54 protein-coding genes are annotated in these 52,039 nt (G+C 73.2%); 23 read left to right on the top strand and 31 right to left on the bottom strand.

The features are described 5' to 3' along the window. Positions 1 to 120: 120 nt before the first annotated feature. The 3 genes from ACFPL3_RS40175 to ACFPL3_RS40165 form a co-directional block, all read right to left on the bottom strand. Positions 121 to 1,995 (bottom strand): hypothetical protein, encoded by a 1,875-nt coding sequence (locus tag ACFPL3_RS40175; RefSeq protein WP_343942923.1) that lies wholly within the window; start codon positions 1,993 to 1,995, stop codon positions 121 to 123. 240 nt (positions 1,996 to 2,235) lie between these two features. Next, positions 2,236 to 2,454 carry a DUF3311 domain-containing protein gene (locus tag ACFPL3_RS40170; protein WP_343942924.1) on the bottom strand — a complete coding sequence of 73 codons (219 nt, stop codon included), beginning with the start codon at positions 2,452 to 2,454 and terminating at the stop codon, positions 2,236 to 2,238. A 106-nt stretch (positions 2,455 to 2,560) separates the two neighbouring features. Then, positions 2,561 to 4,384: a phosphoenolpyruvate carboxykinase (GTP) gene (locus ACFPL3_RS40165; protein WP_343942925.1), complete on the bottom strand. Its 1,824-nt coding sequence runs from the start codon at positions 4,382 to 4,384 to the stop codon at positions 2,561 to 2,563. Between the two features lie 351 nt (positions 4,385 to 4,735). Between ACFPL3_RS40165 and ACFPL3_RS40160 the strand changes: the two genes are divergently transcribed. Both ACFPL3_RS40160 and ACFPL3_RS40155 read left to right on the top strand, forming a co-directional pair. Beyond that, the gene (locus ACFPL3_RS40160) at positions 4,736 to 5,152 is read left to right on the top strand and encodes a hypothetical protein (protein WP_343942926.1); all 417 of its coding nucleotides are present in this window, start codon (positions 4,736 to 4,738) and stop codon (positions 5,150 to 5,152) included. Continuing rightward, positions 5,149 to 5,808, top strand: a complete 660-nt coding sequence (locus tag ACFPL3_RS40155; protein WP_343942927.1) for a TetR/AcrR family transcriptional regulator — start codon at positions 5,149 to 5,151, stop codon at positions 5,806 to 5,808. Before ACFPL3_RS40160 ends, ACFPL3_RS40155 begins: the two co-directional genes overlap by 4 nt. 10 nt (positions 5,809 to 5,818) lie before the next feature. Here the strand turns inward: ACFPL3_RS40155 and ACFPL3_RS40150 are convergent, their stop codons facing one another. Beyond that, the gene (locus ACFPL3_RS40150) at positions 5,819 to 7,372 is read right to left on the bottom strand and encodes an MFS transporter (protein ID WP_343942928.1); all 1,554 of its coding nucleotides are present in this window, start codon (positions 7,370 to 7,372) and stop codon (positions 5,819 to 5,821) included. 69 nt (positions 7,373 to 7,441) lie between these two features. Between ACFPL3_RS40150 and ACFPL3_RS40145 the strand changes: the two genes are divergently transcribed. Next, entirely contained in the window at positions 7,442 to 7,984 is a 543-nt protein-coding gene (locus ACFPL3_RS40145) for a TetR/AcrR family transcriptional regulator (RefSeq protein WP_343942929.1), read from the top strand. 104 nt (positions 7,985 to 8,088) lie between these two features. Here the strand turns inward: ACFPL3_RS40145 and ACFPL3_RS40140 are convergent, their stop codons facing one another. The 7 genes from ACFPL3_RS40140 to ACFPL3_RS40110 form a co-directional block, all read right to left on the bottom strand. Beyond that, the gene (locus tag ACFPL3_RS40140; protein ID WP_343942930.1) at positions 8,089 to 8,370 is read right to left on the bottom strand and encodes a hypothetical protein; all 282 of its coding nucleotides are present in this window, start codon (positions 8,368 to 8,370) and stop codon (positions 8,089 to 8,091) included. A gap of 256 nt (positions 8,371 to 8,626) precedes the next feature. After that, positions 8,627 to 10,003, bottom strand: a complete 1,377-nt coding sequence (locus ACFPL3_RS40135; protein WP_343942931.1) for a metallopeptidase TldD-related protein — start codon at positions 10,001 to 10,003, stop codon at positions 8,627 to 8,629. Beyond that, positions 10,000 to 11,511, bottom strand: a complete 1,512-nt coding sequence (locus tag ACFPL3_RS40130; RefSeq protein WP_343942932.1) for a TldD/PmbA family protein — start codon at positions 11,509 to 11,511, stop codon at positions 10,000 to 10,002. The genes ACFPL3_RS40135 and ACFPL3_RS40130 overlap by 4 nt, the downstream gene beginning before the upstream one ends. 9 nt (positions 11,512 to 11,520) lie before the next feature. Then, entirely contained in the window at positions 11,521 to 11,748 is a 228-nt protein-coding gene (locus ACFPL3_RS40125) for a hypothetical protein (RefSeq protein WP_343942933.1), read from the bottom strand. Beyond that, positions 11,741 to 12,517, bottom strand: coding sequence for a hypothetical protein (locus tag ACFPL3_RS40120; protein WP_379590832.1), 777 nt, complete (start codon positions 12,515 to 12,517; stop codon positions 11,741 to 11,743). The genes ACFPL3_RS40125 and ACFPL3_RS40120 overlap by 8 nt, the downstream gene beginning before the upstream one ends. Positions 12,518 to 12,586: 69 nt before the next feature. Then, positions 12,587 to 12,910: an ArsR/SmtB family transcription factor gene (locus ACFPL3_RS40115; RefSeq protein ID WP_343942197.1), complete on the bottom strand. Its 324-nt coding sequence runs from the start codon at positions 12,908 to 12,910 to the stop codon at positions 12,587 to 12,589. Between the two features lie 63 nt (positions 12,911 to 12,973). Beyond that, complete coding sequence (locus tag ACFPL3_RS40110) at positions 12,974 to 14,773, bottom strand: DUF2339 domain-containing protein (RefSeq protein ID WP_343942196.1); 1,800 nt, start codon at positions 14,771 to 14,773, stop codon at positions 12,974 to 12,976. A gap of 388 nt (positions 14,774 to 15,161) precedes the next feature. On the opposite strand from ACFPL3_RS40110, the gene ACFPL3_RS40105 reads away from it, so the two are divergent. The 4 genes from ACFPL3_RS40105 to ACFPL3_RS40090 all read left to right on the top strand — a co-directional run bounded on the left by ACFPL3_RS40105 (position 15,162) and on the right by ACFPL3_RS40090 (position 19,003). Further along, positions 15,162 to 16,028, top strand: a complete 867-nt coding sequence (locus ACFPL3_RS40105; RefSeq protein WP_343942195.1) for a glycosyltransferase family 2 protein — start codon at positions 15,162 to 15,164, stop codon at positions 16,026 to 16,028. 31 nt (positions 16,029 to 16,059) lie between these two features. Then, positions 16,060 to 17,082: a glycosyltransferase family 2 protein gene (locus ACFPL3_RS40100; protein ID WP_343942194.1), complete on the top strand. Its 1,023-nt coding sequence runs from the start codon at positions 16,060 to 16,062 to the stop codon at positions 17,080 to 17,082. After that, the gene (gene trmB, locus ACFPL3_RS40095; RefSeq protein WP_343942193.1) at positions 17,072 to 17,809 is read left to right on the top strand and encodes a tRNA (guanosine(46)-N7)-methyltransferase TrmB; all 738 of its coding nucleotides are present in this window, start codon (positions 17,072 to 17,074) and stop codon (positions 17,807 to 17,809) included. The genes ACFPL3_RS40100 and trmB overlap by 11 nt, the downstream gene beginning before the upstream one ends. Positions 17,810 to 17,872: 63 nt before the next feature. Next, the gene (locus tag ACFPL3_RS40090; RefSeq protein ID WP_343942192.1) at positions 17,873 to 19,003 is read left to right on the top strand and encodes a nitric oxide synthase oxygenase; all 1,131 of its coding nucleotides are present in this window, start codon (positions 17,873 to 17,875) and stop codon (positions 19,001 to 19,003) included. A gap of 214 nt (positions 19,004 to 19,217) precedes the next feature. On the opposite strand, the gene paaI is transcribed toward ACFPL3_RS40090, so the two are convergent. Both paaI and ACFPL3_RS40080 read right to left on the bottom strand, forming a co-directional pair. After that, a complete protein-coding gene (paaI, locus tag ACFPL3_RS40085) occupies positions 19,218 to 19,601 on the bottom strand; it encodes a hydroxyphenylacetyl-CoA thioesterase PaaI (protein ID WP_343942201.1) in 384 nt (127 codons plus the stop codon). 31 nt (positions 19,602 to 19,632) lie between these two features. Beyond that, on the bottom strand, positions 19,633 to 20,049 hold the full coding sequence (locus tag ACFPL3_RS40080; RefSeq protein WP_343942191.1) for a DUF4440 domain-containing protein: 417 nt from the start codon (positions 20,047 to 20,049) through the stop codon (positions 19,633 to 19,635). Positions 20,050 to 20,081: 32 nt separating this feature from the next. Here ACFPL3_RS40080 and ACFPL3_RS40075 point away from each other — a divergent pair, with 32 nt between their 5' ends. Next, the gene (locus tag ACFPL3_RS40075; protein WP_343942190.1) at positions 20,082 to 20,708 is read left to right on the top strand and encodes an NYN domain-containing protein; all 627 of its coding nucleotides are present in this window, start codon (positions 20,082 to 20,084) and stop codon (positions 20,706 to 20,708) included. Next, positions 20,705 to 22,021 (top strand): amidohydrolase family protein, encoded by a 1,317-nt coding sequence (locus ACFPL3_RS40070; protein ID WP_379590827.1) that lies wholly within the window; start codon positions 20,705 to 20,707, stop codon positions 22,019 to 22,021. The genes ACFPL3_RS40075 and ACFPL3_RS40070 overlap by 4 nt, the downstream gene beginning before the upstream one ends. Before the next feature lie 75 nt (positions 22,022 to 22,096). Here the strand turns inward: ACFPL3_RS40070 and ACFPL3_RS40065 are convergent, their stop codons facing one another. Together ACFPL3_RS40065 and ACFPL3_RS40060 are read right to left on the bottom strand one after the other, a co-directional pair. Then, positions 22,097 to 22,450 carry a hypothetical protein gene (locus tag ACFPL3_RS40065; protein WP_343942188.1) on the bottom strand — a complete coding sequence of 118 codons (354 nt, stop codon included), beginning with the start codon at positions 22,448 to 22,450 and terminating at the stop codon, positions 22,097 to 22,099. Positions 22,451 to 22,931: 481 nt separating this feature from the next. After that, positions 22,932 to 23,807 carry an aldo/keto reductase gene (locus ACFPL3_RS40060; RefSeq protein ID WP_343942187.1) on the bottom strand — a complete coding sequence of 292 codons (876 nt, stop codon included), beginning with the start codon at positions 23,805 to 23,807 and terminating at the stop codon, positions 22,932 to 22,934. 148 nt (positions 23,808 to 23,955) lie between these two features. Between ACFPL3_RS40060 and ACFPL3_RS40055 the strand changes: the two genes are divergently transcribed. Genes ACFPL3_RS40055 through pcaD form a run of 3 tightly spaced genes read left to right on the top strand, consistent with a single transcriptional unit; the run spans position 23,956 to position 26,335 of the window. Continuing rightward, positions 23,956 to 24,765, top strand: a complete 810-nt coding sequence (locus ACFPL3_RS40055) for a CoA transferase subunit A (RefSeq protein ID WP_343942186.1) — start codon at positions 23,956 to 23,958, stop codon at positions 24,763 to 24,765. Beyond that, positions 24,762 to 25,562, top strand: coding sequence for a CoA-transferase subunit beta (locus ACFPL3_RS40050; RefSeq protein ID WP_343942185.1), 801 nt, complete (start codon positions 24,762 to 24,764; stop codon positions 25,560 to 25,562). Before ACFPL3_RS40055 ends, ACFPL3_RS40050 begins: the two co-directional genes overlap by 4 nt. Next, positions 25,559 to 26,335 (top strand): 3-oxoadipate enol-lactonase, encoded by a 777-nt coding sequence (gene pcaD, locus ACFPL3_RS40045; RefSeq protein WP_343942184.1) that lies wholly within the window; start codon positions 25,559 to 25,561, stop codon positions 26,333 to 26,335. The genes ACFPL3_RS40050 and pcaD overlap by 4 nt, the downstream gene beginning before the upstream one ends. 3 nt (positions 26,336 to 26,338) lie before the next feature. Here pcaD and ACFPL3_RS40040 read toward each other — a convergent pair whose 3' ends face one another. Beyond that, positions 26,339 to 27,259, bottom strand: coding sequence for an alpha/beta fold hydrolase (locus ACFPL3_RS40040; protein ID WP_343942183.1), 921 nt, complete (start codon positions 27,257 to 27,259; stop codon positions 26,339 to 26,341). Between the two features lie 77 nt (positions 27,260 to 27,336). Between ACFPL3_RS40040 and ACFPL3_RS40035 the strand changes: the two genes are divergently transcribed. Continuing rightward, a complete protein-coding gene (locus tag ACFPL3_RS40035) occupies positions 27,337 to 28,200 on the top strand; it encodes a helix-turn-helix domain-containing protein (protein ID WP_343942182.1) in 864 nt (287 codons plus the stop codon). Here ACFPL3_RS40035 and ACFPL3_RS40030 read toward each other — a convergent pair. From ACFPL3_RS40030 to ACFPL3_RS40015, 4 genes are read right to left on the bottom strand one after another with little or no spacing between them, the layout of a single operon-like run. Then, on the bottom strand, positions 28,164 to 29,168 hold the full coding sequence (locus ACFPL3_RS40030; protein ID WP_343942181.1) for an ABC transporter substrate-binding protein: 1,005 nt from the start codon (positions 29,166 to 29,168) through the stop codon (positions 28,164 to 28,166). The genes ACFPL3_RS40035 and ACFPL3_RS40030 overlap by 37 nt on opposite strands. Further along, a complete protein-coding gene (locus ACFPL3_RS40025) occupies positions 29,161 to 29,988 on the bottom strand; it encodes an ABC transporter permease (RefSeq protein ID WP_343942180.1) in 828 nt (275 codons plus the stop codon). The genes ACFPL3_RS40030 and ACFPL3_RS40025 overlap by 8 nt, the downstream gene beginning before the upstream one ends. Continuing rightward, entirely contained in the window at positions 29,985 to 30,749 is a 765-nt protein-coding gene (locus tag ACFPL3_RS40020) for an ABC transporter ATP-binding protein (RefSeq protein ID WP_343942179.1), read from the bottom strand. The genes ACFPL3_RS40025 and ACFPL3_RS40020 overlap by 4 nt, the downstream gene beginning before the upstream one ends. Further along, on the bottom strand, positions 30,746 to 31,699 hold the full coding sequence (locus ACFPL3_RS40015; RefSeq protein WP_343942178.1) for a DUF6282 family protein: 954 nt from the start codon (positions 31,697 to 31,699) through the stop codon (positions 30,746 to 30,748). The genes ACFPL3_RS40020 and ACFPL3_RS40015 overlap by 4 nt, the downstream gene beginning before the upstream one ends. Before the next feature lie 69 nt (positions 31,700 to 31,768). On the opposite strand from ACFPL3_RS40015, the gene ACFPL3_RS40010 reads away from it, so the two are divergent. Together ACFPL3_RS40010 and ACFPL3_RS40005 are read left to right on the top strand one after the other, a co-directional pair. Beyond that, the gene (locus tag ACFPL3_RS40010) at positions 31,769 to 32,518 is read left to right on the top strand and encodes a DUF1932 domain-containing protein (protein WP_343942177.1); all 750 of its coding nucleotides are present in this window, start codon (positions 31,769 to 31,771) and stop codon (positions 32,516 to 32,518) included. Between the two features lie 55 nt (positions 32,519 to 32,573). Further along, positions 32,574 to 33,221, top strand: a complete 648-nt coding sequence (locus ACFPL3_RS40005) for a dihydrofolate reductase family protein (RefSeq protein WP_343942176.1) — start codon at positions 32,574 to 32,576, stop codon at positions 33,219 to 33,221. 50 nt (positions 33,222 to 33,271) lie between these two features. Here ACFPL3_RS40005 and ACFPL3_RS40000 read toward each other — a convergent pair whose 3' ends face one another. After that, entirely contained in the window at positions 33,272 to 34,909 is a 1,638-nt protein-coding gene (locus ACFPL3_RS40000) for a flavin-containing monooxygenase (RefSeq protein WP_343942175.1), read from the bottom strand. Positions 34,910 to 34,920: 11 nt separating this feature from the next. Next, positions 34,921 to 35,853 carry an alpha/beta hydrolase gene (locus tag ACFPL3_RS39995; protein WP_343942174.1) on the bottom strand — a complete coding sequence of 311 codons (933 nt, stop codon included), beginning with the start codon at positions 35,851 to 35,853 and terminating at the stop codon, positions 34,921 to 34,923. A 248-nt stretch (positions 35,854 to 36,101) separates the two neighbouring features. Here ACFPL3_RS39995 and ACFPL3_RS39990 point away from each other — a divergent pair, with 248 nt between their 5' ends. Continuing rightward, the gene (locus tag ACFPL3_RS39990; protein WP_343942173.1) at positions 36,102 to 37,166 is read left to right on the top strand and encodes a helix-turn-helix domain-containing protein; all 1,065 of its coding nucleotides are present in this window, start codon (positions 36,102 to 36,104) and stop codon (positions 37,164 to 37,166) included. 156 nt (positions 37,167 to 37,322) lie between these two features. Here the strand turns inward: ACFPL3_RS39990 and ACFPL3_RS39985 are convergent, their stop codons facing one another. Then, positions 37,323 to 37,757: a MarR family winged helix-turn-helix transcriptional regulator gene (locus ACFPL3_RS39985; RefSeq protein ID WP_343942200.1), complete on the bottom strand. Its 435-nt coding sequence runs from the start codon at positions 37,755 to 37,757 to the stop codon at positions 37,323 to 37,325. Between the two features lie 101 nt (positions 37,758 to 37,858). On the opposite strand from ACFPL3_RS39985, the gene ACFPL3_RS39980 reads away from it, so the two are divergent. Beyond that, on the top strand, positions 37,859 to 38,245 hold the full coding sequence (locus tag ACFPL3_RS39980) for a tautomerase family protein (protein WP_343942172.1): 387 nt from the start codon (positions 37,859 to 37,861) through the stop codon (positions 38,243 to 38,245). A 14-nt stretch (positions 38,246 to 38,259) separates the two neighbouring features. Here the strand turns inward: ACFPL3_RS39980 and ACFPL3_RS39975 are convergent, their stop codons facing one another. Then, the gene (locus tag ACFPL3_RS39975; protein ID WP_343942171.1) at positions 38,260 to 39,381 is read right to left on the bottom strand and encodes a baeRF11 domain-containing protein; all 1,122 of its coding nucleotides are present in this window, start codon (positions 39,379 to 39,381) and stop codon (positions 38,260 to 38,262) included. Between the two features lie 187 nt (positions 39,382 to 39,568). Here ACFPL3_RS39975 and ACFPL3_RS39970 point away from each other — a divergent pair, with 187 nt between their 5' ends. Further along, positions 39,569 to 40,558 carry a calcium/sodium antiporter gene (locus ACFPL3_RS39970; protein WP_343942170.1) on the top strand — a complete coding sequence of 330 codons (990 nt, stop codon included), beginning with the start codon at positions 39,569 to 39,571 and terminating at the stop codon, positions 40,556 to 40,558. A gap of 39 nt (positions 40,559 to 40,597) precedes the next feature. Here the strand turns inward: ACFPL3_RS39970 and ACFPL3_RS39965 are convergent, their stop codons facing one another. The 6 genes from ACFPL3_RS39965 to rpsF all read right to left on the bottom strand — a co-directional run bounded on the left by ACFPL3_RS39965 (position 40,598) and on the right by rpsF (position 44,888). Then, the gene (locus tag ACFPL3_RS39965; RefSeq protein ID WP_343942169.1) at positions 40,598 to 41,209 is read right to left on the bottom strand and encodes a hypothetical protein; all 612 of its coding nucleotides are present in this window, start codon (positions 41,207 to 41,209) and stop codon (positions 40,598 to 40,600) included. 77 nt (positions 41,210 to 41,286) lie between these two features. Further along, positions 41,287 to 42,690, bottom strand: coding sequence for a replicative DNA helicase (gene dnaB / locus ACFPL3_RS39960; RefSeq protein ID WP_343942168.1), 1,404 nt, complete (start codon positions 42,688 to 42,690; stop codon positions 41,287 to 41,289). 606 nt (positions 42,691 to 43,296) lie between these two features. After that, on the bottom strand, positions 43,297 to 43,746 hold the full coding sequence (gene rplI / locus ACFPL3_RS39955; RefSeq protein WP_343942167.1) for a 50S ribosomal protein L9: 450 nt from the start codon (positions 43,744 to 43,746) through the stop codon (positions 43,297 to 43,299). Positions 43,747 to 43,760: 14 nt separating this feature from the next. Next, positions 43,761 to 43,997, bottom strand: coding sequence for a 30S ribosomal protein S18 (gene rpsR, locus ACFPL3_RS39950; protein ID WP_013678623.1), 237 nt, complete (start codon positions 43,995 to 43,997; stop codon positions 43,761 to 43,763). Positions 43,998 to 44,032: 35 nt separating this feature from the next. Next, positions 44,033 to 44,539, bottom strand: coding sequence for a single-stranded DNA-binding protein (locus ACFPL3_RS39945; protein WP_343942166.1), 507 nt, complete (start codon positions 44,537 to 44,539; stop codon positions 44,033 to 44,035). Positions 44,540 to 44,549: 10 nt separating this feature from the next. After that, a complete protein-coding gene (gene rpsF / locus ACFPL3_RS39940) occupies positions 44,550 to 44,888 on the bottom strand; it encodes a 30S ribosomal protein S6 (RefSeq protein ID WP_343942165.1) in 339 nt (112 codons plus the stop codon). Positions 44,889 to 45,127: 239 nt separating this feature from the next. Here rpsF and ACFPL3_RS39935 point away from each other — a divergent pair, with 239 nt between their 5' ends. The 5 genes from ACFPL3_RS39935 to ACFPL3_RS39915 all read left to right on the top strand — a co-directional run bounded on the left by ACFPL3_RS39935 (position 45,128) and on the right by ACFPL3_RS39915 (position 49,331). Beyond that, complete coding sequence (locus ACFPL3_RS39935; protein WP_343942164.1) at positions 45,128 to 45,898, top strand: deoxyribonuclease IV; 771 nt, start codon at positions 45,128 to 45,130, stop codon at positions 45,896 to 45,898. Positions 45,899 to 45,938: 40 nt separating this feature from the next. Beyond that, entirely contained in the window at positions 45,939 to 47,327 is a 1,389-nt protein-coding gene (locus ACFPL3_RS39930) for a glycosyltransferase family 87 protein (RefSeq protein WP_379590816.1), read from the top strand. 159 nt (positions 47,328 to 47,486) lie between these two features. Beyond that, positions 47,487 to 47,969, top strand: a complete 483-nt coding sequence (locus tag ACFPL3_RS39925; protein WP_343942163.1) for a TSCPD domain-containing protein — start codon at positions 47,487 to 47,489, stop codon at positions 47,967 to 47,969. A gap of 310 nt (positions 47,970 to 48,279) precedes the next feature. Continuing rightward, entirely contained in the window at positions 48,280 to 48,618 is a 339-nt protein-coding gene (locus tag ACFPL3_RS39920) for a phosphotransferase (protein ID WP_343942162.1), read from the top strand. A gap of 38 nt (positions 48,619 to 48,656) precedes the next feature. Next, positions 48,657 to 49,331: an alpha/beta hydrolase gene (locus ACFPL3_RS39915; protein ID WP_343942161.1), complete on the top strand. Its 675-nt coding sequence runs from the start codon at positions 48,657 to 48,659 to the stop codon at positions 49,329 to 49,331. 66 nt (positions 49,332 to 49,397) lie between these two features. Here ACFPL3_RS39915 and ACFPL3_RS39910 read toward each other — a convergent pair whose 3' ends face one another. Beyond that, entirely contained in the window at positions 49,398 to 51,473 is a 2,076-nt protein-coding gene (locus ACFPL3_RS39910; RefSeq protein ID WP_343942160.1) for an HNH endonuclease signature motif containing protein, read from the bottom strand. Positions 51,474 to 52,039: the final 566 nt, after the last annotated feature.

Below are 52,039 nucleotides of genomic sequence, written 5' to 3'. Positions count from 1 at the left end.
TGCCAGCTCAAACACTGGCGAGGACTGGCCACCCGCTATGACCGGCACGCCCGCAACTACCTCGGAGCGCTCCACCTCGCAGCCCTGCTCACCTGGCTTCCATGATCCACCAGACACTCCCTAGGCGCCGGCCTGGCCCACCGGCGTGGAGGCGCGGGCCGCGCCGCCGTTGAAGGGGACCACCCGGCCACCCTTGGCCGGACCGCGGATCACCAGCGCCGAGGCACGCTGCAACACGCTCAGGAACGTGGGGTCGTCGACCTCGTCACCGCCGCCGGTGACGGCCACGACCCGGGGCGCCACCGCGCTGAGCAGCAACCGCTCCACTCCGAGCCCACCAGCGCCGAGCACGAGCACGACGTCCGCGCTGTCGGCCGGGGGCACGTTCGACAGCAACGGCTCCACCGGGACGAACGCGGCGAACCCGAGCGGCGCGGCGGGCGTGGACTCCGCGAGCGCCGTCCAGGCCTCGGCCAGCCGCGGGGCTCCCTCGCCCAGCCGCTCCAGCAGCCCCACCCGCACCTGCTCGTCTTGGGCCTCCCGGCGGGCGGCGCCGAGCGCGTCGAGGGCCGCCGCGTAGCCGGCCCCGGAACGCTCCCGCAGCGCATCGATCGCCTGCTCGTGCTCCGGCGCCCGCACGGTGACCGGGCTCAGCTCGGCCAGCTCGTCGGCGAGCGCGTCGAGGCGACGGGCGGCGTCGACCCCCGACCCGTGCACCGCGAACTCCAGGATCCCCGCAGCCACCTGCTGCGTGGCCTCCACATCCGGGACGGCGAGCGGCGAGTCGGGGGCGAGGAACAGCACGTCATGACGGAGGGCGCCCACCGCACGGGCCGCTGTGGCCACCTTGGCCAGCCCGTCGTTGATCTCCACCAGCTCGTTCTCGTCGGCGGGCACGGGGACGCCCAGCTCGCCGCACGCGACGTCGACGCGCGCCTGGCGCTCGACGAGCTCCAGGTACTCGGTGATGCGCTCGATGTCCTCCTCGGTCTCCGGCTGCCGCTCGCCGATCCGGGCCACCTCGAGGACGGGCTGGACCTCGCGCTGTGCCGCCGACTTGAAGTAGGAGCGCGAGCGGCCACCCGCGGCGAGGAACTCGCCGTAGCGCGTGAGCACCCCAATGGCACCCGGCGGCGGCGCGGCCATGAAGGTCACCGGCGGCTCGGAGCGGGTGCGGTCGAGGACGGCGATGACCTCCGCGGTGTCCTCCAGGATCTGGTCGAACTCCGCCCGGTGCCGCTCGTAGATCAGCTCGGACAGCAGCTGCCACGCCCACTCGTGCTCCCCGCGCGGGGGCATGTCGGCCAGCGCGCTGTCGGCGCGCTCGGCCACCGAGGTGACGGCGGCGCGCCGCTCCTCGTCGAGGTCGGCGAGCAAGGTGGGCAACATCCAGGTGCCGTCGCCCGCGGCCTCGGAACCCGCGGCCAGCGCGCACAGCTGCGCGACCTCGACCTCGCCGGGGAGGGCCGACTCCGGCGGGAGGAGCTGCTCGCCCCGGGCCCGCCGCTCCGGTGTGGACGTGGCCAGCAGGCGCCTCAGCTCGCGCAGCTCGGCCGGTGCGAGCGCGGGCAGGTGGGGGAGCGCCTGGTCGGTGGCCTCGGCCGGCAGCGCGGAGCGCACCTCGGCGAGCTGCGCGGGCACCGCACCGGTGACGACGACGCGGCGGCCGTCGGCGAGCAGCGCGGCGACGGCGCGCGCGGTGGCGGCCGCGTCGAAGTCCTCGAGCACGACCAGCGTGTTGTCATGGACCGCCGAGACCACCGACGCCGTGTCCTCCACCGGTCTGCGAGGCGGCGGGAGCTCGGCGACGGAGGCGGCGAGCGCCTCCGCGAGCCTGCGGATCCCCGGTGGGGTGGCGCCCGTCGCGATCGCGTGGTGGATCTGCGTCTGGGCGTCGATCGTGGGCTGGTCCGTTCCCGCGGCCGCGAGACGATCGACGAAGACGGCGAGGTCGTCGTCCCCGCCGCTCTGATGCGTCGTTCCGGCATCGGACACGTGGTCACCTCCGCTGCCACCGCGCCGGCGGTGGTCACCCTCGTGGATCGTGGGCGCGACCCGAATGTTTCACTCGTGGGTCGCGGGACGACAGCGGTCAGCGGTCACGGAGCGCCGGAACGGCCACTCACCGCGGCGTCCGGCCACCCGATCGTGGTGCGGTGGGACGAACCGGTGGGTGACAGGCGTCGTAAACGGTTACGACGCGCGCGCAGTACGCCGACAGTCGACAAACGGTCGTTACGGAGCGGTGAACGGTCGATGACCGTCGGATGACGCATCCGGACGGTGGCGCGTGCGGAGATGGACCGCCGCGAGGCACACCACGGTGACCGGGATCCACGCGAACTGGGCCCAGTAGAAGAACGGCACGCCGAACAGCCGCGGCTCGACGGCGTTGAACCACGGCGTGCCGAGCGCGAGGAACGGCACCAGGAGGAGCAGGTGCGAGGCGCGCACCGGGTCATCGTACGAGCGCGGGCCCGCCGGGGAAGTTCAGGAAAGCCACATTCAGGGCCGCTGCGGCCCTGAATGTGGCTTTCCTGAACTACGGGTGGGTGGTGCGTCAGGCGCCGAGGCGGAGCTTGAGCGCCTCCAGCTCGTCGCGCATCGAGGTGGGCAGGCGGTCACCGACCTTCTCGAACCACTCCTCGATGAGCGGGATCTCGGCCTTCCACTCCTCGGGGTCGACCGCGAGGGCCGCCTCGATGTCCTCCGCGGGCGCGTCGAGGCCGTCGAGGTCGAGCGCGTCGGGCGTGGGCACGTAGCCGATGGCCGTCTCGGTGGCGGCCGCCTTGCCCTCGATCCGCTCGACCGCCCACTTCAGCACGCGGGAGTTCTCGCCGAACCCGGGCCACAGGAAGCGCCCGTCCTCGCCGCGGCGGAACCAGTTGACGTAGAAGATCCGCGGCAGCTTGCCGGCGTCGGCACCCTTGCCGACGTTCAGCCAGTGCTGGAAGTAGTCGCCGACGTTGTAGCCGAGGAACGGCAGCATCGCCATCGGGTCGCGCCGCACCTGGCCCTTGCCGCCCTTGGCCGCCGCCGTCATCTCGCTCGACATGGTGGCGCCCATGAACGTGCCGTGCTGCCAGTCGCGGGACTCGGTGACCAGCGGCACGGTGGTCTTGCGCCGGCCGCCGAACAGGATCGCCGAGATCGGCACGCCCTTCGGGTCGTTCCACTCAGGCGCGACCACGGGGCACTGCGAGATCGGCGTGGTGTAGCGGGAGTTCGGGTGCGCGGCGGGCTTGTCGGAGTCGGGGGTCCACTCCTCGCCGAGCCACGAGGTGAGGTGCTGCGGGTCGCCCTCGAGACCCTCCCACCACACGTCGCCGTCGTCGGTGAGTGCGACGTTCGTGAAGAGCGAGTTACCCTTCTCGATCGTTCGCATTGCATTCGGATTGGTCTTCCAGTTGGTGCCCGGTGCCACTCCGAAGAAGCCGAACTCGGGGTTCACCGCATAGAGTCGGCCGTCCTCACCGAAACGCATCCACGCGATGTCGTCGCCGATCGTCTCGGCCCGCCATCCCGGCACGGTGGGCAGCAGCATCGCGAGGTTGGTCTTGCCACACGCCGACGGGAACGCCGCCGCCACGTAGTAGGCCTTCTCCTCGGGGGAGATCAACTTCAGGATCAGCATGTGCTCGGCGAGCCAGCCCTCGTCGTGGGCGATGGCCGAGGCGATCCGCAGCGCGTAGCACTTCTTGCCCAGCAGGGCGTTGCCGCCGTACCCGGACCCGTAGCTCCAGATCTCCCGGGTCTCCGGGAAGTGGCTGATGTACTTCGTCTCGTTGCAGGGCCAGGGCACGTCCTTCTGGCCGGGCTCGAGCGGGGCGCCCACGGAGTGCAGGCCCTTGACGAACGAGTCGCCGCGGTCGGCGAACAGCGGCAACACCGACGCACCCATCCGGGTCATGATCTTCATGGAGACGACCACGTACTCGGAGTCGGTGATCTCGACGCCCAGCATCGGGATCTCCGCGTCGGTCGGCCCCATGCAGAAGGGGATGACGTACATCGTCCGGCCGCGCATGCAGCCGCGGTAGAGCTCCGTCATCGTGCTCTTCATCTCGGCCGGGGCGACCCAGTTGTTGGTGGGGCCCGCCCCGACCTCCTCCTCGGTGCAGATGAAGGTGCGCTCCTCCACCCGGGCGACGTCGTCCGGGTCGGAGGCGGCCCAGAACGAATTCGGTTTCTTCGCCTCGTCGAGCTTCACGAACGTGCCCGCCTCGACGAGCTGCCCCGTCAGGCGGTCCCACTCCTCGTCGGATCCGTCGCACCACACGACCCGGTCGGGCGTGGTCAGCTCCGCGACCTCCCGCACCCAGGAGAGCAGCTCAGCGTTCGCGGTGGGCGCCCCGTCGATCCCCGACACGGTCATCGCAGTCATATCGTCCTCGCTCCTCGCCGGCTTCCCGGACCTGGAAATGCTGCGCACACCCAACCCGTGATTCGGGCGGGTGTGCTCTGGAGAGATGGGACTCGACGGTACCTGCGGACTCCGGAACGACGCACGACGAGTGCCTGTCGGCTCACTCACAAGACCGATCAGGTAATCGATTCAGAAGAATCGAAAGCGCTTTCCTCGTGATTCCCGACGCACCGCTCCTCGACGGGTAGACGGGCCCCTGCGCGGGTACCCCGTGTGCAGTGAGTGCCCGCACCCGGCGATCACTCCGCGAACGTGGACGGCACCACGCAGGGCGCGTAGTGTTGAACATGTTCAAAACCTGGAGGGCCGATGGCCGAGATGACCCAGTACCTCGTCCTGCTCGCCGTGTCCGTCGCGCTGACGTTCCTCGTGGGCCGTCTCCTCGTTCGCGCCGGCGAGCCGTTCCTGCAGGAGGTGTTCCACGACGAGAAGGTCACCCGCTCGGTCAACCTCCTGCTCTCCGTGCTGTTCCACCTGGTCACGCTCGGGGTGCTGGCGATCATCTCGGTCACCGACGTCGACGGCGGCAATCCCGTGCAGACGTTCGTCCTCAAGCTCGGCGTGGTGCTGCTGACGCTCGGCATCGCGTACGGCATCTCGATGCTCGTGCTCATCCGGGTGCGTGAGCGCAGGCGGGCCGCCGAGATCTCCGAGCAGGTCCAGGAGCGGCTCGCCGACCGCGGCATCGGCCCCGCCCGCACCGGGGACGAGCCGGGACGGCAGTGACCACGGCTCGCGGCAGCACGCGGGACGCCATCGTCACCGCCGCCCTGGAGCTGTTCCGCGAGCACGGGTTCGAGGGCACCACGATGCGCGCGGTCGCCGAGCGCGCCGGTGTCTCGGTGGGCAACGCTTACTACTACTTCTCCTCCAAGGACGAGCTGGTCCAGGGCTTCTACGACCAGCTCGTCGCCGAGCACCGGGCCGCCGCGCTGCCGGAGCTGGCGGGCCGCTCCGACCTCGCGGAGCGGCTCCGGCTCACGCTGAACGCCTGGATCACCGTGGCGGAGCCCTACCGGGCGTTCGCGGGCCGGTTCTTCGCGGTGGCCGCGCAGCCCGGCAACCCGCTGTCACCCTTCAGCCCGCAGTCCGGGCCCGCCCGCGACGCCGCGGTGGACCTCTACCGCGATGTGCTGGAGGGCGCCCGGGTCGACGTCGACGCCGAGCTGGGGCGCGAGCTGCCCGAGCTGCTGTGGCTGCAACACCTGGGCGTCGTGCTGTTCTGGGTGCACGACACCTCCGCCGACGCCGCCCGCACCCGCCTGCTCGTCGACCGCACGGTCCCGATCGTGGCCCGGCTCGTCCGGCTCTCCCGGCTGCCGGTGCTGCGCCCGCTCGGCCGGCAGGTTGTCGACGTGGTCCGGCTGCTCCGCGGTACCTGACCCCGCAGCCTCAGCGGCTCCGGGACAGGCCGGTGAACACCGTCACGGCCACGAGGACGAGCACGGCGGTGCCGGCCACGGCGGTGATGCCCACCGCGCCGGTGAACGCCGACCGGGCCGAGGACAGCAGCTCGGCCGCCGGCGTACCGGTGAGCCGGTGCGCCAGGTCGACCGCACCGCCCAGCGTCTCGCGGGCCGCCGCCGCGTAGGTGGGCCCGACCGCGCTCGGCACCTCGACGGCCGCCCGGTACACCGCCGAGAGCACGCTGCCGAGCACCGCGGTGCCGAGCACGGCACCCACCTCGTACGCCGTCTCCGACACCGCCGACGCCGAACCGGCGCGGTCGGCGGGCGCCGCCGAGAGGATCGCCTCGTTCGTGACCGTCTCCGACAGGCCGATCCCCGCACCGACCAGCACGCTCGCCACCACCAGCACCGCGACGGCCGGGCCGGTCCACAGCAGCGCGCACATGACGTACCCGGCGGCCGCCAGCACCAGCCCCGTCGGCACCAGGACACGCAGCTGGTAGCGCCTCCCCAGCCGCGCTGCCGCCAGACCGGAGAGGATCGTCACGACGGACCCGGGCACCAGCACGATGCCCGCGTCCATCGGCGTCATCCCCTGCACGAGCACCAGGTACTGCGCGGAGAAGAACAGCAGGCCGGTGAAGGCGAACATCGTGGTGGCGTTCGCCAGCGCGGACAGCCGCAACACCGGCGAGGCGAACAGGCTGACGTCGAGCAGCGGCTCCTCCCCCGCGGCGCGGCGGGCCTGCGCCCTGCGCACGAAGAGCGCCCCGGAGGCCACCGCGACGAGGAGCGCGAGCGCGGCCGCGGCGGTGACGCCGTCGTGCGCGACGATCTTCACCGCGAGCACGGCCGGGGCCATCGCGAGCACGGACAGCACCACTCCGAGCGGGTCGAACCGGCCGGGGCGCGCCATGCGCGACTCCGGTAGCAGCGCGGGTGCGAGCACCAGCATCACGAGCATCACCGGCACGTTGACCAGGAACACCGAGCCCCACCAGAAGTGCTGCAGGAGCAACCCGCCCACGATCGGGCCGAGCGCAGAGCCCGCCGCGAACCCGGTGGCCCAGACCGCCACCGCGAACCGGCGCTGCGCACGGTCCCGGAACAGCGTGCGCAGCAGGGCCAGGGTGGCCGGCATCAGCATCGCGCCGAAGAACCCGAGCATCGCGCGGGCGGCCACGAGGTGTGTGGCGTCCGTGGAGAAGGCCGCGAGGAGCGAGACGACGCCGAAACCGGTCACGCCGACCAGCAGCGTGCGGCGCCTGCCGACCCGGTCGCCGAGCGTGCCCATCGTCACCAGCAGTGCGGCCAGCACGAGCGGGTAGACGTCCACCAGCCACAGCAGCTGCGTGGCCGACGGCGACAGCGCGGCGCTGATCGCCGGCAGGGCGAAGCCGAGCACGGTGTTGTCGATCGTCACGAGGAGCGTGGGGAGCAGCAGCACCGCCAGGGCGCACCACTCCCGGCGACCGGCGCGGACGGGGCGGGGCAGGGCGAGGGTCATCGGGCTTTCCAGGAGAGGGAACGGATTCATGACTGTACCGTCTAGACGGTTTGGAACGCCTGAACATTCCCATCCCCCCGGACGGCCTAGACTCGCCGCGTGCCGACCGTCCGCGACCGTGTGCTGGACGCGTACGAGACGCTGCTGATCGACCACGGCGGCGCGTCCGTCACCCTCGACGCGGTGGTGGCGGCGGCCGGGGTGTCGAAGGGCGGACTGCTCTACCACTTCGCCTCGAAGGAAGCCCTCGCCACCGGCCTGCTCGACCGGCTGCGCGAGCGCAGCGCCGCCGACGCCGAGGCCATCCGCAACGCACCCGACGGCGCCGTCGCCTACTACGTGCGCACCTCGGCACCCGGAGGCGCGTCACCCGGCGGCCTCACCCGCACCTACCTCGCCGTGCTCCGGCTGGCCGACAGCACCACCACCGGGCAGGCCGTCCGCGACGCACTGGCGAAGGTCGACGCCGACGGCTACGCCGCCCTGCTCGACGAGCTGGGCGACCCCGTGCTCGCCTGGCTCGCCCAACTCGTGGGCGACGGGCTCTACCTGCGCACGCTCACCGGCACCCCGATGCCCCCCGACATGACCGTCGACGACCTGCTGGACCGCATGCGCCAGTACGCCCCCCGCCGGCAGTAGCGCCCGGCCCGCGGCGCCCCGCCTCCGAACGCCAGCATGGTGGCTTTGCTGGCCGAATACGCCAGTAAAGCCACCTTGCTGGCATAGCGGGGGTGGGCACCGGCTCAGCGGCCCGCGATCATCGCCTCCCGGGCGATCACGGGGAGGGGGATCGGCAGGCGGTGGACGGTGACGTTCCAGTACCGGCTCTCCGGGTCGCCGGCCCGCCAGGCGTTGGCGAGCCGGGTGGTGGCGTCGGCGTCGGACCGGCGGCGCGGGCGGGGGCGCATGCCGCAGCGCCTGCGCACCTCCCGGTCGAGCGCCCGCCAGGCCTCATCGGCGGTGCTGTGCACACTGACGGTGGCGGGCTCATCGGCATCCCCGACGAGCAGGGTGTACGCGCTCACGACTTCGAACGACACTCCTCGCCCCTTCCCGGTCCTACGACCCGGCGACGACGGCGGCGCACTATCGGGGTAGTCAACGGCAAACCGGGGGGCCGAGGTGCCGATCGGGGCGGCGACGCGCCGACCGGTGCGGTGACCGGGGTCGAACGGCCGCATTCTCTGTGACCGGGAACACCTCCGATCGGATGATCAAACCGAGGGCCGTTCGCCGATTCGTTCCCCCACCCAGTTGATCGTGATGCCGCCGGGTGACCGGTCAGCGGCCCAGCGAGACCGACGACATGTTGAACTCCGGCACCCGCGCAGGCGGCATCGCCGTGCGCGTGAACCAGTCCTTCCACTCGCGCGGCAATGTGCGCCCGGTGGCGCCGACCTCGGTGGTGCGCCGCAGGACGTCGAGCGGCGAGTAGTTGAAGCGGAAGTTGTGGTCGACCTCGCCCACCACCTCGCCGCCCTCCACGAGGTAGACGCCGTCGCGGGTGAGCCCGGTGAGCAGGAGTGTGGTGGGGTCGACCTCGCGGATGTACCACAGGCACGTGAGCAGCAGGCCGCGTTCGGTGCGGCTCACGAGGTCGGTGATCGAGGCGTCGGACCCGCCGGTGAGCAGCAGGTTCTCGCCGGGGGGCGTGAACCGGGTGCCGAACTCGGCGGCCTCGGCACGGGAGTAGATGAGCTCACCGATCGCACCCACGGAGACCCATTCCGTGCGCCGGGTGGGCGCTCCGTTGTCGAAGACGGAGATCCCCTCGCCGGAGCGGGTGGCGGTGAGGAACGGCTCGTACTCCAGCCCCGGTGCGGTGGGGTCACTGGCGAGGGTGAGCGGCAGCGACGTGAGCTTCTCCCCGACCCGCGGCCCGTCCGGACCGGCCAGCGCGCTGCGGCCCTCCTGCGCGGCCCGCCCCTCCATGGACCAGACGAGGTACACCATCAGGTCGGCCACCGCCGACGGCGGCAGCAGCGTCTCGTACCGGCCCGCGGGCAGCGTGACGCGCCGGGTGCTCCAGGCGAGCCGCCGGTCGACCTCGGCGGCGAGGGCCGTGACGTCGACGTCGGTGAAGTCGGCCGTGGACGCCCCGGTCCACGCCGAGCCGGTGAGATCCGCGGTCTTGGCGTTCAGCTCGACGGACCCGGTGGGCTGCACCCAGCGCCTGCGGATGCCGGTGGAGGTGCCGAGCCACACCGTGGAGAGCTGGTGGGTGGCGAAGCCGTACTGCCGGTGCGGCCCGGCGAGCACCTCGGCGAGGCCCTCGGCGAACCCGCCGAACACCCCGATCGACGTCTCGGCGGCCGGCTCGTCCCACGCCGGGTCGGTGGTGTCCGGTTCGACCAGCGGTGCGGCGTCGTCGGCCGGTCCCGCGTCCCGCGCGGCGGCCTCCGCGGCCCGCACCAGGTCCTGGAGGCCGGACTCGTCGGTGACGGCGACGCTCGAGCTGACCACGCCCGCCGCGACACCGCCCTCCAGCGCGACGAACGCGATCACCGTGGTGCTCCGCGACGTGGTGTGCGCGTTCGTGGTCATCGTGGAGTTGGCCCACCGCAGCGCGACCTCGCTCGTCTCGCGCACGAGCACCGTGCAGCCGTGCAGGTGACGGCCCGCGGCGAGGGTGCGCTCGACGACCTCCTGGGCTCTCACCGGGCCTCCTCCAACGTGTTCAGCACGTTCACCCCGCGGAACCGGGCGGCCGGACTCCCGTGGCTCACCGAGGCGACCTGCCCCGGCTGTGCCTTCCCGCAGTTCATCGCCCCCTGCAACCGCCACGTGGACGGCCCACCGACGGCGTCCATCGACCGCCAGAAGTCGGTGGTGGTGGCCTGGTAGGCCACGTCGCGCAGCTGCCCTGCGAGCCGGCCGCCCTCGATGCGGTAGAAGCGCTGGCCGGTGAACTGGAAGTTGTAGCGCTGCATGTCGATCGACCACGACTTGTCGCCCACCACGTAGATGCCGCGGTCGACGCCGGCGATCAGCTCGTCGACCGTGGTGTCGCGCTCCGGATCGGGCTGCAGGGACACGTTCGCCATGCGCTGGATCGGCACGTGGTGGGGGGAGTCGGCGAACGCGCACCCGTTGCTGCGCTCGAGCCCGAGCCGCGGCGCGAAGGTGCGGTCGAGCTGGTAGCCGACGAGGATCCCGTCGCGGACGAGGTCCCACTCGGTGGTGGCCACGCCGTCGTCGTCGTAGCCGATGGTGGCGAGGCCGTGCGGCACCGTGCGGTCGCCGGTGACGTGCATGAGTTCCGACCCGTACCGCAGCGTGCCGAGCTGGTCGGGGGTGGCGAAGCTGGTGCCCGCGTACGCGGCCTCGTAGCCGATGGCCCGGTCGTACTCGGTGGCGTGGCCCACCGACTCGTGGATGGTGAGCCACAGGTTCGTGGGGTCGATCACGAGGTCGTAGCTGCCCGCCGCCACCGACGGGGCCTTCACCTTCTCGGCGAGCAGCTCGGGCACGCGGGCCAGCTCGTCGTCGAAGTCCCAGCCGGTGCCGGTGAGGTACTCCCAGCCGCGGCCTGCGGGGGCGGCCAGCGAGCTCATGGTCTCGAAGCCGCCCGCGGCGCGGTCGACGGCCGTGGCGGTGATGGACGGCCCGATCCGCACCCGCTGCTGGAGGGTGTCGGTGCCCGCGGTGTCGGCGTAGAACTTGTTCTCCAGCACCTGGGCGACGCCCGCGTGCACGTGGTCGACGCCGTCGGCCGCGAGCAGCCGCTGCGACCACTCGGCGAGCAGCGCCACCTTGTCGCGCACCGGCACCGTGAACGGGTCGACCTCGTAGGCCGACACCCACTCGGCACCGCGGTGCACCGGCTCGTCGGCCCGCACGACCCGCTCCACGGCCACCGGTGCGAGGGTGCGCGCCACGTCGACCGCCCGCTCGGCGGTGGCCGCGGCGCGTTCCGGGGTGAGCTCGACGTGGGAGGCGAAGCCCCACACCCCGTCGACGACGACGCGCACAGCGAGGCCGAGGGTGGTGGAGTCGCTGACTCCGGTGACGGAGCCGTCGCGCAGGTCGATCCCCTGCGAGCGGATCCGCTCGACGCGCACGTCGGCGTGCTGGGCGCCGAGCTCGCGCGCCCGGCCGAGCGCGGCATCGGCGAGCGCGGTGAGCGGGAGGGCCCGGAACTCCGGGTCGATGCGATCGGGGACCACCCGACCAACCTACTGATCGCCCGCGTCGTCCGGTGCGGTGAACCAGCCGTGGACGGCCTGCTCCCGCACCATCGCGTCCGGGCCGATGCGCAGCACCTGGTCGGCGACGCCGTCGGCGTCGACGTCGATGGCCACCACGAGGTCGATCCCGTCGACGCCGACCGCGGTGTCGGGGGCACCGTCGCCGTCGGTGTCGAACCCGCCGCCGACGTCGGGCACCCGGCGGGGGTCATCCACCGGTGGACCCCGCGGCGAGCGACGCCAGCTCGCGGTCGACGGCGGCGCGCCTGCGCAGCACGGCGGCGTCCAGCGCGGCGGATGTGGCGAGCTCGAGCTCGACGAGCCTGCGGTCGAGGTCGGACTCGATGGCCCGGGCGGCCGCAGCGATGATCTGCTCGACCCTGCGGTGCAGCCGTTCCCGCCGGAGGGCGGCGAACCGGGCCCGGGCGGCCGCGGCCAGCGCGGCGAGCGCCACGCCCGCGGTGAGCGGAGCGAGCACCGGGCCACCCGGAGCGGGCAGCCCGACGAGCGGCAGGGCGGCGAGCGGGAGCAACGCGAGGCGCCCGAGCGCGGCGCCCTCGACCAGCCCGGCCACGAGCGTGGGGCCCGGCGGGGCGGGCTCCGGTGGCGGCGGCCCGGGGGCGCGGGCCGCGGGCATGCGCGGCCAGCCGGGCTCGACGGGCAGCCCCCGCTCACCCGCGATCCGCCGCAGGGGTGGGCCGAGGTCGGCGGCCCACCGGGCGGCGACGGTGGCCGCGATCGCGCCGACCGCGGCCGTGACGCGCCCGGGCAGCGCCTCGCGCGCCGCGCGGTCGCCCCGCCGGACGTGCTCGGCGGCCTCCCGGCACAGCGCGGCGAGCAGCTCGGCCGCGTGGCCCGCGGCGGCCAGGCGGCTCAGGGCGAGGCAGCTGCGCAGCTCACCGCGATGGCCACCGGCGAGCCCCTCCCGCAGCTGGCGCAACTCCCGGCGACGCGCCAGGACGGCGTCGGCGTAACGGTCCGGCATGGCCGCAGGCTGCCAGCCGGCGCCGCCGGACGGGCCGGATCGCGCGGGATCGTGTGCGTGTGTGAACGGTCAGGGGCCGCAGTCGATGCGCACCCGGTGTTCGGTGAACCGGTCGATCCACCCCGACTTGATCGTGCGCAACGGGAACCTGTTCAGGCGGTAGACCACGGCGCGGCCCACGCGGTCGACGGTGACGAGCCGGGCCTGCTCCAGGATCTCCAGGTGCTTGACCGCGGCCTGCCTGGAGACGTTCAGGCCCGCGGTGAGCTGGGCCTGGCGCTGGCCGTCGTTGTCGAGCAACCGGTCGAGGAGCCGCCGGCGCGTCACGTCGCTGAGCGCGAAGAAGATCCGGCTCGCCTGTCCCGTTGTTCCCGGTTCGGTCTCGGTATCCACTCACACCCCTGCCTCGGAAACGTGCGGCAGAGGCTAGCGATTGTTCAACGATATGACAAGAGTTCAATTCTCCGTCGGCTCTGATTCGGCCTCGGCCACGAGGCGCGCGTACCGGGTGCCTGCCGCGAGCAGCACGAGCCCGGCGCCGAGGAACGCCGCCACGCGCGCGACGCCGTCCAGCGCCACCAGGTCGAACAGCACGAGCTTCGCGACCGCGGCTCCGACCAGCACCATCCCCGCGATCCGCGGCGCCGGCCTGCGGATCCCGCGGGCGAGCAGCACCAGCGCCACCGCCGTCCACGACACGGTGGCGAGCGCGTGGCCCGCGGTGAACCCCGTGCGGTCGTCGGACACGAGCAGGCCGAGCGTCACCAGGAGCGAGGTGACGCCGTAGCAGCCCGCGACGCCCAGCGGCACCCAGAGCGGGGCGGACGCGGCGCCCGAGCGCACGACCCCGGCCCGTACCCCCGCCACCAGCAGCGCCACCGCGACGGCCACCACGAGCGCCGACACCGCGGCCCCGGCGAGCAGCGGACCCGAACCCGGGCCCGCGTAGGAGATCGACGGGTACCGCACGAGGCCCTCGACCGGCGCGTCCCGCCCGATCGCCGTCAGCACCGCGACCAGGCCGTACGCCGCGGCGATCGCGAGCGGCAGGCGGGCCCGCAGCTGCGCGGCCAGCACCGCGGCGACCACCGCCTGGGCGAGCAGCACGGCGGTGGCGGTGGACCCGTCCAGCGCCGTGAGCGTGGCCTGGAACAGGGCCAGCGCGGCGGCGGCGACCGCCGCCACCCGCACCGGCGTGCGGGTGCCGGGTACCGCAGCGAACGCGGCCAGCGCCACCACGGCGACCGCGGCGACGGCGGCACCGCTCCACCCGCCCCACACGGCCCCCGCGACGAGCACCGGCACGGGCGTCACCGCCACGAGCACGCCGACCGGCCTCGCCCCGAGCACCCGCGCCGCGGGCAGCGCGGTCGAGAGCCCCGCGACGAGCGCGGCGATCGCGACGGCCACCGTGGACCCGCGGCCGGCCGGGTAGGCGAGGCCCGCGACGGCGGCGCCGTAGAGGACGGGCCCGATCGCCGCGACGACCGCGAGCACCGGCCAGGCCCGCCGGAGCACCACCGGCAGCGCCGCGACCTGCAGCGCCAGGACGAGCGCGACGAGCAGCCAGCCCCACGCGAGGACCGGAGCGAGCACCGCGGCGCCGACCACCACCCCGCAGCCGAGCAGCTGGGACCGCCACCGGTCGGCGAGCCCGAGCCCGCCCGCGGCAACCACCAGCGCGAGCAGCAGGGCAGGCAGCGGCGCCAGGAGGAAGTACAACGCGGTGGCAGCGGCGACCGCCAGGTAGAGCGCCGCGAACCCGGTGCCTGCCAGGGCGAGCGCCCCGATGCGGGCGTCCCGCTTGCGGTGCAGGCGCAGCGCGAGAGCGATCAGCGCGACGCCGAGCACCGCGCCGCTCACCACCCGCCCGAGCGGGCTGAACCAGTCCCGCGACGCCGCGAGGGCCAGCAGGAGGGCGACGCCCAGCAGCGTCACGCCGCCCCCGGTCCAGGCGAGCACGCGGGCACCCGAGAGCTGCGAGCGCGGCGCCCGCGGACCGCCCCCGTGGTCCGCGGGCACCTGTGCCGACCCACCCGTCCCCCTCGGGTCAGGCCATCCCTGGGTCACCGGCGACTGCGGTACCGGCGGCTGAGGCGCGGCGGGCGGGGCGGCCGCTCCGGGAAACCCCTCACTCCCCGGAACGCCCGCCCCCTCCACGGCCCGCAGCCGCATCAGCTCCGCGCCGAGCGCATCGAGCCGCCTGCCCATCAGGTGCAGCTCGGTGGCCAGCGCCGCGTACGGATCGGTGCCCATGTCGATGAGGATCGCCCCTCCGGAGGGCTCCCCGGTTCCGTAGCGCTACCTGCCGTAGATCACGAAACGGTCACGAACGCTGACGGGGCCCTCAGGTAGGACCAGGCAGTGTGGAAGGGGGAAAGCCCGGGGGCACCCACCCGAGTGACGAGGTCACAGCGGGTACGGGCCGCGCCGCACGGGGGCCGGCGCGGCCCACTCCTCCGAGCGATCCGAAGAAGTGGGCAACCATCCGCCGCTTCCGCGCGTCATCAAGTACGTGACCACGGTCCAGCGCACCGCGACGATCCACCGGGGGACAGCCCGTACGGGCGACGTGACCCCGGCACCCGCAACCCGTGCGGGACGGCTTCGTTGTGCCGTTGGAGCGGACCCGTCTGGAGGATGTGTGAGCGCCGTTTCATCCGCCCGTGCGGCCGCCGGCTTCGGCGGCGCGGCCCCGTCCGAGCTGCACGCCCAACGCACCAACCGCACGCCGAGGCCGCAGCCGCGGCGCAGCCGCACGCCGTTCCCGACGGTCTCGGTGATCGTTCCCACCCGCAACGAGGCGCGCAACCTCGAGATCGTGCTGCCCGCGATCGCCGCGGTGCGGCCCACCGTCCACGAGATCATCGTGGTCGACGGCGCCTCCACCGACGGCACCGTGGAGACGGCGAAGCGGGTGCTCCCGTGGGTCCGCGTGATCGAGCAGACGCGCAAGGGCAAGGGCAACGCCATGGCCTGCGGGTTCGCCGCGGCCACCGGCGACGTCATCGTCATGTTCGACGCCGACGGGTCGGCCGACCCCGCCGAGATCCCCGCGTTCGTCTCGGCGCTGGTGGCCGGGGCCGACTTCGCGAAGGGCAGCCGGTTCACCCCCGGCGGCGGCAGCGACGACATCACGCTGCTGCGCAAGTCCGGCAACGCCGGCCTCAACGGCGTCGCCAACGCGCTGTTCGGCACCAGCTACACCGACCTCTGCTACGGCTACAACGCGTTCTGGGCCGACCTGCTCCCGGTGCTCGACCTGCCGCCGATCGACGCGCCGGCACCCGCGGAGGGGATGCTCTGGGGCGACGGCTTCGAGATCGAGACCGTGCTGAACTGCCGGATCGCCGCGGCCGGCCTGAAGATCACCGAGGTGCCGTCGATCGAGCGCCAGCGGGTCTTCGGGGACACCAACCTGCGCACCTTCTCCGACGGCGCGCGGGTGCTGCGTACCCTTCTGGCCGAGCACCGGCGGGCCGACCGCCGCAAGTCCAGCCGCCGCTTCTGAGGAGCGGTCGCTCGGTAGGAGGAGACCGCACGTGGAGAGTCCGGCCGTCACGGCGACCGTCGTGGTCTGCGTCTACACCGACAAGCGGTGGGACGACATCGTCGCCGCCGTCGACTCGGTGGCCGCCCAGGACGTGACGGCGGCCGAGACGCTCGTGGTCGTCGACCACAACCCGCAGCTACTCGCCCGCGCGCAGGAGGCGTTCGGCGCGCGCGACGGCGTGCGGGTGCTGCCGAACGCGCACAAGCAGGGGCTGTCCGGGGCGCGCAACACGGCCGTTGCGGAGGCGGTGGGCGACGTCGTGGTGTTCCTCGACGACGACGCCGCGGCCCGGCCCGGCTGGCTCGCCGCGCTGCTCGCGCCCTACAGCGACCCGACGGTCAAGGCCGTCGGCGGGGTGGCGCACCCGCGCTGGCCGGTCAACCGGCCCCGGGTGCTGCCGGGTGCCGCGCCCTACGACCCGAACGCCACGGGCGAGCTGGACTGGATCGTCGGCTGCACCTACACCGGGCAGCCGCTGCGCCAGTCCGAGGTGCGCAACCTGATGGGCTGCAACATGTCGTTCCGGCGCGAGGTGTTCGAGCGCGTGGGCGGCTTCGCCGAGGACATCGGGCGCATCGGAAAGAACCCGCTGGGCTGCGAGGAGACCGAGCTCTGCATCCGCGCCCGGCAGGCCTACCAGCGGGCGGGCGAGAAGATCCGGATCGTGTTCGAGCCGGCCGCCGCCGTCGACCACCGGGTGAGCCCCGACCGCGTCGAGTGGGCCTACCTGCGCAGGCGCAGCTGGGCGGAGGGCCTGTCGAAGGCGGCCGTGTCCAAGCTCGTGGGCAGCGACGACGCCCTGTCCACCGAGCGCAGCTACGTCGCCAAGGTGCTCCCCACCGCGGTGCTGCGCGAGCTCAAGGAGGGCCGGGTGTCCTCCGCCGCGGCCGTCGTCACCGCGCTGGCGTGCACCACGGCAGGCTACGTGCGCGGCAAGCTCCCCGGCGCCACGTCCGGTGTGCGGCTGCCCGCCGCGCAGGCGCCCACGGCCCGCCCGACCGATGGGGGCTGAGGCCCCGCACCCGCCGATCCCCAGCTTCGTCCACCAGCGCACCCGCCTCACCGAGGGCCAGCAGCACGCGTGGGACCGCTGGTGGCCGGAGCGCGGCCGCGACGTCGCAGACCTGCTGAGCGGTGCCGAACCGTACGACCCGCAGGCCTGGTTCGGGCGCACGGCGCCGCTGGTGCTGGAGATCGGGTCGGGGATGGGGGAGTCGACGGCCGCGCTCGCAGCGGCCGCGCCCGACGTCGACCACATCGCCGTGGAGGTGTACGAACCGGGGCTCGCCCAGCTGCTCATGCGGCTCGCCGACCTCGATCTGCACAACGTGGCCCTGCTGCGCGGGGACGCCGTGGCGCTGCTGCGGGAACGGGTGCCGCCCGCGTCGCTCGCCGGTATCCGGATCTTCTTCCCGGATCCGTGGCCCAAGCGGCGCCACCACAAGCGGCGGCTCGTCCAGCCCGGTTTCGTCGCGCTCGCGGCGTCGCGGCTGGAACCGGGCGGTCTCCTGCACCTCGCCACCGACTGGGACCACTACGCGCAGCAGATGCGCGCCGTGTGCGACGCCGAGCCCACGCTCGAGAACACCGCGGCCGGCGAGCCCGGCGGCTGGGCCCCGCGCCCCGGGTGGCGGCCGGTCACCAAGTTCGAGCAACGGGCGCTGCGCGAAGGGCGCACGGTGCGTGACCTCCTGTACCGCCGGCGTCACGCGGACGCACCTCGCGCACACGCACCGTGACCGAGTAGGAAGGTCCACGGCCCCGATCGGGGACCGCTCCCCGGTAGTGAGGAAGGGTCGCGGGTGACGCTCTCCGCACCGAATGCAGCAATTCCCGGCACCGTCGACCCGGAGCAGGCGCAGGAGTTCCTCACCCGGTTCCACATCGAGACGGACGCGCCCACCCCGCTCGCCCGGCGGATCTGGCAGATCCGCGACGAGATCGACGCCACCGGCACCTACACCCACACGACCGAGGAGCTGGCGTTCGGGGCGCGGCTCGCGTGGCGCAACGCCGCCCGCTGCATCGGGCGGCTGTACTGGAGGAGCCTGCACGTCCGCGACCGGCGGGAGGAGGCGACGCCGGCCGGGATCGCCACCGAGTGCGTCCAGCACCTGCGGGAAGCCACCCGGAGCGGGCGCATCCGCTCCACGATCACGGTGTTCGCGCCCGACCGCCCCGGCGCCCCCGGCCCGCGGATCCACAACGACCAGCTCATCCGCTACGCCGCGCACCGCACCGCATCCGGCGGCCTGCGCGGCGACGGCAAGTACGCCGCGCTCACCGAACGGGCCATCGCGCTCGGCTGGCAGCCGCCGGACCCGCCGGGCCGGTTCGACGTGCTGCCGCTGATCATCTCGGCGGGCGAGGGCGAACCGGAGATCTTCGAGCTGCCCCGCGACGCCGTGCTGGAGGTGCCGCTCTCGCACCCCGAGTACGAGTGGTTCGCCGAGCTGCGGCTGCGGTGGCACGCCGTGCCGGCGATCAGCAACATGCCGCTGGAGGTCGGCGGCATCACCTACCCGGCCGCCCCGTTCAACGGCTGGTACCTCGGCACCGAGATCGGTGCCCGCAACCTCGTCGACGCCGACCGCTACGACCTCCTCCCGGTGCTGGCCGAGCGGCTCGGGCTCGACACCAGCTCCGAGCGCACGCTCTGGCGCGACCGCGCGCTCGTCGAGATGGTGCGCGCCGTGCACCACTCGTTCGACGTCGCCGGGGTGACGATGGCCGACCACCACAGCGAATCCCGCCGCTTCCTCACCCACGTCGAGCGGGAGGAGCAGGCGGGCAGGCGCAGCCCGGCCGACTGGAGCTGGATCGTGCCCCCGGTCTCCGGCGGCCTCACGCCCGTCTACCACCGCGACTTCGACGAGCCCGACCCCGCCACGCGGCCGGCATTCCTCCTCCCGGAGCCACGCCCCGCCACGTGATCGGCCCGAACCGCACACCACGGCTGAGGCGAGCACGATGGTGTACCGCTCACACTGTTCCGTCGAACATCAGCAGCACCTCAGCGCCGCGTCGACCACGCAGGCGTACTGCTCGACGAGCGAACCCCGTCTGCGAGCGCGACCAGCTGCCTTCATCAGCAGCACCTGGCGGTCGCGTTCACCGCGCTGGTGTGCTGCTCGACGACTCGCCGGCTCAGCCCGGCGGCGCGAGGCCCGGGACCTGGCGAGTCCGGCCGCGGAACTCGGCCACCACGTCGTCGCCCGCCCGCACCGTGACGTCGTAGAGGCCCGACCGGCCGGATCGTGCCCGCTCCACCGCCTCGGCGACGAGCTCGGCACCGAGGCGGACGGGCCGCAGGAACGTGATGTCCGCGCCCGCGGCCACCGCCGAGGTGCCGTAGCTGTTGCTGGCGTAGGCGAGCGCGGCGTCGGCGAGGAAGAACAGGTACCCGCCGTGGCAGATCCCGTGCCCGTTGACGTGGCGTTCCTCGACGGTCAGCGCCACCCGGGCCCGCCCGGGCGCCACGTCGAGCAGGCGCACCCCCACCCCGCGGCCGGCGGCGTCGGCGCGCTCCATCGCCGCTGCGGCCGAGCGGGCGACCTCGAGCTCATCGCTCACGGCGGATCCACGTCTCGTGCAGGTGCCGCGACCGCAGTCCGTGCGGCGCCTCGGCGTGGCGCTCGAGCAGCACGGTGCTGCGCCGGCCAGTGCGGCCCGCCGGGCCCTCCTGCCACTCCTCGTACGTGGCGACGACCCCGGCCGCGTCCTCGTGGACGATCGCGACGTCGTCGATGCGGATCCGCAGGCCGGGGGTGGCACCGTGCGCGCGCTCGAACCCGGGCAGCAGCTCGTCGGCGGACAGCAGCGCGCCGTCCGGCGTGACCATCGTGAAGCCGGGCGAGTGGGCGTCGGCGAACGCGGCGAACGACTCGGGGGTGCGCGGGGCGCGACCGGACAGCCAGTCCTCGATCACCCGGTGCAGACCGTCGATCTGGGCGGCGCACCGCTCCCGCAGCTCGTCCATCACGCCGGATGCTAGCCGGATAGGGTCGACCGATGATCCCGACCGGGACGGTGCCACCCGCACCGCGCGCGCTCCTCGTGTGGGACGCGCCGAACATGGACATGAGCCTCGGCTCGCTGCTCGGGGCTCGCCCCACCGCGGCGTTCCGGCCGCGGTTCGACGCCGTCGGCCGTTGGTTGCTCGAACTCGCCGGTCCGGACGCGGTGGCCGAGGCCACCGTGTTCACGAACGTGGCCCCGGGGAGCACCGAGGTGGTCCGGCCGTGGGTGGAGGCGCTGCGCAACGTGGGCTTCGCGGTGTTCGCGAAACCGAAGCTCACCGAGGACTCCGACGTGGACGACGACATGCTCGCCCACATCCGGCTGCGCGCGTCGGAGGGCGGCCTGCGCCGGCTGGTGGTGGCCTCCGGCGACGGGAGGGCGTTCCGGGAGCCGCTGGAGGAGCTCGAGGCCGCGGGCACGGCCGTCACGGTCATCGGGTTCCGGGAGCACGCGAGCTTCGCGCTGAACTCCGAGGTGATCGAGTTCGTGGACCTCGAGGACATCGACGGCGTGTTCCGGGAACCGCTCCCGCGCATCACCCTCGACTCGTTGCCGGAGACCGGGGCGTGGCTGCCGCCGTTCCGTTCGCTGCGCTCGCTGCTGGAGCCCCGGCGATGACCGCGCTCCGGCTCACCGCACCGGTCGTGCTGACGTGCGACCCGGGGTGCTCGGTGCTGCGCGACGCGGTCGTGGACATCGATGCGGACGGCCGGATCACGCACGTGGGGCCGCGGGCGGGCGCGCCCGACGTCGCGGCGCCGGTGCGGGCGCTGCGGGGTGCGTTGCTGCCCGGGCTCGTGAACACCCACGCGCACACGCCGATGATCGCGCTGCGCGGCATGGGCGGCGACCTGCCGCTGATGCGCTGGCTGCAGGACGTGATGTGGCCCGCGGAGGGGCGGCTCACCGCGTCCGACGTGCGCACCGCGATGACCTCGGGGTGCATCGAGCTGCTGCGCACCGGCTGCACCACGAGCGTGGAGATGTACTTCTTCACCGACGCCGTGATCGACGCGGTGTCGGCCGTGGGGTCACGGGTCGTGCTGACGCCGGGCATCATCGCCGCACCCGGCTGGGACCGCCTCGGCTCCTGGGAGCAGATGCGCGACGACGTCTCCGCCCGGATCGACGCCGTCGGCGTGCGCTCGGGGCCGCGGGATCGGATCGAGCTCGGCTACGGCCCGCACGCGGCGTACACGCTGCCGCCGCAGGCGCTCGCGTCCGTGGCCGAGCACGCCCGCGAGCGGAACGCGTTGATGCACGTCCACGTGGCCGAGACCGCCGAGGAGGACCGCGCGCTGCGCGAATCGCACGGGTCGGTGCCCGCGCTGCTCGAGGAGCTGGGCGCGCTCGGCGGGCGGGTCCTCGCCGCGCACGGCGTGCACCTGTCGGACGAGGACATCGCGCTGCTCGCGTCCCGCGGCGCGGCGGTGGCCCACTGCCCGGGCTCGAACGCGAAGCTCGCGGCGGGGATCGCGCGCGTCACGGCGCTGCGCCGCGCCGGCGTGCGCGTCGGTCTCGGGACCGACGGCCCCGCGTCGGGCGACGACCTCGATCTGTGGGCCGAGGCCCGCCTCGCCGGCCTCCTCGCCCGCGTCGGCAGCGGCGATGCCGCCGCGCTCACCGCGGCCGAGCTGCTGCTGATGGCCACGCGCGACGGCGCCGCCGCCATCGGCCGCGACGACCTGGGTGCGATCGAGGCCGGACGCCTCGCCGATCTCGTGCACGTCGACCTGGACGACCCGGCCTTCGTCGCACCCGAGGACGACGCGCCGCTGCTGTCGAACCTCGTGTGGGCGGGCGGGTCGCGCCTCGTGCGGGACGTCTGGGTGGCCGGGGAGCAGGTGCTCGCCGACGGCGAGCCGACCAAGGTCGACCGGGCGGCGGCCACCGTCGCGCTCCGCGAGGTGGCCGCCGGCCTGCGGGCCTGAATGCGGCTTTCGCCCTCCGGCACGCGGGGTTCGCCGCGTGCCGCGGGGGACTCGCGCGTCAGTGGCGGCGCGGTGTCACCAGCGGGTGCGACCGGTCTCCCGTCCGCGGTGGTGGCGACCGGTCTCGGGCAGCTCGCGGCGGCGGCGCGGGGTCGTCGGGGTGGCGAGGGCCTGCACGGGGATCGGGGCGGTCAGGGGGTCGCGGCGGAACTCGTCGACGGGGTCCTGGGTGGGGTCCTGGGCGCGGGTGGACGCGGCGGGCTCGTGCTGGCGGCTGCGCCAGCCGCCGCGGGTGAGCGCGTGGAAGATCGGCGTCAGCGCGGCGTCCTCGCTGTACGCGTGCCGGCCACCCGCGGGGCCCCAGTCCTCGTCCACCTCGGGATAGCGGGTCGCCGCCAGCCAGTCGAGGTCCGTCACCAACTCGGACACGCGTCACCTCCGTGATCGTCGCTGCGCCGCCTGCACTAGTTGCGACCCCTTGTCGGCTGGGCCGTTCGGCGCACCTGCCACCCACAACGGGGACACCCGGGCGGGGAAACGGTCCGGGCGGGACCGTTACAACCCCTCGGGTCGATTCCGCTCGTTCGGGTGGATTCGAACGTTGCGGCGACTCTGCTGAGTATCAGGACGGCGGCCCGGCAGGACACGCGGGAAGGTCCCCCGGCCGAAGGAACGAGACCACCCGGCGGGGTGGGCAGCCGGGCAGGCGGAACTGGGCCGTTCGGGCGGCATGCACGCGGCTGCGCGCTGCGGGCCGTGAGCGACCATTCCCCCTTCGGAGCAACGCAGCCCCGGTCGGCGGTCAATCACACGGGTGTGGTTCATCGGGCGGTGACCGCAAAGCTGCGGAATCGCAGCCCGGCGACGGAGCGTGTCGGCTTGCGCTCGGCCCGGTTCAGGCAGCTCAGGGTCAGGCAGCGGTGTCGAGCTCGTCGACGGTGTCGAGGTCCAGCGGGAGCAGCGCCGCGCGCACGTTCTCCTCGAGGTGCTCCACGCCGCTCGTGCCCGGGATCGGCAGCATCACCGAGGAGCGCTGCAGCAGCCACGCCAGCGCGACCTGAGCCGGGGTGGCGTCGAGCCGGCGCGCGGCCCCGTCGAGCGCGCCACCGGGCTGCGCGAGCTCCCCGGACGCGATCGGCGCCCACGGGATGAAGCCGATGCCCTGCTCGGTGCAGTAGCGCAGCACGTCGTCGCTGCTGCGGTCGGCGATGTTGTAGCGGTTCTGCACCGTGGCCACCTCGACGACGCGGCGGGCCGCCTCGATCTGGTCGACCCCCACCTCGGACAGCCCGACGGCCGCCACCTTGCCCTCCGCCTGCAGCTCGGCCAGCACGCCGTACTGCTCGTCGGCGGGCACCTGCGGGTCGACGCGGTGCAGCTGGAAGAGGTCGATCCGCTCCACGCCGAGCTTGCGCAGGCTGTGGTCGCACTGCTGGCGCAGGTACTCCGGCCTGCCGTAGGCGTGCCACTCGCCGGGCCCCGTGCGCAGCAGGCCCGCCTTCGTGGCGATCGTCAGCCCGTCGTAGGGGTGCAGCGCCTCCCTGAGGAGCTCCTCGGCCACGTCCGGCCCGTAGGAGTCGGCGGTGTCGAACAGGTCGACACCCAGGTCGGCCGCCCGCCTCAGCACCGCCACGGCGGACGCGCGGTCGGCGGGCGGGCCCCAGACGCCGGGACCGGTGAGGCGCATGGAGCCGAACCCGAGTCGGTGGACGTCGCGGCCCTGCTCGCCGCCCAGCCTGAAGCGGCCGGATGCGGCGGCGGGCCGGCTGTCGGAGAGGGTGCTCACCCCACCCACCATGACACCGGCTCCGGACGCGACGCCGCAGAACGTGACAGGCGCCTCGCCCAGCGTCATGGCTGCCACTCGGGGGTGGCGTCCCGGGATCCGGATGCGTCCGATTGCCGGTCCGGGACCGGCGCACTACCGTTCCGACGTGGCCAAGATCGTGCCGTTGCCGCAGGCCGTGTCGGAGCTGGTGCACGACGGGGACACCGTGGCGCTCGAAGGGTTCACGCACCTCATCCCGTTCGCCGCGGGCCACGAGATCATCCGGCAGCAGCGCAGGCGGCTCACGCTCGTGCGGATGACCCCCGACCTGATCTACGACCAGATGATCGGTGCCGGCTGCGCGTCCCGCCTCGTGTTCTCGTGGGGCGGCAACCCCGGCGTCGGCTCGCTGCACCGGATGCGCGACGCGCTCGCCACCGGCTGGCCCGCCCCGCTCGAGATCGAGGAGCACAGCCACGCCGGGATGGCGAACCGGTACGTGGCGGGCGCCTCCGGGCTGCCGTTCGCGGTGCTCCGCGGGTACCGGGGCACCGACCTGCCCGCCCACACCGACACGATCTCCACGGTCGAGTGCCCGTTCACGGGGGAGCGGCTTGCGGCGGTGGCCGCGCTCAACCCCGACGTCACGATCGTGCACGCGCAGCGGGCCGACCGGGAAGGCAACGTCCAGCTGTGGGGCATCACCGGCGTGCAGAAGGAGGCCGTGCTCGCCGCCGACCGGGCGCTGGCCACCGTCGAGGAGGTCGTCGACGAGCTGACACCGGTGCCGGGGGCGGTGGTGCTGCCCGGCTGGGTGCTCGACGCCGTCTCGGTCGCCCCGGGCGGCGCGGCCCCGTCCTACGCCCACGGCTACTACGACCGCGACAACGCCGCGTACCGCGCGTGGGACGCCATCAGCCGCGACCGGGAGGCGTTCACCCGCTGGTTGCGCACCATCGAGGAGGCGGCGGCATGAGCGCGCAACCCGTGGCCGGCACTCAGCCGGCTCCCACCTGGACCGCCGACGAGATGATGAGCATCGCGGCAGCCCGCGCGCTGCGCGACGGCCAGGCCTGCTTCGTCGGGATCGGGCTGCCGTCCACCGCGGCCAACCTCGCCCGCAGGCTGCACGCCCCGCGGCTGGTGCTGATCTACGAGTCGGGCACCCTCGGCACGCGGCCCGACGAGCTGCCGCTCTCCATCGGCGACGGCATCCTCGCCGACTCCGCGCTGACCGTCGTCAGCGTGCCGGAGATCTTCAACTACTGGCTGCAGCCCGGCCGCATCGACGTCGGTTTCCTGTCCGGCGCCCAGATCGACCGCCTCGGCAACATCAACACCACCGTGATCGGCGAGTACGACGAGCCGGCCGTGCGCCTCCCCGGCTCGGGCGGGGCCCCCGAGATCGCGGCGTCCTGCCGCGAGGTGATCGTCGTGATGCGCCACCGGCTGCGCGCGTTCGTCGAGCAGGTCGACTTCGTGACGTCCGTCGGGTACGGCAGCGGCCCCCGCCACCGCGAGCAGCTGGGGCTGCGCGGGGGCGGGCCGGTCCGCGTCATCACCGACCTCGGCGTGCTCGAGCCCGACCCGGACACGGCCGAGCTCGTGCTCACCGCCCTGCACCAGGGCGTCACCGTGGAACAGGCGCGCGCCGAGACCGGGTGGCCGCTGCAGGTGGCCACCGACCTCGTCTTCACCGCGCCCCCGAGCACCACCGAGCTGGAGACGCTGCGTGGGATGCGCACCGTCGGAGAGAAGGAGAACCCCAGGTGAGCGCCGTCGCACTGCACCACGTCGACGAGGGCCCGCGCGACGCGCCCGTGATCGTGCTGTCCGGCTCCCTCGGCTCGACGCTGGAGATGTGGCGTCCCCAGGTCGCGGCGCTCACCGAGCGGTTCCGCGTGATCCGGGTGGACCACCGCGGGCACGGCGGCTCCCCGGTGCCGCCCGGCCCCTACACGATGGCCGACCTGGCGGGCGACGCGCTCGCCCTGCTCGACGACCTCGGCCTCGACCGCGTGGCGTGGTGCGGGTTGTCGATGGGCGGGATGGTCGGGATGTACCTGGGTTCCGAGGCGCCCGACCGGATCACGAGCCTCACGCTGTGCTGCACCTCCGCGAACTTCCCCGACACCACGGTGTGGAAGGAGCGCATCGCGGCCGTGGCGTCCGGGGGCACCGCACCGCTCGCCGAGGGGATCGTGTCGCGCTGGTTCACCCCGGAGTGGGCCGCCGCGCACCCCGACGTGGTCGCGGAGGCTGCGAAGTGGGTGGCCGGCACCCCGGACGAGGGGTACCTCGCGTGCTGCCAGGCGCTCGAGGTGTGGGACCACCGCGAACGGCTGGGCGCGATCACCGCGCCCACGCTCGTGATCGCGGGCGCCACCGACCCGTCCACGCCGGTGGAGCCGCACGCCCGCACGATCGTCGAAGGGGTGCCGGGCGCCCGGCTGGAGGTGCTCGACGCCGCCCACCTGGCCACGATCGAGGCCGCGGACGAGGCCACGCGGCTGATCCTGGAGCACGCCGCCGCGCACGCGGTCTGACGGTCAGCCGCTTGCACCCGCGGCGAAGGCCGTGAGCAGCTCGGCGGTCCGCGCCGGTTCCTCGAGCGGCGGCGAGTGCCCCACACCCGGCAGCATCTCGATGCGGGCTCCGGGCACCACCCGGTAGTCGGCGGCGGACGAGGACCTCCACCTGCGGTCCTCGGCACCGAAGATCACCAGCAGCGGGGTGGCGAGGCCGGCCAGCCGCTCGGGCAGCGGGCGCTCGCGCAGGTACTCCCGCGCCGCCCGGCTCGTCGCGGTGAACGCCGGGTAGGTCATCCCCAGCACGTCGTCGACCACCGCCTGCGGGATGTCGACGTCCCGGGTGACGGCGCCCGCCGCAGCCCTCCGCACCAGGGAGTCGGTGCGCAGCCGCCACAGGAGCTGGCCGGCCACGGGGAGCTCCAGCAGCTGGTCGACGGGGCCTTCCGGGTAGAGGGCGTCGAGGCTGGGCCCGGTGTTGACCAGGACGAGCGCGTCCACGATATCGCGCCGCTGCTCGGCGAGCGCGGTGGCGACCGAGCCACCGGTGGAGTGCCCGACCACCACGGCCCGGTCGACCCCGAGCCGGTCCAGCACGGCGCCGACCCGGCGGCCCTGGGCGGCGATCGCGTAATCCCCGCCGGCCGGCTTTGCGGAGCTCCCGTGCCCGAGCAGGTCCACCCGGATGACGCGGTGGGTGCGCGCCAGCGCCGGCACCACCTGGTCCCACGACCGCCCCGACGCGGAGAACCCGTGGACCAGCACCAGCGCCGGTGCGTCGCGCGGCCCGTCGTGCGTGACGTGCAGCTGCTCGCCGTCGACGACCAGGGTCGGCCCGCACGTGGCGGGCGCGTCCTGCTGCTGCACCGACACGGTGTTGACCAGCAACAGCGCGGCGAGGGCCGCGGCCACGGCGAGCAGGGTGCGTGATCTCGTTCGCACGGGCCCACCGTCGCGGCCCGCGCACCAGCCGGTATTGGACGGATGTCGCCCCGGCCGAGCGTCCGTACCATCGGATCATGCGGTCCGGCGGCCTCGAGGTGGTGCCTCCGGCGCGGCCGATCCGGGTGCCGGGCACCAGCATGGCCGGCTTCCGCGCGCGCGGCCCGGAGCCGCTCGAGATGCGGATGGTGCCGCACCCGTCGGTCACGCTCGCCGTCGAGCTCACGCCCGGCGCGTTGCACGTCGACGACCCGACCGGCCGCCGCCGCGGCAACCTCGTGGCCGGGCTGGCGTTCCGCGACCTCTGGGCGCGCGGCCGGGGCGTCGAGGCCCTCCAGGTGCGGTTGTCCCCGCCGGCCGCGTACGCCGTGCTGGGCACCGCGCCCGCCGGGCTGAGCGGTGCCGTGGTGGCCCTCGACGACCTGTGGGGCAGCGACGCCGCACGGGTGCAGGAACGACTGGTCGGCGCCGGCTCGTGGCAGGAGCGGTTCGCGCTCGCCGAGCTCCTGCTCGCCCGCCGGTACGGGGAGGGGCGGCGCGTGCACCCCGAGGTGGCCCGGGCGTGGGAGCGGATCGTCCGCAGCCGCGGCCGGATCCGGGTCGAGGGCCTGGCCGCCGACGTCGGGTGGAGCCGCAAGCGCCTGTGGTCCCGGTTCCGGGCGCAGATCGGGATCTCCCCGGTCCGCGCCGCGCGGCTGGTCCGCTTCCACGACGCCGCACACCGGCTGGCCGCCGGCCTGGGTCCGGCCCGCGCCGCCGCCGACTCCGGCTACTTCGACCAGTCCCACCTCCACCGCGACGTGCGGGCGTTCAGCGGGGTCACACCCGCTGCGCTGGCCGGGGAGCCCTTCCTCGCGGTGGACGACGTGGCGTGGCCCGGCCAGGCCCCGCCGGTCACGCCGCCTCAGGGCTGCGGCCCGCCGACCAGCACCTCCTCGTAGGTCGGTGCCTTCTTCACCAGCCCGCTGCCGAGGTGGAAGGCGCGCGCGGTGTCGTAGGGCCCGCGCTCGACCTGCGGCGAGCGCGGGATCTCCCGCGCCAGGATGGGCACGAGCGCGTCCAGCGTGGCCGGGTCGGTGTCCTCCAGGTAGCGGCCGAGCAGGTCGCGCGCCTGCGCGGGATCGCCGTGGATGTCGTCGAAGGCGCGGGTGATCGCCCGGTTGAACGCCGCGAGCTCGGCCGGCTTGCGGTCCAGCAGCTTCTGCGTGCTGAACACGACGCCGTGCAGCGCGCCCCGCAAGCTGGGCACGTCACCGCGCACGGGTGAGATGTACGTCCGGCCTGCGCCCGCGGCCTCCACCTGCTGGGCGATCGGCTGGAAGAACGCCAGCGCGTCCACGCGGTCGGCGGTGAGCGCGCCGATCGCGGCGGTGGCCGCGCCACCCAGGTTCACCAGCGTGGCGTCGACCGCGGCGTCGCGGCCGGTGCTGCTGAACAGGTGGCTGACGAGCGCCTCGGTGCCGCTGCCCGGGCCGGTGATCCCGATCCGCTTCCCGACGAGCGCGGCGATCTTCTCCTCGAGGGTGCCCGGCTCCGGGAAGGACAGCGGGACGACGACGTCCACGTAGTACTCGGTGACGAGGCTGGTGACGATCCGGGTGCCGTCGTCGATCTTCGCCAGGTTGAACGCGTCGGTGATGACCCCGGCGCCGAGGTCGATGCTGCCGCCCTTCAACGCTGCGGCCACCTTCGCCCCGGTCCCGAGCCGCGGGCGGTCGGCCAGGCGCACGCCCTCGGCCTCGAAGTAGCCCTGGTGCTCCGCGACGAACAGCGGGAGGAACGCCACCGAGTTGCTGATCTGCCCGACGTTGAGCACGCCGGGCGGGGTGGTGGAGTAGCGCGTGGCGCAGCCGGCCAGCAGCAGCGGGCCGGCCGCGAACGCCTTCAACAGCGTCCTGCGGTCAGTCATCGGTCGGCTTCCAGCGGTTGACCCGCCGCCCGACCAGCCCCACGAGGACGTTCAGCACGCTCGCGATCACGCTGAGCACCACCAGCGTGGCGAACACGCCCGCGGTGTCGAACTGCGCGGCGGCGTCGTTGATGAGGTAGCCGAGCCCGCGGTTGGACGCCACCAGCTCGCCGATCACCGCGCCGATCAGCGCGTACGGGATGGACACCTTGAGCCCGGTGAGCACGCCGGTCATCGACGCGGGCAGCACCACCTTGCGGGCGATGTCGCGGCGCGTGCCGCCCATCAGCCGCACGGCGTCGACCAGACCGCGGTCGACGTCGCGCACCCCCGCCGCGGTGTTGAGGAACACCAGGAAGAACACCGTGACCGCGGCGAGCAGCACCTTCATGTGCATGCCGATGCCGAACCAGACGATGAACAACGGCGCGAGCGCGACCTTCGGGATCGAGTACAGCGCCATCACGAACGGGTCGAGCACCCGGTACGCGAGGCTCGCCGACGCCAGCAGGAACCCCGCGGCCGCCCCCGTCGCCGCACCCAGGACGAACCCGTAGACGATCTCCTGGACCGTGATCCACGTGTTCGACCACAGTGTGCCGTCGGCGCTCCACTCGCCGAGCCGCTCGAGGATGTCGCTGGGCCTGCTGACGAACGTGCTGTCGATCCACCGGTCGGACGCGATCTCCCACAGCACGAGGAGCACCACGAGCAGCGCCGCCCGCGTGCCCCACACGATCGTGGTGGCGCCGTGGCGCTGCCACCACGTGCGGTCGAGCGGCACGCGCACCGGGCCTGCGTCCACCGCGATCTCGCTCACCGCTGGGCCTCCCTGAGCGTGGCGGACAGCTCCCGGTGCAGCGAGACGAACTCCGGGTCGACCCGCAGCTCGTCGGCCGACCGCGGCCGGGCCAGCCCGATCTCCCGGTCGAGCAGGATCCGCCCGACCTGCCCGAGCACGACGACCCGGTCGCCGAGCAGGATCGCCTCCTCGATGTCGTGGGTGACGAACACGACGGTCTGGCCGCTGCCCTGCCACAGCCGCAGCAGCTCCAGCTGGAGCTCCGTGCGCAGCTGCGCGTCGAGCGCGCCGAACGGCTCGTCCATCAGCAGCGTCTCCGGGTCGCCCGCGTACATGCGGGCCAGGCCCGCGCGCCTGCGCATCCCGCCGGACAGCTCCCGCGGGTAGTGCTTCTCGAACCCCGAGAGCCCGACCCGCTCCACGAGCTCCGTGGCCACGCGGCGCCGCTCCGCCTTCTCGACGCCGCGGATCTCCAGCGGCATCTCGACGTTGCGCAGGACGTCGCGCCACGGCATCAGCGTGTCGTGCTGGGTGAGGTAGCCGATCTGCGTGTGCGGGCCGCCCAGCCTGCCGTCGCGGTACCGGATCTCACCGGAGCTCGGCGGGATCAGCCCTGCGAGCATGTTGAGCAGGGTGGACTTGCCGCACCCGCTGCGGCCCAGGATCGTGACGAAGCTGCCCTCGGCGATGCTCACGCTCAGCTCGCGCAGGGCCACGATCGCCTCGTCGCCCTTGGCGAACTGCTTGGTGACCGCGTCGGCGGCCAGCACCGCCCTCACGCGCGCGCCTCGGGCGCGTCGGGGAGGGGATCGGCGCCCGCCAGCCACCGGCTGTTGTGCACCGTCATGAGGCGCACCTCCTCGTCGGTGAACCCGGCCGCGAGCAGCCGGTCGGCGGCGAGGGCCAACCCGTCCTCGACGGGCGGGTTGAACGGCTGGCCCAGGTCGCTGGAGATCACCGAGTGGCGCGGCCCGACCTCGCGGATGTTGCCGAGCCACACGTCCCACGCGACCTTGCCCGTGAACGGGGTGGTGTAACACCGTTCCAGCAGCGCACCCTTCTCCGCGAGCGCGCGCTGGCGCTGCACGCCGATGCGCTGCGACGTGAATTCCGGGTGCGTCACGACCATGCGGCGCACGCCCTCGTCCAGCGCGGCGTCGATCACCGCGGTGGACTCGTCCTGGTGCAGGTGACCGGTGGCGAGCGTCATGTCGTGCTTGGCGATCAGGCGCAGCACCTGGCGGGTGCGCTCGAGGACCTTGCCGTCGGCGTCGAGCACGTCCACCGGGTCGGCCGCCATCCCCGCGGCGGCGAGGTCGGCCTGCAGCTGCGCCCACATCGGCGGGATCGCGCCCTCCGGGGCCTCGGCCAGGCAGGAGCGCTGGTTGGCGCTGTCGACCGTGGGCAGCCAGACGAACTGCGCGCCGCCGCGGCCCGCGATCTCCACCGCGATCGGGTTGAGCCCGCCGACGGACGCGTTGAGGGTGATGGCGCCGAGCGCGTCGACGCCGGGGTGCGCCCGGCGCACCACCTCGGCGCGTTCGGCCGTGGGCGCGTAGTGGGACTTGAGGACGAACCCCGCCATCCCGACGGCCGCGAACCGCTCGGCGAGGGTGACGTCGTCGATCCGGCGGCGCATGACGTCCGGGGCGACGTGGATGTGGACGTCGTAGGCGCCGCGCACGAGATCGCGGGCGTGGGCGGAGGGCACTTCGTGCGGGCCGGCCATGGAGCTCCTTCGCTGCATTCCTCGCCCAGATTGTCAACAATTATGGTCACACAAGACCAGAGGAGGCACATGTCCGCAACCATCGCCGTGCTCGGCCTCGGCGAGGCCGGTGGAGCGCTGGCCCGCGACCTGCTCGCCGCCGGGGCGGTGGTGCGCGGCTACGACCCGGCCGTCCCCGCGACCGGGGGCGTGCTCGACACCGGCTCGGAGGCCGAGGCCGCCGACGGGGCCGACCTCGTGCTGAGCGTGAACAGCGCGTCCGCCGCCGTCGACGCCCTGCGTGCCGGCATCGGAACGGCCGCGACGTGGGCCGACCTCAACACGGCGTCCCCGGGCACGAAGCGGGTGCTCGCCGGGATCGCGGCCGAGCACGACGTGCCGTTCGCCGACGTGGCGATCATGGCCCCGGTGCCCGGGAAGGGGCTGCGGGTGCCGATGCTCGCCAGCGGTGCCGCCGCTGCGGAGGTGGCACGGATCCTGAACCCGCTCGGCGCCTCGGTGGAGGTGATGCCCGGCCCGGCCGGGCTCGCGGCGGAGCGCAAGCTGCTGCGGAGCGTGTTCTTCAAGGGGATGGCGGCTGCCGTGGTCGAGGCGCTTGCCGCAGCGCGCGCGGCCGGGTGCGAGGCGTGGCTGCGGGAGATCATCGAGAACGAGCTGGCCGGCGCGGGTGCCGCCACGGTGGAACGGCTCGTCACCGGCTCCTACCGGCACGCGGTCCGCCGCACGGCGGAGATGGCTGCGGCAGCCGAGATGCTCGGTGAGCTCGGCGTGCCGGCGGACGTCGCGGGTGCGGCCCGCGACCACCTGTCCCGGCTGTGACGACCGTCACTCGGGCTCGGTGAGAAGTCGGCGCCGCCGGCTCCGACTCCTCCACATGACCCCACTCCTGCGAGTCCAGAACTTCACCGTGTCCCGCGACGGCTTCGGTGCGGGCGAGAACCAGAGCCTCGAGCGGCCGTTCGGCCACGCCGACCCCGGGACCATGTTCACCTGGGCGGGCGCCACGGCCGGCTGGCCGAACCGGACCGACCCGGGCGGCAGCCGCGGCCTCGACGACTACTTCACCCGCGACTTCGGCAACAACATCGGCGCAGAGATCATGGGTCGCAACAAGTTCAGCCCGCAGCGCGGGCCCTGGAAGGACCACGACTGGCTCGGCTGGTGGGGCGACGAGCCGCCGTTCCACACCCCGGTCTTCGTGCTGACCCACCACCCGCGCCCGTCGTTCACGCTCTCCGACACCACGTTCCACTTCGTCGACGCCGACCCGGCCACCGCCCTCGCACAGGCGCGGGAGGCGGCCGGCGGCAAGGACGTCCGGCTCGGCGGCGGGGCCACCACCATCCGGGAGTTCCTCGACGCCGACCTCGTCGACACCCTGCACGTGGCGGTCTGCCCGCACGTGGAGCTCGGGTCCGGCGTCCGGCTCTGGAAGTCCCCCGACGAGCTCCTCGACCGGTTCCACCTCGAGGTCGTGCCCAGCTTCAGCGGCGTGGTGCACCACCTGTTCTGGCGGAGGTGATCCGGTTCGGCGGCCGGCGGGCGCGGCTGCGTGCCGCGCCCGCCGGCCGGCTACCGGGCGAGCACGAACCCCTCGTAGCCGTTGCGCGCGACCTCGTCGCACTTCTTGCGGTACTCACCGACCCCGCCCGCGTAGGGCATGAACACCCGCGGCTTGCCCGGGACGTTCGCGCCCATGTACCAGGAGTTGGCCTTCGGGTAGAGGGTGTGGCTCGCGATCTGGTTGACGTGGTCGACCCAGGCGTCCTGGGCCTCCGGGCAGGGCTCGATCGTGGCCAGGCCCTGTTCCTGCAGGTGGGCGATGGCGTCGCACACCCAGTCGACGTGCTGCTCGATCGACACCATCATGTTCGACAGCACCGACGGGCTGCCCGGCGCGGTGATCATGAACAGGTTGGGGAACCCGGCCGATCCGATGCCCAGGTAGGTCCGCGGTCCCGCGCTCCAGGTCTCCGCGAGCGAGACCCCGTCCCGGCCCCGGATGTCGACGTTCGTCAACGACCCCGTCATGGCGTCGAAGCCGGTGGCGTAGACGATCGTGTCGAACTCGTACTCCCGGACCGCGGTGCGGATGCCCCGCGCGGTGATCTCGACGAGCGGCTCGCGCCGCAGGTTGACCAGCTCGACGTTCTCCCGGTTGTAGGCCTCGTAGTAGCCGGTGTCCAGGCACGGCCGCTTGGTGCCGACCGGGTAGTCGGGACAGAGGTCCTCGGCGGTCCGCGGGTCGGCGACGATCGAGCGGATCTTGTCGTGGATCCAGTGCTTCGCCAGGTCGTTGGCCTCCTGGTTGGTGGCGAAGTCGGTGAACGTGGTCAGCAGGTTCACCAGGCTCCCGCTCTCCCACGCCTCCTCGAACGCCGCGTTGCGCTCCTCCTCGGAGGCCTCCAGCGCCGACCTCGTGGGAATCGCGGTGGGCACGCCGAACCCGGACTCCTGCTGCGCCTTCCGGTAGTCCCGGTAGCGCGACTTCATCCCGGCGATCTCGTCGACGGTCAGCTTCCGGTTGCGCGCCGGCAGGCTGTAGGCGGGCGTGCGCTGGAACACCGTGAGCTGGTCGGCCTGCGCGGCGATGACCGGGATCGACTGGACGCCGGACGAGCCGGTCCCGATGATCCCGACCCGCTTGCCGGTGAAGTTGACGCCCTCGTGCGGCCAGTGCGCCGTGTGGTACGTCTCGCCCTCGAACGCGTCGAGGCCGGGGATCTCCGGCAGCTTCGACGCCGACAGGCAGCCGGTCGCCATCACCAGGTACCGCGCCGTCACCGTGTCGCCGCGGTCGGTGCGCACCGTCCACGACCGCTGCGCTTCGTCGTAGTGCGCCGCGGTGGTGCGGGTGCCGAAGACGATGTCGCGGCGCAGGTCGAAGCGGTCGGCGACGTGGCGGGCATACGCGAGGATCTCGGGCTGGGTGGGGTAGCGCTCCTGCCACTCGAAGCGCTGCTCCAGGTCGGGGTCGAACGAGTAGGAGTACGACAGGCTCTCGACGTCCACGCGTGCGCCGGGGTAGCGGTTCCAGTACCAGGTGCCGCCCACGTCCGTGCCGGCCTCGAACACGATCGCGGACGTTCCCGCGGCGCGGAGCTTGTGGAGCAGGTACATGCCGGAGAAGCCGGCGCCGACCACGACGACGTCGACGGTCCTCGGGACGTCGCGGCGTTCGGCACGGGTGGGTTCTGCGGTGACCGACATCGTCGTCCTCCTCAGGCCCGCGTGGCGAGCAGCTCGTCGATGGCGGCGACGACGTGGTCGATCCCGTCCGCGCTGCCCGGCAGGACGTTCACCATCGTGAAGAAGGCGTGCATCTGCCCGTCGAACCGCCGGTGCTGCACGGGGACACCCGCCCAGGCCAATCGGCGGGCGTAGGCCTCTCCCTCGTCGCGCAGGACGTCGTGCTCCGCGGTGAGGACCACGGCCGGGGGCAGGCCCGACAGGTCCGCGGCCTTGATCGGGGAGGCGTCGGGCTCGGCGCGCACGGCGGGGTCGGGCGCGTAGTGGTCCCAGAACCAGATCATCGAGTCCCGGGTGAGCATGAGCTGGTTCTCCGGGTCGAGGTAGGTCTCGTTGTCGAAGTCGGCGTCGGTCACCGGGTAGACCAGCACCTGCAGGTCGATCGCCGGCCCGCCCGCGGCCTTCGCGCGCAGGGCCATGACCGCGCTGATGTTGCCGCCCGCGCTGTCTCCGCAGACCACCAGCGGGCCGGACGGCGCGAGCTCCGCCTGGTTCTCCGCCACCCACCGCAGCGCCGCCCAGGAGTCGTCGACGGCGGTGGGGTAGCGGTGCTCGGGGGCGAGCCGGTAGTCGACGAGCACGGTCGTCATGCCGGTGCGCTCGGCGAGGACCCGCCCGAGCGTGTCGAACTCGTCGATCGCACCGATGACCCAGCCGCCGCCGTGGTAGTAGACGAGGACACCGCGCGGGCTCTCGTTCGGGGTGAGCACCCGCACGGCGATGTCGCCGCCGTCGACCGGGACCCGGACGTTGCGCACCTCCTTCATCTCGGGGCCCGAGCCGTACATGTCGCGGAGCAGCCGCCCCAGGCCGCGGGCCTCCTCGGGCGTCATCTCGTGCAGCGGCTTCGCGCCGGATTCGGCCATCTGGGCCAGGAACGCGGTCGTGGCGTCGTCCAGTGCCATGCACATCACCTCGGTGTGAGTGGGCGGAGGAGCCCGAGCCGCCGCGCGCGGCGACGGTCGGGCACGCGGCCCGCGGGAGCGGGTCCGGCGTCGGGGGACGGACCGAGCATCACCCGGCGAAGTGGCGGGGGTCACCGTTCATCTGGCTCGCTTCCGAGCCAAATGGCGCACACGCGACCTTCTCGGTGGCCGTCGCGCGTGCGAGGCTGACGGGGTCGGGTCGACGCGGACGCGGCGGGAGGGCGCACATGACGACATCCGACCCGCCGGTCGGGCGGGTCGAGGTGCTGCGCCTCCTCGACGACCTGTTGGTGCGCCACCCGCCGCTGGAGCAGGCGGTGGCCGCGGTCGCGCGCCGCACCGGCCGTGTCGTCGCGATCAAGGCGACCGAGGCCAGGACCGTGGTCGCCGATCCGGACGGCGGGACGTCGACGCGATGGCCCACCGACGTGGCCGCGGAGGGCACCCCGCGCGGGGTGGTGGTCGCCCTCGGCGCCCCGGCCACACCGGACGACCGGCTGCTGCTCGAACGCATCGCCGTGCTGGTGGTCGTGCTGCTGGACCGGGAGGCGCTGACGGTGCCGGCGAGGTCGGAGCCGGAGCAGGTGGCCGTCCTGATCCACCGCACGGCCAACCCGGGTCTGCGCAACCAGGCCCTGCTCGCCCTCGGGCTGCGCCCGACCACCCCGGTGCGCGCGTTCATCACAGCCGGCCACGGCTCGGCGCTCGCGGCGTTCATCGCCCACCTGACCGGCACCGGCACCCGCGTCCTGTGGACCACCCGGGCGCGGACCACGGTGCTGCTGCGCGTGGGCGACGCCGACGACGTCGGCCGGCTGGACGTGCCGCGCGGGCTACAGGTCTCGGTGAGCCGCGTGCACCCGGCGGGCGAGGCGCCGCAGGCCTGCCGGGAGGCCGACGGCGCGTTCCGGTTCACCCAGCCCAGCCCCCGCGACCGGGGCCCGTACCCGCTGGAGGAGGGGGTGCTGGTCCCCACCGAGGCCGTGAACGGGTACGACATCCTCGCCGAGGCGCTCACCCCGGAGCAGATCTCGTGCATCGGCGACGTCCAGGCGCTCGAGCAGGTCCTCGCGGTCGGGGGACCGGACATGCTGGCGACCCTCGACGTCGTCGCCACCGGGTCGATCCGGCGGGCGGCCCGCTTGCTGCGGGTGCACCACAACTCCGTGCTGCACCGCGTCGCCCAGGCGGAGAGGCTGTTCGGCTTCGGGCTGAACGACGCCTACGGCCGCAACCGGCTGTTCCTGGCGCTGACCCTGCGCCGCATCCGGCAGACCCACGGCATGGTCTGACCACCGGCGACCCGTCTCAGCGGCCCGCGGGCCGGTCCGCCGCCGGACGGGTCCACACGGGGCGACCGGGCTGCCGTGGCCAGGGCGGTCGACGTCGTGCTCGACGGGTTGGCGCTGTCGCGATCCGGATAGCCGGCGCCTCGCTGACCCCGGGGTTCACCGCGGCTCGGCCGGTGCCGCGCCGAGCCCCCGCGTGACCGCGGCCTCGTAGGCGAGCAGGGTGTCGACCACGACGCGGCGCTCAGCAGGCGTCAGCGGGCCCAGCGCCTCCCGCCAGGCCCGGGCGCCGGGCGCGAGCCACCGGGAGACCGCGGGGCGGACCTCGTCGTCGAGGTCCACGATCCGCCGGCGCCGGTCGGCGGGGTCGGGGCGACGACGCAGGACGCCCTTTCCGCTCAGCTCACCGACGAGCAGGCTCACCGTGGTCGGCGCGACACTGAGCCGCTCGGCCAGCTCGGACACGGTGAGCGGGCCGTCGAGGAGCAGCATCGACAGCAGCGACAGGTGTCGCGGTGTCAGCTCCAGCGATCGCAGCGCGGGCGGCGGAGGCAGCTTCTTCACCCGCCCGACCAGGCGCGGGAACACGAGCATGAGCTGGCGCACCGCCGCGTCGACGTCTTCTGGTGTGGACACGCCCCGCCCTCGTCATTACCTTTGAAACCAAAGGCTTCACCGGTGCTCCGGAGGACGGTATGCCCCATCTGATCGTGTACGCCAACGAGCCCGACCTCGCGGGCCGGGAAGCCGAGGTGATCGCGGCGCTCACCGACGCCGTGGTCGCCGTCTACGGCGAGTGGGCCCGTGAGATCGCGGTCGTGCAGCTCATCGGCATCCCGCCCGGCCGGTGGGGCATCGGCGGCCGGCCCGTGGAGGCTCCGGCACCGCGCGTCACGTTCGGCATCAAGGACGCCGCGTTCACCCGCCCCGACGCGGACGACATCGTGGCCGGCCTCGTCACGGGCGTGACCGACGCGCTCGTCGGGGTGTTCGGCGAAGGGGTCCGTGCCGGCACGACCGTCGAGCTCGTGGGTACGCCTGCGGGCCGCAGCGGTATGGGCGGCGAGGTGGTGCTGACGTAGCGCCCCGAGCAGGGTCACAAGGGGTAGCGCAGGATCGCCGCGACCGGGCCGCCGTGGGGGACGTCCGCGGCACGCACCGCGATTACGCGCCCCCCGGAGAGCAGCACCCGCCGGGCGATCTCGTCGACGAGGCCGTAGCTCGCGGCGTCGTCCTGGGCGAACGTGACCGCGCCCGTGTCGTCGTCCACGAAGCCGGGCAGCTTCACGTCGATGTCGGCGAGCAACGTGTCAATCGCACCGTGGGTCGCCGCCCGGGCCGCCGTGGCCACATCGGTCGTCGCGCGGCCCTGCTCGAAGCGCCGCTCGAACACGTCCTCGACCGCGGACAGCTCGCCCGCGTACACCTCGTCCAGCAACGGTCGCGCCGCTGCGGCGAGGCGCTCGTCGGACACGGCTTCCGGGTTGCCCGCGATGCCCCGCTCGGCGAGGTGGGGATAGCTGTTGAGCGAGCGGTACACCGAGTCGAGCGGCTCCGTTGCGGCGAGGATGAGGGGCAGTTCGAGCCCGGACAGGACGCCGCGCAGGGCCTGGTCGACCTTGCGGGCGTACTGCCGCAGCCGGACCTTCTGCCCCTCCGAGCCCTGGATCCGCCGGATCGGCGAACGATCGGCGATCGACGCCTTGCCCACCGAGCCGGCGGCGTCCGTGGGCAGCCCGGGAACGTCGACGGTGAACGACGGCCCCTCGGGCGTCACCTCCACCAGCCTGACCGATCCGGCTGCGAGGGCCAGCACGAACGCCGCCTGCGGGAACGTCACGGCACGTAGCAGCGGTGTGATGTAGAAGCGGTCCGCCACCTCGACCGCGGCGGACAACCGGTTCGGAAGGCGGAACGTCCGGACCGAGCCGGCCGAGGCGAGGACGGCGAGACTCCGAGCCTGCGCGGTCCAGAAGTCGTCGTCGTCGACGAGGTCGTCCAGCCCGTCGCGGACGCTCGCGATCGCGGCCGTCGCGGCGCCCGCGGCCTCCAGCTGCCGGATCGCCGTCGCCACGAGATTCTTCAGCTCGATCCGGTCGGCCTGGGCGTCCTGCGTGATCACGCTCGTCGGGAGGTAGATCGAGACGCAGCCGGGTTCTCGCACGGCGATCAGCCGCTCCACCTCGGATCGCGTCGGGATGTCGGTGTGGAGGGTCATGGGGCCTCCGTCGGGTCGGAGCGGGCTGCGGCCCACGATCGCTCGACGGCGGACGCCGGGCTTCATCCGGAGCGGATGAGGTGTCGTCACCATCCCCGGGGATTCGTCGTGGGCGCGGGTCGGTGCCCGCTCGCGGTTGCACCTCACCGGGATGATGAGGCCGGCACGACCGTCGGGAGGGCCTGATGTGAACCCGGTACTGGCATTGGTCCTCGGGCTCGTCGCCCTGGTGGCGGGCGCCGAGACGGTGGTGCGTGAGGGATCCGCGCTGGCGGCGAGGTTCAACGTCAGCCCGCTCGTGGTGGGCATGACGGTCGTCTCGCTCGGCACGAGCCTCCCCGAGCTGGCCATCGGCCTCAACGCCGCTCAGCAGGGCAACGGCGGCCTGGCGGTGGGCAACATCGTGGGAACCAACCTGGTCAACATCCTGCTGATACTGGGCCTGAGCGCGCTCATCCGGCCGGTCGCGTTCGAGACCCGGACCCTGACGTCGGACCTGCCCGCGATGACGGGAGCGGCCCTGCTGCTCTTCGTCGTGGCCGCCGACGGCGACCTCGACACCCTCGACGGCGTCTGGCTGTGCCTCTACGGCGCCGCGTACCTGGCGCTGGTCGCCGTGCTCGCCCGCCGCGAGTCGCGACGGCCGGCCGTCCCCGCCGCCGTCGCCCCAGCTCCGAGCACCGACGCCGGCACGGCCGATCCTCCGGTCCGGGACCGGCCCGTCGCGGTCCGGACGCTGCTGCTCGTCCTCGGCCTCGCGATCGTCGTCATCGGATCGGAGTTCCTCGTCGACGGGGCCGTCGAACTCGCTCGCGACCTCGGCGCCACCGACGCGGTGATCGGCCTGACCATCGTCGCCGTCGGCACCTCGGCCCCCGAGCTCGTCACCACGCTGGTCTCCACCGTGCGGGGCGACAGATCCATCGCCATCGGGAACCTGCTCGGCTCCAGTGTCTTCAACATCGCCCTCATCCTCGGGCCCACCGTGCTGGTCGCACCCGGGACCGTGCCGGTACCCGAGGACGTGCTGGTGCTGGACCTGGTCCTCATGGTGGCCGCCGCGCTCGTGTGCGTGCCCGTGTTCCTCACCCACCGGCGACTGGGCCGGATCGAGGGAGGAGCGTTCGTGATGACCTACGTCGCGTACATGGTCTGGCTGCTCGCCACCAGGCTGTGAGCGCCCGTGAGGGCTGGTGGTCGAGCTCGAGGCGCTCGGTCAGCCGCCGAGTTGGGGTGCCTGGGGCAGCTCGGGCGCTGCGACGAACAGATCGAGGTACATGCCGGCGGCGACGACGAGCCCGATCCCCCCGAGCACGACACCGCCGAGCGCCACGGCCCGCACCCACGCCCGGGTGGTGGGCCTGCCCGACTGCGCGGCCAGCAGCATGCCTCCGATGACGACGGCGACCAGCGCTACCGCGCCGTTGACGAGCGCGGCGGTGTCCCACGGGCGGCCGTAGAGGACTTCGACCTGGTCGACCGCTCCGCCGCTGACACTGGCCTCGATCTGACCGACGATCTCCGAGCGGGCCCGCAGCATGTCGCCGATCCCGGTGCCGGTCAGCGCGGACACCGCGAGCCCAGCGCTCACGACGGCCGCGGCGCCCGGCCCGACCCCATCGGCGGTGCCGGCAGCGCGGTCGTCGCCCTGCCGGCCGGAGATGCTCGTCCCGTGGTCCTCGGCAGCTGGGCCTTCGGTTACCGGCTCGGTGGCGGTGTCGGTGGGTGCCGCCGACGGGTTCCTCGGCTCCTCGGGGCGCTGTTCCTCGTCGGCCCGCTCGGGCAGGTGGTCGGTGGTCGCCGTGTTGCTCGTCTTGTCCAATGCCATTGCGCGGCACCATACGGACGTGCCACGGCTCCACTCCGGCGGGGCCGTCGCGCCCGCCGCGCCCGCGCGCGACCTGATCAGCCGTGGGCGAGGTCGGAGAAGCGGCTGTAGTGCAGCTGGTGGGCCACCGTGATGGTGCTCGTGGGCCCGTTGCGGTGCTTGGCCAGGATGAGGTCGGCCTCGCCCGCCCGCGGGTCGTCGCGCTCGAACGCGTCGGGGCGGTGGAGCAGGATCACCATGTCGGCGTCCTGCTCGATCGACCCGGACTCACGCAGGTCGGACAGCTGCGGACGCTTGTCGGTGCGCTGCTCCGGACCACGGTTCAGCTGGCTCATCGCCACCACCGGCACCTCCAGCTCCTTCGCGAGGAGCTTGATCTGCCGGGAGAACTCCGACACCTCCTGCTGGCGCGACTCGACCTTGCGGCCGGACGTCATCAGCTGCAGGTAGTCGAGGATGACGAGCTTGAGGTCGTGGCGCTGCTTGAGCCGGCGCGCCTTCGCGCGGATCTCCATCAGCGTGAGGTTGGGGGAGTCGTCGATGAACAGCGGCGCCTCGCTGATCTCGCTCATGCGCCGCGCCATGCGCGTCCAGTCGTCGTCGCTCATCCGGCCGGCGCGCATGTCGGCCAGCCGGATCCGGGCCTCCGCCGACAGCAGGCGCATGACGATCTCGGACTTGCTCATCTCCAGGGAGAACACGACGCTGGTGAGGCCGTGCTTCACCGAGCACGAGCGGGCGAAGTCGAGCCCGAGCGTGGACTTGCCCAGGCCGGGTCGCGCCGCCACGACGATCATCTGCCCTGCGTGCAGGCCGTTGGTGACGGCGTCGAGGTCGGCGAACCCGGTGGGCACGCCGAGCGCCACGCCGCCCCGGGAGGCGATGGCGTCGATCTCGTCCATCGTGGGCTGCAGCAGCTCCTCGAGCGGGACGAAGTCCTCGCTGGTGCTGCGCTCTGTGACCTCGTAGATGGCCGCCTGGGCGCGGTCGACGACGTCGTTGACCTCGGCGCCCTCGGCCCCGTGGTAGCCCAGCTGCACGATGCGGGTGCCCGCCTCCACCAGGCGGCGGAGGATGGCCTTCTCCGCGACGATCTCGGCGTAGTAGGCCGCGTTGGCGGCGGTGGGCACCGTGGCGATCAGCGTGTGCAGGTACGGCGCGCCGCCCAGCCGGATCAGCTCGCCGCGGCGCTGCAGCTCCGCCGACACGGTGACGGCGTCGGCGGGCTCCCCTCGGCCGTACAGGTCGAGGACGCAGTCGTAGACGGTCTGGTGGGCCGGCTTGTAGAAGTCGTCGGGCCGCAGGATCTCGACGACGTCGGCGATGGCGTCCTTCGACAGGAGCATGCCGCCCAGCACCGACTGCTCGGCCGTGAGGTCCTGCGGCGGCTGCCGGTCGAACACGCCGTTCGGCTCGGACCCCTCCCCCGCGGGCCGTACCGGACGAGGCCTTCCCGCCGGACGGTCATCAGCCAGAGCCATACGCAGCGTCACCCCCTGCCGCCATTGTATCGAACAAAGGTTCGATCAGCTCGACGACATCCGGATGACATCCCGGAGAACGGGAGCCGCCGGCCGGGTCGAGTCCTCGCACCCCGCAGGGGAGGCTAAGCGCCTTCCCCGACACCTCCAAACCGACCTGTGCGCGAGGCTGTGGACCGCCTGGGGACGGATCGAGCGCGGCCAGGGAACTCGTCGGGAGCCACCTGTGGAAGACGTGGGGACAACCGATCCATTTGGGCTGTATCAGCAGGTCAGCAGCGCGCACCGACCTGTGGACAACTTTCTTCTGCGACACGCCGCACACGATGCTTTCGGCGTGTCGCCACGCCGTCCGACACGCCCACTCGGCGCGTCGGACCGATCACTGGGCGACGTCACCGTCACTTCTCGGCGCGCCACCTGGACGGGTGCCGGACAGCCCTCCACGAGGGCAGCGGGAACGTGAACACGGCGGAACCCCGAGCCCGGAGCACGACCTCCGCCTCGTCACTGTGAGTAGCAACCGCGCCCGGACAGAAAAACGAGCGAGCCGTGCCCGCGAAGAACGCGGACACGGCTCGCTCGTGCTGGCGGGAGACCCGCCGATCAGCTGGCGACGACCTCGACGTCCAGCTCGGTGGTGACCTCGGGGTGCAGGCGCACGGTGACCTTGTGGGTGCCGACGGTCTTGATCTGGCCGGGCACCTCGACGGAACGACGGTCGATCGCCGGGCCACCCGCCGTGCGGATGGCCTCGACGACGTCGGCCGACGTGACCGAGCCGAACAGCCGGCCCGAGTCGCCCGCCGCCTTGGCCTTGACCGTGAGCTTCAGCGCCTCGAGCTGGCCCGCGACCTCCTTGGCGTGGCCGAGGTCGCGGATCTGGCGGGCGCGCTGGGCGCGCTGGATGGCGGCCACCTGCTTCTCGGCCCCGCGGGTGGCCACGATGGCCAGCTTGCGCGGCAGCAGCAGGTTGCGGCCGTAGCCGTCCTTGACCTCGACGATGTCGCCCGGACCGCCCAGGTTGGGCACGTCGGCGGTGAGGATGAGCTTCATACCGGTACTCCTCCTCAGCGCGCGGTCGAGGTGTAGGGCAGCAGCGCGACCTCGCGGGAGTTCTTGACCGCGACCGCAACGTCACGCTGGTGCTGGCGGCAGTTGCCGGTGACCCGGCGGGCCCGGATCTTGCCGCGGTCGGAGATGAACTTCCGCAGCAGGCCGGTGTCCTTGTAGTCGATCTCCTGGGCCTTGTCCTTGCAGAACGCGCACACCTTCTTCTTCGGCTTGCGCAGGACGGGCTTGGCCATGGGTGGTTCTCCTGGTTGTTACGAGAGGCGTGAAGTCAGAAGGGGGGTTCGTCGTCGGCGACGGGGCCGCTGCCGGCGGGCGGTGCGGAACCCCACGGGTCGTCGGCTGGCGCGCCGCCGGAGTACCCGCCGCCACCACCGCCGCCGCCACCGCCGAAGCCGCCGCTGCCGCCGCCCCGGCTGACCTTGTTGACCTTGGCCGTGGCGTAGCGGAGGGACGGGCCGACCTCGTCGACCTCGAGCTCGACGACGGTGCGCTTCTCGCCCTCGCGGGTCTCGAACGACCGCTGCCGCAGGCGGCCCTGCACCATCACCCGCATGCCGCGGGTGAGCGACTCGGCGACGTTCTCCGCCGCCTGCCGCCACACGTTGCAGCGCAGGAACAGCGCGTCGCCGTCCTTCCACTCACCGGACTGGCGGTCGAAGGTGCGCGGGGTGGAGGCCACCGTGAAGTTGGCGACCGCAGCCCCGGACGGGGTGAAGCGCAGCTCCGGGTCGGCGGTGAGGTTGCCGATCACCGTGATGACGGTCTCGCCGGCCATCGTGCGGCCCTCAGCCCGCGGGGGCGGGTGCGGGCGCCCGCTTCGGCTCGGCGGCGGCCTTCTTCGGCTCGCGCCGCAGGACCTTGGTGCGCAGCACGGACTCGTTCAGGCCCAGCTGGCGGTCGAGCTCCGCGACCGTGGCGGGCTCGCAGGTGACCTCGAGCACGGCGTAGATGCCCTCGCTGTGCTTCGCGATCTCGTAGGCGAGCCGGCGCTTGCCCCACACCTCGATCTTCTCGACGGTGCCCTTGTCGTTGCGCACGACGTTGAGGAACGTTTCCAGGGACGGCGTCACAGTGCGCTCGTCCAGGCTGGGGTCGAGGATGACCATCAGCTCGTAATGACGCATGAGAACCACTCACCTCCTATGGACTGGAACGGCCGCGGTCCTTCCGCGACAGGAGGTTCTCATCGAACCCCGACAGGATCGCCGCCATCGGCGGCGCGCACGGCGCTCGGCGAGCACCGGTCGGGGTGACGCATCGAGGCTACCAGCGTGAACACTGCACCCCTCGCCCGGGACCGGCGTTCGCGATCGCACACGCACCCATGGCGGCGCCGTCGGGGATGGTCACTAGTCTTGCCCCCATGCTCATCGGGGCACACGCGCGCGAGGACGACCCGCTCGTCTCGGCGGCAGAACGCGGCGCCGAGATCGTGCAGCTGTTCCTCGCCGACCCGCAGAGCTGGAAGAAGCCGCCGAGCCACCCCCAGGCGGCCGACCTGCGCGCGAGCGACGTCGCGGTCGTGGTCCACTCGCCGTACCCGGTGAACCTCGCCTCCACGAACAACCGCATCCGCATCCCGTCGCGCAAGATCGTGGTGCAGCACGCGGAGCTCGCGGCCGAGCTGGGTGCGATCGGCCTCGTGGTCCACGGCGGGCACGTCACGCAGGGCGAGGACCCGGCGAAGGGCTTCGAGAACTGGCGCAAGTTCATCGAGCGCCAGCAGGACGACGGCGGCTTCGCGGTCCCCATCCTCATCGAGAACACCGCGGGCGGGGAGAACGCCATGGCCCGCCGGTTCGACGACCTGGCTCGGCTGTGGGAGGCGGTCGGCGAGTTCGGGGTGGGCTTCTGCCTCGACACCTGCCACGCGTTCTCCGCGGGGGTGGAGCTGGTCGACGTCGTCGAGCGGGCCAAGGCCATCACGGGCCGGATCGACCTGGTCCACCTCAACAACTCCCGCGACGAGTTCGGCTCCTCCCGCGACCGGCACGCCAACATCGCCGACGGCACGATCGAGCCCGACGCGCTCGTCGCCGTCTGCGCGGCGGCGAACGCCCCCGTCGTGGTCGAGACCCCGGCCGAGGGCCAGGCCGCCGACATCGCCTTCCTCCGTGAGCGGCTCGGATCGTGACACCGGTTGCAGTGGCGGCCACCGCAGGCGGGGCCGGGCCGTGACCGGCACCGCGGTGAGCACCGCGCCGGGGGAGCAGGCCGCTCCCGCTGCGCACCCGCTCGCCCGCACCGGCCGCGTGGTGCTCGCGGTGCTCGTGCTGCTCACCGGGCTCACGCTGCTGCTCGGCTACGCCAACAAGGCCCGCTGCACCGGCCCCGGGTTCGACGACACCGGCCGCAGCACCCCCGACTACGGCGTGCGCATCGAGCGCGACGTCTGCTACTCCGACATCCAGCACCTGTGGATCGGCCGCGACATCGACAAGCACGCCTTCCCGTACGTCGGCGGGTCGATCACGCCGGACGGGCAGCTGCGCGGCGGCTCCGTCGAGTACCCCGTGCTCACCGGCCTGCTGATCTGGGCCGGCGCCCTGTACGCCGACACCGACGCCGGCTTCCTCCTCGGGTCCGCGCTGCTGATGGCGCCGTTCGGGCTGGTCACCGGGTGGCTGCTCGGCCGGCTCGCGCGCTGGCGGGCGCTCCTGTGGGCAGTGGGGCCCCCGCTGGTGCTCTACGCCTTCCACAACTGGGACCTGCCGGTCGTGGCCTGCGCGGTGGCCGCGGTGTTCGTGGTGCACGGCATGCGCAGCGACCACCCGCTCGCGCGGCGCGCCTTGTTCGCGGCCGTGCTGCTCGGGCTGGGCTTCGCGTTCAAGCTCTACCCGGGCGCGTTCGTCCTGCCGCTCGCCCTCTACGTGCTCGTCGCATCGCACCCGGGCAGGCTCGACTGGCGCGGGGCGATCCGCGTGCCGCTGGCGGCCGCCGCCACCGTGGTGCTGGTCAACCTGCCGTTCATGATCGCCGGCTACGAGGGCTGGCGGGCCTCGTTCACGTTCCAGCAGCTGCGCAAGGTCGACTTCACCACCAACTCGATCTGGTTCTGGGGATTCCGCCCGGAGTCCGACCCCGACGACGCCGCCTTCCAGGCCACGATGAACTGGCTCTCGCCCACGCTCGTGCTGCTGTCGTTCGCCCTGGCCGCCGCGGTGGGCTGGTGGCGCTTCCGGCGCACCGGCACCTACCCGTGGGTCGGCGTGAGCGCAGCGATGCTCTGCGGGTTCCTCCTGCTGCACAAGGTCCACTCACCGCAGTACACGCTGTGGCTCCTGCCGTTCTTCGTGCTCGTGCAGGTGCCGTGGTCGCTGGTCGCGGCCTACCTGCTCGCCGACCTCGCCATGGGCATCGGGATCTTCCGCTGGTACTACCAGCTCCACGCCGGGCTGCCCTCCGGCATCTACGACGGCTTCGCCGCGCAGGCCGTCACCATCGGCGTGTGGGGGCGGGCGGCGCTCCTGGTGGCCCTGTTCGTCGTGTTCCTGCGCGTTCCGGACCGGCTCGCCGCCGCGCCCCTGCCACGCCGCACCCCGCTGGCGGAGTCCGTCGGCTGAGTGTCCGATCCGCCCCACCCGATCGTCGGCAGTCGCCGACCGGGCGGCGTTTCGCCGCAGAATTGTCGGGGCCCCGCGGTACGGTGCCAACCACAACATCTAGTGGCGATGTCATATGAATCACCTACATGTGGCATCGGAAAGGATCCCGGCCCGTCCATGGCGCTCCCCGCACACACCACCGACCGCACCCCGTCCGCACGGCAGCAGTTGCCCCGCTCGCGGCAGGGCACCACCACCTCCTTCGAGGTGGGCGGCACCAAGTTCTTCGTCATCGCCAACGCGGGCGAGGACGGCGAGCTGGGGGAGGTCTTCGCCAAGTTCGGCAAGGAGGGATCCACCACGGCGGGGCTGATGGAGCTGCTCTCGATCTCCATCTCGCTCGGCCTGCAGCACGGGGTGCCGCTGGAGACGTTCGTCGCCAAGTTCACCGGGCAGCGCTTCGAACCGATGGGCATGACCGACGACCCCGACATCCCGATCGCCACCTCGGTGGGCGACTACCTCGCGCGCCGCCTGGCCCACGACTGGCTGGACGCCGAGTCCCGCAAGGAGCTCGACCTGCTCACCCCCGCCGAGGAGGCCGAGCTGCCCGTCGACGCCTACGCGCCCACGCCTTTGCGACGCCCGGCGCGGGTCTAGGCGCAGGCCAGCTAGTCCGACCAGAGGCGCGAACGTGCGCGTACCCCGTCGCTCGTCGAGCAGCTGATGGAGATCATCGAGCTCCAGGCCGGCCAAGCCTCCGAGCCGTACGACCACTGGTCATACGCCTGGCGAGTTGCCACCGGTCAGGACCCGGCGGTCGCAGGGCAGGATCTCGGCGAGACGCCCGAGCAGTCGCTTCTCCGCCGGTACGTGGCCGGGCTCCCGGGCTATTCCTCCGTGGTGTCGGCCCTGGTCGAGCGCCTGCGGCTCATGTGCCGACGTCCCACCACCACGACAAGCGCCGGACATGGTCCATACCGATCTCAACCCCAGCAACGTCCTGGTCCATGACGGGACCGTGGTAGCGGTCGTGGACATCGGGAACGCAGGCAGCGGCACGCGGGGCTCCGATCTCACCAACCTCGTGTGGTTGACCTTCCGTGATCCGCTGGATGGTGTCAGAAGGCGGTTGTGGACGAGAATTCTCGGCCTGGTCGGCTGGGAGGGGACGGCGGCGCTCGCGGCGGCACAGATCCTCCACATGCTCGAGGTCCCGATCCGTCAGAGGCGCCACGATGCCGTTCCAGGGGTGGTCGAGCGCGCCCATCGCGTCCTCGACGAGTTGAACGCACTCCGCGCCGCCTGAGGACCGATCCTGTCCGGAACGGACGTCACCATGGCCGCATGGATGTCGTACTCGTTCCTGGAGCGAACCACGGTGGCTGGTGGTATCAGCCGGTCGTCGAGCGCCTGGAGGAGCTGGGTCACCGCGGGATCGCAGTGACGCTCGACGGCCTCGACCCGGACGACCCGGAACCGGCGCGTCCGATCACGCTCGACACGCACGTCTCCGAGCTGGTCGACCTCGTTCGCGGCCTCCCCGAACCCGTGGTGGCGGTGGGGCACAGCTACGCGGGCAGCGTGCTCAGCGGAGCGGCCGACGCGGCACCCGGCCGGTTCCGCAGCCTCGTGTACGTCGATGCTTTCGTCCCCGAGGACGGCGATTCGGCGTGGTCGATGACCCTGGACTGGGAGCACCAGTGGTACGTCGACGGCTCGGGACGCACCGGGCTCTTCGTCGATCCGCTCCCGTTCTTCGACGAGCGGGCCGTTCCGCACCCGGTCGCGACGTTGCTGCAGCGGTCGCGGCTCACCGGAGCCTGGCGGGCGGTGGCCGACAAGCACTACGTCGTGGCGGTGTCGCCGGACTGGCTGCCGCAGTCGCCGTTCGTGGAGACGGCCGAGAAGCTGCGCGCGGATCCTGCCTGGACGGTCCACGACCTCGACGTCACCCACAACGTGCTCGCCTCCGGCCCGGATGCCCTCGTCGGTGTGCTGCAGGAGGTGCTCGACGAGTGAGTCCCGACGGCGGGGTGGACGTCGCAGGCCGGAGGGCCCGCCCCTGAGCGGTTCGGCATCGCTCGTTCAGAACGGCGGTGGCTCCTCGTGGCGCGGTTGCTCCGGCTCCGGTGGTGGCCGGGGCGTCTCGCCGACGGGGGGTTCGAGGATGCGTCGTTCGGCGCGGCGCAGCCGGCGGTCCAGTTGTGCGGCGCTCTCCTCGGCGGCCTCTGTTGTCTCGGTGTTTTCGGGTGCGGTGTCGGGGTCGGGGAGTTCGGGTCGGATCGGTTCGCCGCGGGTGCGGTAGGTGCGCCCGAGCGGGCTGATCCACACGAAGATCCCGGGTTCGGGTTGGGTGAGTGTCCAGCCGCGGTCCTTGTCGGGGTGGTGGCGTTTGCACGCGGGCCCGATGTTGACCTCGACGGTGCGGCCGCCGCGGCCGTGCTCCCAGGTGTGGTCCAGGTCGGAGCGCCGGGCCGGGCGGGTGCACCCGGGGCCGACGCAGTGGCGGTCGCGGATGCGGACGTGCTCGGCCAGCGGGCCGCGGACGAATCGGGCGTCGGGGTCGGCGGCCAGGAGTCTGCGGAGGTGGTGGCGGTCGGCCCAGGCGGTGGCGATCTCGGCCAGCACCCCGGCCCACGCGCCCAGACCCGAGTCGGGGTCCGGGCCGGGGTTGCTGCTGTAGCGCTGGAGTTCGGCGAGGGTGAGGTGCAGTTCGACCACCCCACCGCGGACCGCGGGGGCCCGGCTCGTGCGGCTCGTGATGCGCGGGCGGCGCCGCAGCTGTCCGGCGAGTAGGAGATAGCCGGCGGTGTCGACGATGGCGAACCGCCACGCCGCGCCCCGGTGTTGCGCGGCGACCGCGGCGCGGGCGACACCAGCGCCGATCGGGCCGAGTCCGGGGATCTCGCCGGGTCGGTCGTCGAGCCCGGCCGCGGTGGCCAGGCCGAGGCGGATCTCGATGCCCTCGCGGACGGCGACCCGATCGGCTTCCGCGCCGTCGACGCTCGGGGCTGCAGTCGCGGCGGGATCAGAGGCCGCGGCACCGGAGCTGGCCGCAACGGGAGCGGCGGCAGCGGAGCCTGAAGCAGCGGTGGCGGCGGCGGCGCCTGAGGTCGAAGCCGCGGCCTTGGACTGGGTGGCCCAGGGCTCGGCGGCCGAGGATCCGGCGGTCTCCGGCTCGGCAGTCGGGGCCGCGGCGGCACCAGACGGGGCGGCACCAGACGGGGCGGCACCGGTCCCGGCGGTCCCGGCAGCTGCGACCTCAGCGGCTGCGGCCTTGTCGGGCGCGGTTTCGGGCTCGGTCGCGCTCTCGGGGTCGCGGTGGTCCTTGGGCGTGTGGTGGTCCTCGGGTCGCCGCAAGTCCAGGAGGCGGGTGATGATCTGTTGTTCGTTGAGGCCGTGGAAGGTGCCGCCCAGCATGCCGAGGTAGAGGTCGGCGGAGATCTGTGGGCGGGTACCGGGGTGCCCGGCCCGTTTCGCGGTCTCGACCAGCCGGTCGAGTCGGGCGGCCGCGGCGGCGGCTTCGTCGGGTGGTAGGCCGTTGCCGGTGAGGGTGGCGGTGCCGGTGCGCGGGTCCAGGTAGAGGGCGACGCCGCGGGCCTGTACGGCGCGTTCGTAGCGGCGCCGCCGTAGGTCGGGGTCGATGGCCTGCAGTGCCCGCAACAGCCGGTCGGCGAGCTGTTTGGTGGTCAGCCCGGGTGCGAGTGGCACGAACCGCTCGCACAACAGCCGGGCCTGCGCCTCGGTGACGTCGCCGGTGGCGGGGTCGAGGTAGTCGGTGAACACCCGCGCCTTGCCGCGGTCGATGCGGCCGTGCCGCAGGGCGTGCTGGACCAGGGGGAGGCGTTCGACCAGCGCGGTGGCGAGCTCGAGTTCCCGGTCGGCGGCGGTGGGGGTCCAGGCCAGCGCGGCGGCGATCTCGTGGGCGGCCCACTCGAACCGTTCCGCGGCCCGGGCCACCACCTGGTCGGGTTCGCCGTCGGCGTCGGCGAGGGCGACGGTGTGGGCGACCTCGACCAGCTCGGCGAACAACAGGGCCTGCTCGTGCGCCAGCTGCCGCGACCGGGCCTGCAGCACCTCGACCCGCCGCACGTTCGGCACCCCGGCACCGGCCAGCTCCTCCAGGGCGGCGGCCAGCTGCGCGCCGGGCGGGAGTGCCACCGCCCGGTCCACGAGTGCTGCCCCCGGCCATGATTCGAACATACGTTCGCACTCTGACAGAACCCGGGCTCCTCCGAGCAGCTCCGGGCGGTTCACCCGAAAAGCCCAATGGCTACGCCGACCCGGCGTGACACCGAGACGCCGGCGCCTGGCGCGAGGCGCTCCCCGGTACTCGGCCGAGCGGCACGACGGCATCGACCCGAACGCCCGCCATCCGCAATGCCTCCACCCGAGGCACCCGAGCGCCGCTCGGCCGCCAGGCCTTCGGGAGCCCGAGAACATCGGCAGCCGAGCCATCACCGCCGAGATCGACCTCGCCTGTCCGACGGGCTGGACGTCGAGATGGCCTGAGCGACCGCCTGAGCCGCTCGACTACTCCGCTCGACTAGTGAGCCCGCTCCACCTTGATCAGCGATCCGGCGCGTTCCCCGACGGCATTCGACTCTGCTGGCTAATTGGGTCAGGCGGCCAGGGTCTGGTCGAGTCGGGTGAGGTGGCTGGTTCGGGTGCGGTCCAGAGGGTGGCCGTGCCAGTAGCCATGCAGGCGGATGAGGTTGAGCGCGACG

Source organism: Pseudonocardia zijingensis (assembly GCF_042657305.1).
Lineage (GTDB): Bacteria > Actinomycetota > Actinomycetes > Mycobacteriales > Pseudonocardiaceae > Pseudonocardia > Pseudonocardia zijingensis.
This window is presented reverse-complemented; position numbering and strand designations above follow the sequence as displayed.

Excerpts from the sequence above, each read along its gene's own strand:
- ACFPL3_RS39925 (WP_343942163.1), top strand. The coding sequence starts at position 47,487 with ATGGCGCTCCCCGCACACACCACCGACCGCACCCCGTCCGCACGGCAG.
- rpsR (WP_013678623.1), bottom strand. The coding sequence starts at position 43,997 with ATGGCCAAGCCCGTCCTGCGCAAGCCGAAGAAGAAGGTGTGCGCGTTC.
- ACFPL3_RS40035 (WP_343942182.1), top strand. The coding sequence starts at position 27,337 with ATGCGGTCCGGCGGCCTCGAGGTGGTGCCTCCGGCGCGGCCGATCCGG.
- trmB (WP_343942193.1), top strand. The coding sequence starts at position 17,072 with ATGGGGGCTGAGGCCCCGCACCCGCCGATCCCCAGCTTCGTCCACCAG.
- ACFPL3_RS40160 (WP_343942926.1), top strand. The coding sequence starts at position 4,736 with ATGGCCGAGATGACCCAGTACCTCGTCCTGCTCGCCGTGTCCGTCGCG.
- ACFPL3_RS39985 (WP_343942200.1), bottom strand. The coding sequence starts at position 37,757 with ATGCTCGTGTTCCCGCGCCTGGTCGGGCGGGTGAAGAAGCTGCCTCCG.
- ACFPL3_RS39915 (WP_343942161.1), top strand. The coding sequence starts at position 48,657 with ATGGATGTCGTACTCGTTCCTGGAGCGAACCACGGTGGCTGGTGGTAT.
- ACFPL3_RS40010 (WP_343942177.1), top strand. The coding sequence starts at position 31,769 with ATGTCCGCAACCATCGCCGTGCTCGGCCTCGGCGAGGCCGGTGGAGCG.
- ACFPL3_RS39920 (WP_343942162.1), top strand. The coding sequence starts at position 48,280 with ATGGTCCATACCGATCTCAACCCCAGCAACGTCCTGGTCCATGACGGG.
- dnaB (WP_343942168.1), bottom strand. The coding sequence starts at position 42,690 with ATGGCTCTGGCTGATGACCGTCCGGCGGGAAGGCCTCGTCCGGTACGG.
- ACFPL3_RS40050 (WP_343942185.1), top strand. The coding sequence starts at position 24,762 with ATGAGCGCGCAACCCGTGGCCGGCACTCAGCCGGCTCCCACCTGGACC.
- ACFPL3_RS40005 (WP_343942176.1), top strand. The coding sequence starts at position 32,574 with ATGACCCCACTCCTGCGAGTCCAGAACTTCACCGTGTCCCGCGACGGC.
- ACFPL3_RS40080 (WP_343942191.1), bottom strand. The coding sequence starts at position 20,049 with ATGGACGAGCTGCGGGAGCGGTGCGCCGCCCAGATCGACGGTCTGCAC.
- rplI (WP_343942167.1), bottom strand. The coding sequence starts at position 43,746 with ATGAAGCTCATCCTCACCGCCGACGTGCCCAACCTGGGCGGTCCGGGC.
- ACFPL3_RS39965 (WP_343942169.1), bottom strand. The coding sequence starts at position 41,209 with ATGGCATTGGACAAGACGAGCAACACGGCGACCACCGACCACCTGCCC.
- ACFPL3_RS39980 (WP_343942172.1), top strand. The coding sequence starts at position 37,859 with ATGCCCCATCTGATCGTGTACGCCAACGAGCCCGACCTCGCGGGCCGG.
- ACFPL3_RS40015 (WP_343942178.1), bottom strand. The coding sequence starts at position 31,699 with ATGGCCGGCCCGCACGAAGTGCCCTCCGCCCACGCCCGCGATCTCGTG.
- ACFPL3_RS39945 (WP_343942166.1), bottom strand. The coding sequence starts at position 44,539 with ATGGCCGGCGAGACCGTCATCACGGTGATCGGCAACCTCACCGCCGAC.
- ACFPL3_RS40165 (WP_343942925.1), bottom strand. The coding sequence starts at position 4,384 with ATGACTGCGATGACCGTGTCGGGGATCGACGGGGCGCCCACCGCGAAC.
- ACFPL3_RS40150 (WP_343942928.1), bottom strand. The coding sequence starts at position 7,372 with ATGAATCCGTTCCCTCTCCTGGAAAGCCCGATGACCCTCGCCCTGCCC.
- ACFPL3_RS39990 (WP_343942173.1), top strand. The coding sequence starts at position 36,102 with ATGACGACATCCGACCCGCCGGTCGGGCGGGTCGAGGTGCTGCGCCTC.
- paaI (WP_343942201.1), bottom strand. The coding sequence starts at position 19,601 with ATGGAGCGCGCCGACGCCGCCGGCCGCGGGGTGGGGGTGCGCCTGCTC.
- ACFPL3_RS40120 (WP_379590832.1), bottom strand. The coding sequence starts at position 12,517 with ATGCCGGACCGTTACGCCGACGCCGTCCTGGCGCGTCGCCGGGAGTTG.
- ACFPL3_RS39935 (WP_343942164.1), top strand. The coding sequence starts at position 45,128 with ATGCTCATCGGGGCACACGCGCGCGAGGACGACCCGCTCGTCTCGGCG.
- rpsF (WP_343942165.1), bottom strand. The coding sequence starts at position 44,888 with ATGCGTCATTACGAGCTGATGGTCATCCTCGACCCCAGCCTGGACGAG.
- ACFPL3_RS40070 (WP_379590827.1), top strand. The coding sequence starts at position 20,705 with ATGACCGCGCTCCGGCTCACCGCACCGGTCGTGCTGACGTGCGACCCG.
- ACFPL3_RS39995 (WP_343942174.1), bottom strand. The coding sequence starts at position 35,853 with ATGGCACTGGACGACGCCACGACCGCGTTCCTGGCCCAGATGGCCGAA.
- ACFPL3_RS40030 (WP_343942181.1), bottom strand. The coding sequence starts at position 29,168 with ATGACTGACCGCAGGACGCTGTTGAAGGCGTTCGCGGCCGGCCCGCTG.
- ACFPL3_RS40075 (WP_343942190.1), top strand. The coding sequence starts at position 20,082 with ATGATCCCGACCGGGACGGTGCCACCCGCACCGCGCGCGCTCCTCGTG.
- ACFPL3_RS39975 (WP_343942171.1), bottom strand. The coding sequence starts at position 39,381 with ATGACCCTCCACACCGACATCCCGACGCGATCCGAGGTGGAGCGGCTG.
- ACFPL3_RS40000 (WP_343942175.1), bottom strand. The coding sequence starts at position 34,909 with ATGTCGGTCACCGCAGAACCCACCCGTGCCGAACGCCGCGACGTCCCG.
- ACFPL3_RS40110 (WP_343942196.1), bottom strand. The coding sequence starts at position 14,773 with ATGGGCACCGATCCGTACGCGGCGCTGGCCACCGAGCTGCACCTGATG.